39 protein-coding genes and 2 tRNA genes are annotated in these 46094 nt (G+C 68.5%); 12 read left to right on the plus strand and 29 right to left on the minus strand.

What is annotated here, in order from left to right:
* Nucleotides 1–30 precede the first annotated feature (30 nt).
* Nucleotides 31–531 carry a DUF3515 domain-containing protein gene (locus ACXAID_RS09005; RefSeq protein ID WP_475021890.1) on the plus strand — a complete coding sequence of 167 codons (501 nt, stop codon included), beginning with the start codon at nucleotides 31–33 and terminating at the stop codon, nucleotides 529–531.
* Nucleotides 532–616: 85 nt separating this feature from the next.
* On the opposite strand, the gene ACXAID_RS09010 is transcribed toward ACXAID_RS09005, so the two are convergent.
* Genes ACXAID_RS09010 through ACXAID_RS09020 form a run of 3 tightly spaced genes read right to left on the minus strand, consistent with a single transcriptional unit; the run spans nucleotide 617 to nucleotide 3865 of the window.
* Complete coding sequence (locus ACXAID_RS09010; protein WP_475021858.1) at nucleotides 617–1720, minus strand: D-alanine--D-alanine ligase family protein; 1104 nt, start codon at nucleotides 1718–1720, stop codon at nucleotides 617–619.
* A 52-nt stretch (nucleotides 1721–1772) separates the two neighbouring features.
* On the minus strand, nucleotides 1773–2882 hold the full coding sequence (locus ACXAID_RS09015; protein WP_475021891.1) for a cystathionine gamma-lyase: 1110 nt from the start codon (nucleotides 2880–2882) through the stop codon (nucleotides 1773–1775).
* A 5-nt stretch (nucleotides 2883–2887) separates the two neighbouring features.
* Nucleotides 2888–3865, minus strand: coding sequence for an NAD(P)H-dependent glycerol-3-phosphate dehydrogenase (locus ACXAID_RS09020; protein ID WP_475021892.1), 978 nt, complete (start codon nucleotides 3863–3865; stop codon nucleotides 2888–2890).
* A gap of 73 nt (nucleotides 3866–3938) precedes the next feature.
* Here ACXAID_RS09020 and cofC point away from each other — a divergent pair, with 73 nt between their 5' ends.
* The 3 genes from cofC (at nucleotide 3939) to mutT1 (ending at nucleotide 7821) form a co-directional block, all read left to right on the plus strand.
* Nucleotides 3939–4619, plus strand: a complete 681-nt coding sequence (gene cofC, locus ACXAID_RS09025) for a 2-phospho-L-lactate guanylyltransferase (RefSeq protein WP_475021859.1) — start codon at nucleotides 3939–3941, stop codon at nucleotides 4617–4619.
* Between the two features lie 88 nt (nucleotides 4620–4707).
* Nucleotides 4708–6831: an RNA degradosome polyphosphate kinase gene (locus tag ACXAID_RS09030; protein WP_475021893.1), complete on the plus strand. Its 2124-nt coding sequence runs from the start codon at nucleotides 4708–4710 to the stop codon at nucleotides 6829–6831.
* 87 nt (nucleotides 6832–6918) lie between these two features.
* Nucleotides 6919–7821 carry an 8-oxo-(d)GTP phosphatase MutT1 gene (gene mutT1, locus ACXAID_RS09035; RefSeq protein ID WP_475021860.1) on the plus strand — a complete coding sequence of 301 codons (903 nt, stop codon included), beginning with the start codon at nucleotides 6919–6921 and terminating at the stop codon, nucleotides 7819–7821.
* Nucleotides 7822–7918: 97 nt separating this feature from the next.
* Here mutT1 and ACXAID_RS09040 read toward each other — a convergent pair whose 3' ends face one another.
* The 3 genes from ACXAID_RS09040 to leuC form a co-directional block, all read right to left on the minus strand.
* A complete protein-coding gene (locus ACXAID_RS09040) occupies nucleotides 7919–8551 on the minus strand; it encodes an HU family DNA-binding protein (RefSeq protein ID WP_475021861.1) in 633 nt (210 codons plus the stop codon).
* Between the two features lie 202 nt (nucleotides 8552–8753).
* Nucleotides 8754–9347, minus strand: coding sequence for a 3-isopropylmalate dehydratase small subunit (leuD, locus tag ACXAID_RS09045; protein WP_475021862.1), 594 nt, complete (start codon nucleotides 9345–9347; stop codon nucleotides 8754–8756).
* Nucleotides 9348–9385: 38 nt separating this feature from the next.
* Nucleotides 9386–10831 carry a 3-isopropylmalate dehydratase large subunit gene (gene leuC / locus ACXAID_RS09050; RefSeq protein ID WP_475021863.1) on the minus strand — a complete coding sequence of 482 codons (1446 nt, stop codon included), beginning with the start codon at nucleotides 10829–10831 and terminating at the stop codon, nucleotides 9386–9388.
* A 37-nt stretch (nucleotides 10832–10868) separates the two neighbouring features.
* On the opposite strand from leuC, the gene ACXAID_RS09055 reads away from it, so the two are divergent.
* Nucleotides 10869–11570 (plus strand): IclR family transcriptional regulator, encoded by a 702-nt coding sequence (locus tag ACXAID_RS09055; RefSeq protein WP_475021864.1) that lies wholly within the window; start codon nucleotides 10869–10871, stop codon nucleotides 11568–11570.
* 64 nt (nucleotides 11571–11634) lie between these two features.
* On the opposite strand, the gene ACXAID_RS09060 is transcribed toward ACXAID_RS09055, so the two are convergent.
* The 5 genes from ACXAID_RS09060 to ACXAID_RS09080 form a co-directional block, all read right to left on the minus strand.
* A complete protein-coding gene (locus ACXAID_RS09060) occupies nucleotides 11635–13167 on the minus strand; it encodes an alpha/beta hydrolase family protein (protein WP_475021865.1) in 1533 nt (510 codons plus the stop codon).
* A gap of 237 nt (nucleotides 13168–13404) precedes the next feature.
* Nucleotides 13405–13480 (minus strand) — tRNA-Glu (locus ACXAID_RS09065).
* A 75-nt stretch (nucleotides 13481–13555) separates the two neighbouring features.
* Nucleotides 13556–13627: transfer RNA gene (locus tag ACXAID_RS09070), tRNA-Gln, on the minus strand.
* 119 nt (nucleotides 13628–13746) lie between these two features.
* Nucleotides 13747–15231, minus strand: a complete 1485-nt coding sequence (gltX, locus tag ACXAID_RS09075) for a glutamate--tRNA ligase (RefSeq protein ID WP_475021866.1) — start codon at nucleotides 15229–15231, stop codon at nucleotides 13747–13749.
* Nucleotides 15228–16016 (minus strand): fumarylacetoacetate hydrolase family protein, encoded by a 789-nt coding sequence (locus tag ACXAID_RS09080; RefSeq protein ID WP_475021867.1) that lies wholly within the window; start codon nucleotides 16014–16016, stop codon nucleotides 15228–15230. Before ACXAID_RS09080 ends, gltX begins: the two co-directional genes overlap by 4 nt.
* Before the next feature lie 116 nt (nucleotides 16017–16132).
* Here ACXAID_RS09080 and ACXAID_RS09085 point away from each other — a divergent pair, with 116 nt between their 5' ends.
* On the plus strand, nucleotides 16133–17359 hold the full coding sequence (locus tag ACXAID_RS09085; RefSeq protein WP_475021868.1) for an MFS transporter: 1227 nt from the start codon (nucleotides 16133–16135) through the stop codon (nucleotides 17357–17359).
* 90 nt (nucleotides 17360–17449) lie between these two features.
* Nucleotides 17450–18172 carry an SDR family NAD(P)-dependent oxidoreductase gene (locus tag ACXAID_RS09090; RefSeq protein ID WP_475021869.1) on the plus strand — a complete coding sequence of 241 codons (723 nt, stop codon included), beginning with the start codon at nucleotides 17450–17452 and terminating at the stop codon, nucleotides 18170–18172.
* Between the two features lie 15 nt (nucleotides 18173–18187).
* On the opposite strand, the gene ACXAID_RS09095 is transcribed toward ACXAID_RS09090, so the two are convergent.
* The 7 genes from ACXAID_RS09095 to ACXAID_RS09125 all read right to left on the minus strand — a co-directional run bounded on the left by ACXAID_RS09095 (nucleotide 18188) and on the right by ACXAID_RS09125 (nucleotide 24961).
* The gene (locus ACXAID_RS09095; RefSeq protein ID WP_475021870.1) at nucleotides 18188–18907 is read right to left on the minus strand and encodes an ABC transporter ATP-binding protein; all 720 of its coding nucleotides are present in this window, start codon (nucleotides 18905–18907) and stop codon (nucleotides 18188–18190) included.
* Nucleotides 18904–19671 (minus strand): ABC transporter ATP-binding protein, encoded by a 768-nt coding sequence (locus tag ACXAID_RS09100; protein ID WP_475021871.1) that lies wholly within the window; start codon nucleotides 19669–19671, stop codon nucleotides 18904–18906. Before ACXAID_RS09100 ends, ACXAID_RS09095 begins: the two co-directional genes overlap by 4 nt.
* Nucleotides 19668–20678 (minus strand): branched-chain amino acid ABC transporter permease, encoded by a 1011-nt coding sequence (locus ACXAID_RS09105; protein ID WP_475021872.1) that lies wholly within the window; start codon nucleotides 20676–20678, stop codon nucleotides 19668–19670. The genes ACXAID_RS09100 and ACXAID_RS09105 overlap by 4 nt, the downstream gene beginning before the upstream one ends.
* Nucleotides 20678–21541: a branched-chain amino acid ABC transporter permease gene (locus ACXAID_RS09110; RefSeq protein WP_475021873.1), complete on the minus strand. Its 864-nt coding sequence runs from the start codon at nucleotides 21539–21541 to the stop codon at nucleotides 20678–20680. The genes ACXAID_RS09105 and ACXAID_RS09110 overlap by 1 nt, the downstream gene beginning before the upstream one ends.
* 33 nt (nucleotides 21542–21574) lie before the next feature.
* Entirely contained in the window at nucleotides 21575–22840 is a 1266-nt protein-coding gene (locus tag ACXAID_RS09115; protein ID WP_475021874.1) for an ABC transporter substrate-binding protein, read from the minus strand.
* Nucleotides 22841–22902: 62 nt separating this feature from the next.
* Complete coding sequence (locus tag ACXAID_RS09120) at nucleotides 22903–24183, minus strand: RidA family protein (protein ID WP_475021875.1); 1281 nt, start codon at nucleotides 24181–24183, stop codon at nucleotides 22903–22905.
* Nucleotides 24184–24292: 109 nt separating this feature from the next.
* On the minus strand, nucleotides 24293–24961 hold the full coding sequence (locus ACXAID_RS09125) for a GntR family transcriptional regulator (protein WP_475021876.1): 669 nt from the start codon (nucleotides 24959–24961) through the stop codon (nucleotides 24293–24295).
* Nucleotides 24962–25091: 130 nt separating this feature from the next.
* Here ACXAID_RS09125 and ACXAID_RS09130 point away from each other — a divergent pair, with 130 nt between their 5' ends.
* A complete protein-coding gene (locus ACXAID_RS09130) occupies nucleotides 25092–26318 on the plus strand; it encodes an MFS transporter (protein ID WP_475021877.1) in 1227 nt (408 codons plus the stop codon).
* Nucleotides 26319–26348: 30 nt separating this feature from the next.
* On the opposite strand, the gene ACXAID_RS09135 is transcribed toward ACXAID_RS09130, so the two are convergent.
* Complete coding sequence (locus ACXAID_RS09135) at nucleotides 26349–27359, minus strand: 3-isopropylmalate dehydrogenase (RefSeq protein WP_475021894.1); 1011 nt, start codon at nucleotides 27357–27359, stop codon at nucleotides 26349–26351.
* 8 nt (nucleotides 27360–27367) lie between these two features.
* Complete coding sequence (gene serA, locus ACXAID_RS09140; RefSeq protein WP_475021878.1) at nucleotides 27368–28954, minus strand: phosphoglycerate dehydrogenase; 1587 nt, start codon at nucleotides 28952–28954, stop codon at nucleotides 27368–27370.
* Between the two features lie 59 nt (nucleotides 28955–29013).
* Between serA and ACXAID_RS09145 the strand changes: the two genes are divergently transcribed.
* Nucleotides 29014–30471 (plus strand): phytoene desaturase family protein, encoded by a 1458-nt coding sequence (locus ACXAID_RS09145; RefSeq protein ID WP_475021879.1) that lies wholly within the window; start codon nucleotides 29014–29016, stop codon nucleotides 30469–30471.
* 49 nt (nucleotides 30472–30520) lie between these two features.
* Here ACXAID_RS09145 and ACXAID_RS09150 read toward each other — a convergent pair whose 3' ends face one another.
* From ACXAID_RS09150 to ACXAID_RS09165, 4 genes are read right to left on the minus strand one after another with little or no spacing between them, the layout of a single operon-like run.
* Nucleotides 30521–31141, minus strand: a complete 621-nt coding sequence (locus ACXAID_RS09150) for a DUF3159 domain-containing protein (protein ID WP_475021880.1) — start codon at nucleotides 31139–31141, stop codon at nucleotides 30521–30523.
* Nucleotides 31142–31178: 37 nt separating this feature from the next.
* Nucleotides 31179–32180, minus strand: coding sequence for a ketol-acid reductoisomerase (gene ilvC / locus ACXAID_RS09155; protein WP_475021895.1), 1002 nt, complete (start codon nucleotides 32178–32180; stop codon nucleotides 31179–31181).
* A gap of 52 nt (nucleotides 32181–32232) precedes the next feature.
* On the minus strand, nucleotides 32233–32745 hold the full coding sequence (ilvN, locus tag ACXAID_RS09160) for an acetolactate synthase small subunit (protein WP_475021881.1): 513 nt from the start codon (nucleotides 32743–32745) through the stop codon (nucleotides 32233–32235).
* Nucleotides 32742–34568: an acetolactate synthase large subunit gene (locus tag ACXAID_RS09165; RefSeq protein WP_475021896.1), complete on the minus strand. Its 1827-nt coding sequence runs from the start codon at nucleotides 34566–34568 to the stop codon at nucleotides 32742–32744. Before ACXAID_RS09165 ends, ilvN begins: the two co-directional genes overlap by 4 nt.
* Nucleotides 34569–34941: 373 nt before the next feature.
* Between ACXAID_RS09165 and ACXAID_RS09170 the strand changes: the two genes are divergently transcribed.
* Nucleotides 34942–35337 (plus strand): PH domain-containing protein, encoded by a 396-nt coding sequence (locus ACXAID_RS09170; RefSeq protein ID WP_475021882.1) that lies wholly within the window; start codon nucleotides 34942–34944, stop codon nucleotides 35335–35337.
* A gap of 53 nt (nucleotides 35338–35390) precedes the next feature.
* On the opposite strand, the gene ACXAID_RS09175 is transcribed toward ACXAID_RS09170, so the two are convergent.
* Nucleotides 35391–36221, minus strand: coding sequence for a DoxX family protein (locus tag ACXAID_RS09175; protein ID WP_475021883.1), 831 nt, complete (start codon nucleotides 36219–36221; stop codon nucleotides 35391–35393).
* Nucleotides 36222–36347: 126 nt separating this feature from the next.
* On the opposite strand from ACXAID_RS09175, the gene ACXAID_RS09180 reads away from it, so the two are divergent.
* Together ACXAID_RS09180 and ACXAID_RS09185 are read left to right on the plus strand one after the other, a co-directional pair.
* A complete protein-coding gene (locus tag ACXAID_RS09180; RefSeq protein ID WP_475021884.1) occupies nucleotides 36348–37481 on the plus strand; it encodes a PQQ-dependent sugar dehydrogenase in 1134 nt (377 codons plus the stop codon).
* Between the two features lie 209 nt (nucleotides 37482–37690).
* Nucleotides 37691–40819, plus strand: coding sequence for a hypothetical protein (locus ACXAID_RS09185; RefSeq protein WP_475021885.1), 3129 nt, complete (start codon nucleotides 37691–37693; stop codon nucleotides 40817–40819).
* A gap of 3 nt (nucleotides 40820–40822) precedes the next feature.
* On the opposite strand, the gene ACXAID_RS09190 is transcribed toward ACXAID_RS09185, so the two are convergent.
* The 4 genes from ACXAID_RS09190 to gatA all read right to left on the minus strand — a co-directional run.
* Nucleotides 40823–42190, minus strand: a complete 1368-nt coding sequence (locus ACXAID_RS09190; protein ID WP_475021886.1) for a sensor histidine kinase — start codon at nucleotides 42188–42190, stop codon at nucleotides 40823–40825.
* Between the two features lie 7 nt (nucleotides 42191–42197).
* Complete coding sequence (gene gatB, locus ACXAID_RS09195; RefSeq protein ID WP_475021887.1) at nucleotides 42198–43700, minus strand: Asp-tRNA(Asn)/Glu-tRNA(Gln) amidotransferase subunit GatB; 1503 nt, start codon at nucleotides 43698–43700, stop codon at nucleotides 42198–42200.
* Between the two features lie 34 nt (nucleotides 43701–43734).
* The gene (locus tag ACXAID_RS09200) at nucleotides 43735–44766 is read right to left on the minus strand and encodes an ATP-dependent 6-phosphofructokinase (RefSeq protein ID WP_475021888.1); all 1032 of its coding nucleotides are present in this window, start codon (nucleotides 44764–44766) and stop codon (nucleotides 43735–43737) included.
* Nucleotides 44767–44812: 46 nt separating this feature from the next.
* A partial coding sequence (gene gatA, locus ACXAID_RS09205) for an Asp-tRNA(Asn)/Glu-tRNA(Gln) amidotransferase subunit GatA (protein WP_475021889.1) occupies nucleotides 44813–46094 on the minus strand: 1282 nt, incomplete at its 5' end.

The raw sequence follows: 46094 nt of genomic DNA on the forward strand, positions 1-46094 counted from the left end.
CCGCAGGCCGACGGTGCCGACTGCGCCGGGCTGATCGGCGCGCTGCCCGACCAGCTGGGTGACTACCACCGAGCCGAGGTGATCGCGCCCGCCCCGGCCGGCACCGCGGCATGGCAGCCCGAGGACGGCGGTGAGGCGTTGATCCTGCGCTGCGGGCTGGACCGGCCCGCTGAGTTCACGGTCGGAAAGCCGATCCAGATGGTGGATGCGGTGCAGTGGTTCCGGGTGGGCGAAGCAGGGGTGGGAGAAGACCCCGTGGGCGAAGCAGGGGTGGGAGAAGACCCCGTGGGCGAAGCAGGGGTGGGAGAATACCCCGTGGGCGAAGCAGGGGTGGGAGAAATCCCCGTGGGCGAAGCAGGGGTGGGAGAAGACCCCGTGGGCGACCGGAGCACCTGGTACGCGGTGGACCGACCGGTCTACGTCGCGGTCACGTTGCCCGCGGGCTCGGGACCGACACCCATCCAGGTCCTCTCGACGGTGATCACCGAGACACTGCCGGCCCAGCCGATCGACCCGGCCCCGGCCCGCTGACCGCAGGCTGCGCGAGCGTACGCATTCTTCGCAAGAACCGGCGATCTTCGTCACAAACCGGACGCTCACGCGCCGGCGCGGGTCGCTAGCGAAGCCCAGTGCCCCGAGCGACCGCGGTGTCGACCATCGTGGCGAGCAGCGTCGGGTAGTCGACGCCGCTGGCGGCCCACATCCGGGGAAACATCGAGATCGTGGTGAACCCCGGCATCGTGTTGATCTCGTTGATGACCGGTCCGCCGTCGGTGAGGAAGAAGTCGACCCGGGCCAGACCCTGGCAGTCGATCGCGTGGAAGGCGCGGATCGCCAGCGCGCGGATCGCCTCGGCGACCTGGTCGTCGACCTTGGCCGGCACGTCCAGTTCCGCGCCGTCGTCGAGGTACTTGGTCTCGAAGTCGTAGAACCCGTCCTCGCGGCCCCGGATGCCGGCCACCCGGATCTCGCCGACGGTGCTGGCCTCCACGCGGCCGTCGGGAAACTCCAGCACGCCGCATTCCAGCTCCCGGCCGGCCACCGCGGCCTCGACGATCACCTTCGGGTCGTGCCGGCGTGCCATCTCGATGGCCGCGGGCAGCAGATCCCAACTCGCCACCCGGCTGACGCCGATCGAGGAACCGCCGCGGGCGGGTTTGACGAACACCGGCAACCCGAGCCGCTCACACTCCTCCAGCGAGGGCGCGGCCTGCCGCGGCCGCAGCACCACGTGGTCACCGATCGGCAGCCCCTCGGCGGCCCACAGTTTCTTGGTGAACTCCTTGTCCATCCCGGCCGCCGACGCCAGCACCCCGGCCCCGACATAGGGCACCCCGGCCAGCTCGAGCAGACCCTGGATGGTGCCGTCCTCGCCGTACGGGCCGTGCAGGACCGGAAAAACCACGTCGACGGAGGCGAGCAGGTCACCGGGGCTGTCGCTCAGCGAGACCAGCTGACCGCGCCGTTCCGGATCGGCGGCCAGGGCGAGCTCGGTGCCCGAGGACGGGGTCACCCCGGGCAGGGTGCCGTCGGTGATGGCCAAGGTCTCGGGCCGTCCGTCGGTGAGCACCCAGGAGCCCGCCGGCGTGATGCCGACCGCGACCACCTCGAAGCGCTGCGGGTCGAGGTTGCGCAGGATGCTGCCCGCGGAGACGCACGAGATCGCGTGCTCGGAGCTGCGGCCGCCGTAGACGACGGCTACACGGATGCGGGCGGTCACAACCTAGAGAGGCTACCGCCCTGCCCCACAACCGCAGGGCACGGCCGCGACGTCACGCCGGTCCGAGTGCCTGTTCCAGGTCGCTCAGCAGGTCCTCGGTGTCCTCGATGCCGAGCGAGATCCGGGCGAAACCGGCGCTGACGTCGTCACCCCACCGGGCCCTGCGGTCGATGGTGGTGTGGATGCCGCCGAAGCTGGTCGCCGACACGAGCAGCTCACTTCTGGCCACCAGCTCGTGTACCGCCTCGGCGTCGGCCAGTTCGATCGACACGAGGCCACCGAACCGGCGCATCTGCGCGGAGGCGACCGGGTGGGACGGATCGCCGGGCAGCCCGGGATAGCGCACCGAACGCACGGCCGGATGCGAGTTCAGCATCAGCGCGACCGCCGCCGCGTTCTGGCACTGACGCTCGAACCGCAGCCCCGCGCTGCCGATGCTCCGCAGCACCAGCCACGCCTCGAAGGCCCCCAGGATGGACCCGGACAGCAGGCGTTCGCGGCGCATCCGCTCGATCAGATCTGGGTGGCTGCCGGCTACGTATCCGGCGAGCACGTCGTGATGGCCGGACAACGCCTTGGTCGCGCTGCCCACCACCAGATCGGCACCCAGCGACAGCGGCTGCTGCCCGAGCGGGGTGGCGGTGGTGTTGTCCACGAGCAGCGCCGTGCCCTGGGCGCGGCAGGTCAGCGCGAGCCGGTGCAGGTCCACGACGTCGAGCCCTGGGTTCGACGGTGTCTCGGCCAGCACCACGTCGGCTCCGACGGCCGCGTCGCACATCTGGTCACACCGGGCCTGCACCACCGTGGCCCCACAGGCGGCGAGGTACTCCTCGGCGTAGGCCCGTACCTGGTAGTAGCCGTCGGCCGGGACGACCACGGTGCGGCCCGGCCCGGCGAGGACCCGCAATGCGGCCGTGAGAGCGGCCATCCCGGAACCGAACACCACCGCGCCGGTGGCACCCTCCAGCGCGGCCAGCGCCGATTCCAGCTGCCGCCACGACGGATTGGACGCCCGCCCGTAGCTGTCCGATCCGGCGTCCTCGTCGGCCGGGAGGTGATAGACCGCGGCCGGCACCGGCACCGGCCCGACGGGGGATCCCGGAATCGGTTCCGAACCAACCGCTTTGACGGTTCGGGTGGAATCGCCCGGGGTGTTGCCCACCGCGTTCATTCCGGTTTGGTGGTGCGGCCCAGAAGCAGCGCCACCGCCTCGTCGACGGACAGACCCTTGTGGCACACCCGGTGCACCGCCTCGGTCAGTGGCATCTCGACGCCATAGCTCGACGCCAGAGCCAGCACCGACTCACACGATGTGACGCCCTCGGCGACGTGGCCGCCGGTGGCGGCCAGCGCCGCGGCCATGGTGCCGCCGCGGCCGAGCCGTTCGCCGAACGAACGGTTGCGCGAGTGCGGGGACATACAGGTGGCCACCAGATCACCGATGCCGGCCAGTCCGGCCAGGGTGGCGGGCTGGGCACCCAACGCGATTCCCAGCCGCATGATCTCGGCCAGCCCCCGGGTGATGATGGCGGCCGCGGTGTTCTCCCCGAGTCCCGACCCGGCGGCCATGCCGCAGGCGAGCGCGATCACGTTCTTGCAGGCGCCCCCGATCTCGGCGCCGATCACATCCGAATTGGTGTACGGGCGGAAGTAGCCGGTGGCCATCGCGCGCTGCAACGCGACCGCCCGGCCCGAGTCGCTGCAGGCGATGACGGTGGCCGCGGGTTGCTCCTCGGCGATCTCGCTGGCCAGGTTGGGACCGGTGAGTGCGGCGACCCGGCCCTGATCGGCACCGGTCACCTGGGCGATGACCTGACTCATCCGCATCAGGGTGCCCAGTTCGACGCCCTTGGCGAGGCTGACGAGCGTGGCGTCACCGCCGATGTCGGCCGCCCATCCGGTGAGGTTGGCCCGAAGCGACTGGGACGGCACCGCCAGCAACACCGTGCAGGCTCCGGCGAGCGCTTCGGCGGGGTCGCTGGTGGCCCGCACCGCGGCCGGTAGCTCCACATCGAGGTAGTCGGGGTTGCGGTGGCTGCGGTTGATCTCGTCGGCCAACGCGGGTCGGCGGGCCCACAACGTGACGTTGTTGCCGGCGTCGGCGAGCACTTTTGCCAGCGCCGACCCCCACGCTCCTGCGCCCATCACCGCCGCCTCGACCACGGCTTCAGCGTAGCGGTGGCGGCGGGGCTGGCAGGATGGCGCTCGTGAGGACCTCGTGACCGGCAGCGACATCACCGTCGCCGACGTCGGCTTGGTGATCGCGGTGAAGCGACTCACCGCAGCCAAGACACGGCTGGCGCCGGTGTTCTCCGGCGACGACCGCGGGGACGTCGTGCTGGCCATGCTGATCGACACGATCGCCGCGGCGACGGCGGTGCCCGCGGTGGGCACCGTGGTGGTGGTCACCCCCGACGACACCGCCGCGGATGCCGCGCGCCGTCTCGGGGCGCTGGTCCTGCCCGATCCGACCCCGGCGGGACATCGCGATCCGCTGAACAGCGCGTTGCGCGCAGCCGAAGTCCGGGTGCGCCGACACTGCGCGAACGTCGTTGCATTGCAGGGCGATCTGCCCGCCCTGCGCAGCGGTGAACTCGGCGAGGCGATCACGGTGGCGCGGCGCCACCGGCGCAGCTTCGTCGCCGATCGGCACGGCACCGGAACAGCCGCGTTGTTCTCCTTCGACGCGGCACTGGACCCGCGCTTCGGACCGGACTCGGCTCAGCGGCACCGCGGCTCGGGCGCGATCGAACTCACCGGCGCGTGGCCGGGACTGCGCAACGACATCGACACCCCCGAGGACCTGGTGGCGGCGCGCGCGCTGGGCGTGGGGCGCGCCACCGTACGCGCCATCACTGCGCGATCGGAACAGTCGGTGCATATTGACCCGTCTCGGTAGCAGGAGCACCTGTCGATAGGGAATCATCAGTGCCATGACCGAAGCGCAGACGCGACCGGACAGCTCAGAAACCACCAACGGCCTACCGATGCCGACGACCGAAGCGGGGCCGGCGCCCGAGGCGCCGCCGGCCGCGACCGCGCCGCCGGTCGAGAACCTGCTGCCCGAGGACCGGTACCTCAATCGTGAGTTGAGCTGGCTGGACTTCAACGCGCGGGTGCTTGCGCTGGCGGCGGACCCGTCCATGCCGCTGCTCGAACGGCTCAAGTTCCTGGCGATTTTCGCGTCCAACCTCGACGAGTTCTACATGGTGCGGGTGGCCGGCCTGAAGCGCCGCGACGAGATGGGACTGTCGGTGCGCTCTGCCGACGGGTTGACGCCGCGTGAACAGCTGCGGCGAGTCAGCGAGCGCACCCAGCAGATCGCCAGCCGCCACGCGCGGGTGTTCCTGGACAGCGTGCGACCCGCGCTGGCTGACGAGGGCATCGTCATCGTCACCTGGGCCGAGCTCGACGATGCCGAGCGAGGTGAGCTGTCGACCTATTTCCACGAGCAGGTGTTCCCGGTGCTGACCCCGCTCGCGGTCGACCCGGCCCATCCGTTCCCGTTCGTCAGCGGCCTGAGCCTCAACCTCGCGATCACCGTCAAGCAGCCCGACGACGGTGGTCAGCACTTCGCCCGAATCAAGGTGCCCGACAACGTCGACCGGTTCGTCGAGCTGTCGGCCCGCGACGAGAAGCCCGGCGAGGTGCGCTTCCTGCCGATGGAGGAGCTCATCGCGGCCTTCCTTCCGGTGCTGTTCCCGGGCTTGGAGATCGTCGAGCACCACGCGTTCCGTATCACCCGCAACGCCGATTTCGAGGTCGAGGAGGACCGCGACGAGGATCTGCTGCAGGCGCTCGAGCGGGAGTTGGCCCGACGACGCTTCGGTTCTCCGGTGCGCCTCGAGGTCTCCGGTGACATGACCGAGGGCATGCTCGAGTTGTTGTTGCGCGAACTCGACGTCGACCCCGGTGATGTCGTCGAGGTTCCTGGCCTGCTCGATCTGTCCTCGCTGTGGCAGGTCTACGGGGTGGACCGGCCGGCGCTCAAGGACCCGCCTTTCGTTCCGGCCACTCCTCCAGCGTTCGGCGAGCGGGAGACGCCCAAGAGCATCTTCTCGGCGCTGCGCGACGGTGACGTGCTGGTGCACCACCCCTATGACTCGTTCTCGACGACGGTGCAACGGTTCATCGAGCAGGCCGCCGCAGATCCCAACGTGCTGGCCATCAAGCAGACCCTCTATCGCACCTCCGGTGATTCGCCGATCATCAACGCGCTCATCGATGCCGCCGAGGCCGGCAAGCAGGTCGTCGCGCTGGTCGAGATCAAGGCCCGGTTCGACGAACAGGCCAACATCAAATGGGCGCGTGCGCTCGAGCAGGCCGGCGTGCATGTGGTCTACGGGCTGATCGGGTTGAAGACGCACTGCAAGACCTGCCTGGTGGTGCGCCGCGAGGGCTCGATGATCCGCCGGTACTGCCATGTCGGCACCGGTAACTACAACCCGAAGACGGCACGGTTGTACGAGGACATCGGGCTGCTCACCGCCGCACCCGACATCGGCGCGGATCTGACCGACCTGTTCAACTCGCTGACCGGGTATTCGCGCAAGGAGTCCTACCGCAACCTGCTGGTCGCCCCGTACGGGGTGCGTCGGGGCATCATCGAGCGCATCGAGCGCGAGATCGCCGCCACCCGGGATGGCGCCGAGGGCCGGATCCGCCTGAAGGCCAACGCGTTGGTCGACGAGCAGGTGATCGACGCGCTGTACCGGGCTTCGCAGGCCGGGGTGCGGGTGGAGGTCGTGGTCAGGGGGATCTGTGCGTTGCGCCCAGGGGTGCCGGAGTTCTCGGAGAACATCGTGGTGCGTTCCATCCTGGGTCGCTTCCTCGAGCATTCCCGGATCATCCACTTCCGCGCCATCGACGAGTACTGGATCGGCAGCGCCGACATGATGCATCGCAATCTGGACCGCCGCGTGGAAGTGATGGCCCAGGTCAAGGATCCGCGGCTGAGCGCACAGCTCAACGACATCTTCGAATCGGCGACCGACCAGCACACCCGATGCTGGGAACTGGGCCCCGACGGTCGTTGGACGGCTTCGCCGCAGGAAGGGCAGACCGTGCGCGACCATCAGGTCTCGCTCATGGAACGGCACCGCTTCCCGTGAGATTCGGTACCGAACGCCGCAGATCCGCCGGCGCCGCGATCACCCGCAGGAGTTGAGTTGCCGAGATCGAACCCCTCGGATTCGGCCATGAGCAAGAAAACCATCCGCGCCGCAGGGGCGGTCCTGTGGCGCCCCGGTCCCAACGCCGGCGGCGACCCGGAGATCGCGATCGTGCACCGGCCCCGGTATGACGACTGGTCGCTGCCCAAGGGCAAGGTCGATCCGGGCGAGACCGAACCCGTCACCGCCGTGCGGGAAATCGAGGAAGAGACCGGCTACCGCGCGATCCTGGGCCGCCGGCTGGCGACGATCGGCTACCGCGTCGAGGGCAGCCCCAAGCGGGTGTGTTTCTGGTCGGCTCGGTGCGATCGCGGCGAGTTCCACCCCAACGAGGAGGTGGACGAGTTGAAATGGCTGCCGGCTGCAGCGGCGATGGCCGAGTTGCACTACCCGCTGGACCGCGACGTGGTCGGCCAGTTCCGCGCCGTGCCGGCCGCCACCGAGACGGTGCTGATCGTGCGGCACGCCACCGCGGGCAGCAAGTCGCGCTTTAAGGGAGACGATCGAATGCGCCCGCTGGACAAGCGCGGCCGGGCTCAAGCTGAGTCGCTGGTGGGGCAGCTGCTGGCGTTCGGTGCCGACGACCTGTTCGCGGCTGACCGGGTCCGCTGCCATCAGACGCTGGATCCGCTGGCCGAGGAGCTGGGCACGAAGATCACCAACGAACCGGCCCTGACCGAAGAGGCGTACGCGGCCGATCGGGCATCGGCCCACAGCCGCATTCTCGACATCGCCACGACCGCCGGAACGCCGGTGATCTGCAGTCAGGGCAAGGTCATCCCCCATCTCATCACCTGGTGGTGCGACCGCGACGGGGTGGAGCCCGACGATGCCCGCAACCGCAAGGGCAGCACCTGGGTGCTGTCTCTGGTGGACGGCCGGTTGGTCGCTGCGGACCACATCGACAGCCCGTTGGCATCGAAAAAGTGACCGCACAGATGAATTCAACCAGGGGTTGCGAGTCCTCGCGCCCCGGACACGAATTCGCCGCGGGCCAGGTGGGCCCGCGGCGAAATCCGTGATCTGACTACTTGCGGCCGCGCTTGGCCGGCGCCTTCTTGGCCGGCGCCTTCTTGGCCGGCGCCTTCTTCGCCGGCGCCTTCTTGGCCGGCGCCTTCTTGGCCGGCGCCTTCTTGGCTGGCGCCTTCTTCGCCGGCGCCTTCTTGACCGCGGCCTTCTTGGCCGGAGCCTTCTTGGCCGGAGCCTTCTTGGCTGGCGCCTTCTTGACCGCGGCCTTCTTGGCCGGAGCCTTCTTCGCGGGAGCCTTCTTCGCCGGCGCCTTCTTGGCGGCGGCCTTCTTCGCGGGAGCCTTCTTGGCAGCCTTCCGGGCAGTGGTGGCAGTCACACCACGCTTGACGGCAGGACCGTCTGCCGGAAGCTTCTGCGCGCCAGAGACAACCGCCTTGAACTGAGCGCCCGGACGGAACGCGGGCACGGACGTGGGCTTGACCTTCACCGTCTCGCCGGTACGCGGGTTGCGCGCGACACGCGCTGCGCGACGCCGCTGCTCGAAAACACCAAACCCGGTGATGGTCACGCTGTCGCCCTTGTGCACAGCGCGCACGATGGTGTCAACGACGTTCTCCACCGCGGCGGTGGCCTGCCGACGATCCGAGCCCATTTTCTCCGTGAGTACGTCGATGAGCTCTGCTTTATTCATGCAAAACCTCCGAAACCAGTGGCCCTACTTGGGCCGACTAGTGGACACGGTAAACCCAATGGCTGCTGATTTCCAAGAGCCACGCGCAATTTCAAGCCAAGCTAGCGAACTTTTTTCAATCCACTTGCTGCCCTTGGCCTCCAACCGAGGCCTCCAAAAGGGGCTCGTGGCGGAGGTGAATTCGCCGCTGCGGGCGCCGGCCTCAGGCCGGCAGAGTGCGCGGCTTCCAGCTCGGCCGGTCGGCCTCATAAGCCTCGATCTGATCGAGTTTCCGCAGCGTAAGGCCGATATCGTCGAGTCCCTCGAGCAATCTCCAAGCGGTGTAGTCGTCAATGTTGAACGGCACCACAACCGTTCCTGCGGTCACCGTTCGATATTGAAGATTCACACTGATTTCCAGACCCGGCTGCTGCTCGATGAGCTTCCACAACAATTCCACATCATCCTGCGCCACTTCGGCGGCCAGCAGGCCTGCCTTGCCCGCGTTGCCACGGAAGATATCAGCGAATCTCGACGAGATGACGACCCGGAATCCGAAGTCCATCAGCGCCCACACCGCATGCTCCCGGGAGGAGCCGGTCCCGAAATCGGGCCCGGCGACCAACACCGACCCGTTGTCGAAAGGGGTCTGATTCAGGATGAAGGACGGATCGTTGCGCCAGCCGGCGAACAGTCCGTCTTCGAATCCCGTTCGGGTTACGCGCTTCAAATACACCGCAGGAATGATCTGGTCGGTGTCGACGTTCGAGCGGCGCAGCGGAACGCCGATCCCGGTGTGGGTGCGGAAGGCTTCCATCGAAGAATCTCCTGATGTCCTGGTTGGTTCGAGCGGATTCAGCGGGCGGGAACGGGCGGCAGGTCCGCCGGGGAGGCCAGCGTGCCGCGCACCGCGGTGGCCGCGGCGACCGCCGGTGACACCAGATGGGTGCGGCCGCCCTTGCCCTGACGGCCTTCGAAGTTCCGGTTCGAGGTCGAGGCGCAGCGCTGCCCGGGCGAGAGCTGATCTGGGTTCATCCCCAGGCACATCGAGCATCCGGCCTGCCGCCACTCTGCTCCTGCCGCCGTGAAGATCTCGCCCAGTCCCTCGGATTCGGCCTGGGCGCGCACCCGCATCGAGCCGGGCACCACCAGCATCCGCACACCGTCGGCCACCTTGCGGCCCCGCAGCACGTCGGCGGCGACCCGCAGGTCCTCGATGCGCCCGTTGGTGCAGGAGCCGACGAACACCGTGTCCACGGTGATGTCACGCATGGCGACTCCCGGACGAAGGTCCATGTAGGCCAACGCCTTTTCAGCGGCCTGACGCTCACCCTCGTCGAGCATCAATTCCGGATCCGGGACCGACTCCGCCAGCGGCACCCCTTGACCGGGGTTGGTGCCCCAGGTCACAAAGGGACTCAACGTCGCCGCATCGAGGTAGACCTCGGTGTCGAACTCCGCACCCTCGTCGGTACGCAACCGACTCCAGGCCCCCACCGCGGCATCCCAGTCGGCGCCGGTGGGTGCATGCGGTCGGCCACGCAGGAACTCGAAGGTCGTCTCGTCGGGCGCGACCATACCTGCCCGCGCACCGGCTTCGATGCTCATGTTGCAGATCGTCATCCGGCCCTCCATGGACAGCGCTTCGATCGCACTGCCGCGGTATTCGATGACGTGCCCCTGCCCGCCGCCGGTGCCGATCTTGGCGATCACGGCCAGAATGATGTCCTTGGCGCTGACCCCGGGCGGCAACTCACCGTCGACGTTGACGGCCATCGTCTTGAACGGCCGCAGCGGCAGGGTCTGAGTGGCCAGCACATGCTCGACCTCCGAGGTGCCGATTCCCATGGCCAGCGCGCCGAAGGCGCCATGGGTGGAGGTGTGGCTGTCCCCGCACACCACCGTCGTTCCCGGCTGGGTCAAACCCAGCTGCGGCCCGATGATGTGCACGATGCCCTGTTCGGCGTCGCCCATCGGGTGCAGCCGGATGCCGAACTCCTCACAGTTGCGGCGCAACGTCTCGACCTGTGTGCGCGACACCGGATCGACGATCGGCTTGTCGATGTCGACGGTGGGCACGTTGTGGTCCTCGGTGGCGATCGTCAGATCGGGCCTGTGTACCGGCCGACCGGCCAGCCGTAGACCGTCGAACGCCTGGGGGCTGGTCACCTCGTGAACGAGATGCAGGTCGATGTAGATCAGGTCGGGCTCGCGCGCGGCGCCCTCTCCGGAGCCCAGAGCGACGACGTGGTCACTCCAGACCTTCTCGGCCATCGTTCGGGGCTGATTCGATTCGGCCATCTTGACATCTCACAATCTGGGACGACAGTATCTCCTTGTGAGACAGGATAGCGGCATCGGCGTGCTGGACAAAGCGATGGGCGTTCTCCAGGCCGTCGCAGAGTCTCCGTGCGGACTGGCCGAGCTGTGCGAGCGCACCAACCTCCCCCGGGCGACCGCGCATCGACTGGCAGTCGGCTTGGAGGCGCACCGGCTGCTGGCCCGCGACAACGACGGGCAGTGGTGTATCGGACCAGCGGTCACCGAGCTGGCACGCCATGTCAAGGATCCGCTGCTCGCGGCGGGCACCTCGGTGCTGCCCCGGCTCCGGGAGCTGACCGGCGAAAGTGTTCAGCTCTACCGCCGCGAGGGCACCGCGCGGATCTGCGTGGCCGCGCTGGAACCGTCCGCGGGCCTGCGGGACACCGTCCCGGTCGGCGCCCGCCTGCCCATGACCGCCGGTTCCGGGGCCAAAGTGCTGCTCGCCTATGCCGACCCGGCCATCCAGCAGGCAGTGCTGCCGGCGGCGACATTCACCGACCGGGCGTTGGCCGAGGTACGCAGGAAGGGATGGGCGCAGAGCGTCGCCGAGCGGGAACCGGGGGTTGCCAGCGTCTCCGCCCCGGTCCGCGACGCACGCGGGACCGTCATTGCCGCGGTGTCGGTGTCCGGCCCGATCGATCGCATCGGGCGTCGCCCCGGGGCCCGGTGGGCCACCGACCTCGTCGCCGCGGCCGACGCCCTGACCCGTCGGCTCTGACGCCACCGGGACAGCCCTGGATCGATGCCACGAGACCAGCGAATGGTTCTGGGGCAGCGCACGTTCAGGCCGCGGAGGCATCGACACCGGAAGGGGCGCGGCGCTGGCCGCGTTGCGGTGCGGGAGATCCGGCCGGCTGCGCATCCCCGTCGGCGTCCGTGGGCTCGTCGGCGTCCGCGGGCTCGTCGCCCTGCGCGGCGTCGGCCGGCGAATCCGCACCGCCGTTCTCGGCGTCACCGTGGACGATCTCGTCGTCGGCCCCTCCCTCGACACTCTCGTCATCGGCCCCGGCCTCGACACTCCCCTCGTCGACGCCCTCCCCTTCTGCGCCGCCCTCATCGGTGCGCACCTCGTCGTCCGAACCGTCCGTGTCATGGGCACGGGGTTCGGCCGCGACGTCGCGCACCTCGCCAGCGGCGCCGGGGTCACGCGGATCCGGGGCGACCGCCGGCTCATCCCCGGCGAGTGACCACGCCGGCGGCGTCGGGGTCACCGGCGCCGCCGGGGCGGCCCGCTGCGGACTGGGTTGTTGCAGCGGGTAGAACGCGTCGTTGATCGTGTTGAGCCGATCGACCTGGCCGTCGCTGAGCTGAATGCCGACCACCCGCAGAGCCACCTCGGCGACCTGGGTCAGCGGATGATCGGCGTGATAGATGAGGTAGGTGGTCCTACCGTCCCGACTGTAGAGGGTTTCGACATCGTCGATCTCGTCCAGATCGGCGTAGCTCTGCGGGCCCAGGGCCGTGTGGACAGCCAGGAAGCCGGCGGCGTTGACGATCAACGATGCGATCGGCCGGTACCAGACCCACTGGAAGTTGGCCCCCGGGTCGCCGTCGATGATCACCGATGTCACCGCCAGGTCAGCACCGGTGTCCGCGGGGTTGCGCGCCCCGTCCGGTTTCGCGCCGACGAGGCAGAACACCAAGCCCGCCAGTGGATGATCGGCCGCGAACTGCATCAGACCCCATGGGCTGCGCGGATCGGAGATCAGGACGATCTCGTCGGTGGCGGGGTCGAGGAGCGTGTCGGTATGGGCCAGGACCGCCGCATCACCGAGGGCGTCGGCGCCCTGGGAGTAGCCGGTGTAGACGACGTACGGCTTGTCGGAAGCATCACCGAGCCCTGCCATGGTCTCGAGGTTGTGGTCGACGGCAATGGCCACCGACCGGTCGTAGGTGGGGGCGAAGATCGGCAGGAGGTGACCGGACTTTCCCGAGATGATCGGCCAGAGCGATTCCGGGTAGACCACATTGACTGTTCTGAGGTCGCCCCGCATCGGATCGATCCGCTTGTAGAGGGTCGTATCGTCGGTGCCCGGGGAGTTGACCACCAGCGCGTCGGCCGGGACGTCGAAGGGTGGGTCGGTGAGCCAGCCCACCCCGCTGGCGCTGGGCTCGGCACGGCTCAGAACGGGGTCCGCGCCCGTCATCAGCTCCGCGAGAACCTCATCGGTGGTCGGCTGCCGGACCGGCATCGCCGCTTGCGCCGCGGTCGGCATCAGGACCAGAGCCGACGCACAACCGACCGAAAGGGTCTTGATCGTCCTACCGAGGATGCCCATCTGCGCCAACCCTCCCGAGCCGGGCCGGGCATCCATGCCGCTGTAGGTGAGGCGATACGGGGATCAGCCGCCGTCGTCACCGCCACCGGCGCTTCCACCTGAGCGGAGGCTCCGACCGGACTCCTACCCCACCAGTATCGGCACAGTACCCGGAAAATGGTGGCGATTTCGGCGGCTACACCGGCTGCAGGCCGAGTCGCGCGTCAACCGGTTGGACGTGAAAAAACCCGAACCCTGGGAGCAGGGTTCGGGCTGCTGCGGTGTGCCTCGATCTGGTACCCCCGATGGGATTCGAACCCACGCTACCGCCGTGAGAGGGCGGCGTCCTAGGCCGCTAGACGACGGGGGCTAGAACTCGTTTCGGACGGTCAGCATAACTCAGTCGAGAAGTCTGACCTAATCACGACAACACCGTTGACGCTCGCTGGGGTACCAGGACTCGAACCTAGAATGGCTGAACCAGAATCAGCTGTGTTGCCAATTACACCATACCCCATTGGCCGCTTGTCACCGCAGGTCACAAGCTGTTTTTCGACCCTGACACACCGCAGTGGAGCCGCGGGGCGCCGCTTCGCGGGCCGACGTGCACACTACCAAAGATTTCGGCGGTGTTTTTCACGCCTCCGGCGGGGTTGCCGCCGCGGCGAGGTCCCGCCCGGCCCGCAGCCGCGCCAGGGTGCGCTCGCGACCCAACAGCGCCAGCGACTCGAACAGCGGCGGGCTGACCGAGGAGCCGGTAGCGGCCACCCGGACCGGCCCGAACGCCTTGCGCGGTTTGAGTTGCAGTCCGTCGATCAGTGCCGCTTTCAGCGCCGCCTCGATCTCGGGGGTGCCCCATTGTTTCACCGCCTCGAGCGCCTCGAGCGCTGCAGCCAGTACCGGGGCAGCCGCGGACCGCAGCTCCTTGTTGGCCGACTTCTCGTCGAGGCTGAACTCGGCGTCGTTGAGGAACTTCAGCAGATCCCATGCATCGGCGAGTACCACGATGCGCGTCTGCACCAGTTCAGCCGCTTCGGCGAACTGTGCCGGCTCGAGCCCGGTGTCATGGCCGCGGTCGGCGAAGAAGGCGGCCAGCCGGCGCGCGAACTCGGCGGCGGGCAGCAACCGGATGTGCTCGGCGTTCAGCGCGTCGGCCTTCTTCTGATCGAACCGGGCCGGGTTGGAGTTGACATCGGCCACGTCGAACGCGGCCACCATCTCGTCCAGGCTGAACACGTCATGGTCGTCGGCGATCGACCAGCCCAGCAGAGCAAGGTAATTGAGCAGCCCTTCCGGGATGAAGCCGCGGTCGCGGTGCAGGAACAGATTCGACTGCGGATCGCGTTTGGAGAGCTTCTTGTTGCCGTCGCCGAGCACCGAGGGCAGGTGCGCGAACCGGGGAGTCGACTCGGCGACGCCGAGCCTCTCGAGCGCGGCGTAGAGCGCGAGCTGGCGCGGCGTCGACGAGAGCAGGTCCTCACCGCGCAGCACGTGGGTGATCTTCATCAGCGCGTCGTCGACCGGATTGACCAACGTGTACAACGGTTCTCCGTTGCCGCGGGTCAGCGCGAAATCGGGGATCGTGCCCGCCGGGAACGTCGTCTCTCCCCGGACCAGGTCATCCCAGGTCAAGTCGATGTCGGGCATCCGCAGCCGTACCACGGGCTGGCGGCCCTCGGCGCGGAATGCGGCCCGCTGCTCTTCGGTGAGGTCGCGGTCGAAGTTGTCGTAGCCGAGCTTCGGACTGCGACCGGCCGCCAGGTGCCTGGCCTCGACCTCATCGGCCGTCGAGAAGGCTTCGTAGGCCTCACCTGCTTCGAGCAGGCGCCCGATCACATCGGTGTAGAGGTCGCGGCGACCGGACTGACGGTACGGGCCGTAGGGTCCGCCGACCTCCGGCCCCTCGTCCCAGTCCAGGCCGAGCCAGCGCAGTGCGTCTAGCAGCGCGAGATAGCTGTCCTCGCTGTCCCGTTGGGAATCGGTGTCCTCGATGCGGAAGACGAATGTTCCGCCGGTGTGCCGGGCGTAGGCCCAGTTGAACAACGCGGTACGGATCAGCCCGACATGCGGAATGCCGGTCGGAGACGGGCAGAATCGAACGCGGACGCCTGGGCTGGTCACTGTTTCCCCTTCCGCACAACAGGATTGGTGAGAGTTCCGATTCCCTCGACGGTGATGCTCACCGTGTCGCCGTCCTCGATCGGCGCCACTCCTTCCGGAGTCCCGGTCAGGATCAGGTCCCCGGGCAGCAGTGTCATCACCCGCGAGACCCACTCCACGATGTCGCCGATGTCGTGGATCATCAGCGACGTGCGGCTGCGCTGCTTGACCTCGCCGTTGACTTCGGTGCGCAGCTCCAGGTCGGAGGGATCGACGTCGGTGACGATCCACGGCCCGACCGGGCAGAACGTGTCGTGCCCCTTGGCGCGCATCCACTGCCCGTCTTTCTTCTGCTGATCGCGGGCGGACACGTCGTTGGCGATGGTGTAGCCCAGGATGTTCTCCGCGGCGCGGGCGGCCGGAACGTCCTTACAGGGCCGGCCGATGACGATGGCCAGTTCGCCTTCGAAGTGGACCGGATGGGCGTCGGCGGGCAGTTGGATCGCGGTGTTCGGCCCGATGATCGAGGTGTTCGGCTTGAGGAAGATGATCGGGTCCTCGAAAGTGCCGCCGCCCATCTCCTCGATGTGGGCGGCGTAGTTCTTGCCCATGCAGACGACCTTGCTGGCCAGGATCGGCGCCAGCAGCCGCACATCGGCCAGCGGCCACTGCCGGCCGGTGAAGGTCGGTGCGCCGAACGGATGCTCGGCGATCTCCCGGGCGATCGCCTCGTTCGGATCGTCGGGCGGTCCCTCGACGGCGACGAAGGCGACCCCGTCGGGGCTGGCAATACGGCCTAGACGCATGCGCTCAGCCTAGTGCCCACCCGATTCGCGGCCACGACGTGCCGACACCCGGACCGGCTGTCCATATATTGAGATGGAAGTTCAATAATATGAGACGGCTGTGCGAGCATGGCTGAGTGACCGCCCCAGCCGCCAGCCCGCTTCGACGATGGTCGATCCTGGTCATAGCGCTTTCGGCGACTTTGTGCGCCAACGTGTTCATCAACGGCGCGGCATTCCTCATTCCGACACTGCACGACGAGCGCGGCCTCGATCTCGCGTCGGCCGGGCTGCTCGCGGCGCTGCCCAGCCTGGGCATGGTGGCGACCTTGATCGCCTGGGGATACGCCGTGGACCGGTTCGGCGAGCGGCTGGCTCTGGCGTTGGGTTCGGCACTGACCGCTGCCGCCGGTCTCGCCGCCGCGGCCGCCTCCTCCCTGCTCGCCGTCGGGGTGTGCCTGTTTCTCGGCGGGATGGCGGCCGCGAGCAGCAACGTTGCCAGCGGCCGGTTGGTAGTGGGGTGGTTCGACGCGCAGCGGCGCGGCCTGGTGATGGGGATCCGCCAGACCGCCCAGCCGTTGGGCGTCGGCGTCGGCGCCCTGGTGATGCCGCGGCTCGCCGAACACCACGGCATCGCCGCCGCACTGCTGTTCCCCGGCGTGGTCTGCGCCGTGGCCGCAGCCGTGTCCGCGGTGGCCATCGTGGATCCGCCCCGGCCGCAGCGCGCCCAGGCCGCCGTCGCTGAACTGGCCAATCCCTACCGCGGCTCGCCGCTGCTGTGGCGCATCCACCTGGTCTCGGTCCTGCTGGTGGTTCCGCAGGTCCTGGTGTGGACGTTCACCCTGGTGTGGCTGATCGACGACCGCGGCTGGTCACCGGGCTCGGCCGGCCTGCTGGTCATGATCGCCCAGTTCCTCGGCGCCGGCGGGCGGATCGCCGCAGGCCGGTGGGCGGATGCCGTCCTGCGGCGCAGCGGTGACGCACTGGGATCCCGGCTGCGCCCGATCCGCGCCATCGCCATCGCCGCTGCGGCGGCCATGGCGCTGCTGGCGCTGACCGACTGGATGGAATCGCCGGTCAGCGTCGCGCTGATCGTCGCCGCGTCGGTGATCACCGTCTCCGACAACGGCCTGGCCTTCACCGCGATCGCCGAGATCGCCGGACCGTTCTGGAGTGGGCGGGCGCTCGGGGCCCAGAACACCAGCCAGCTGCTGACCGCCGGACTGGCACCGCCGGCCTTCGGCGCACTGATCGGAATCGCCGGCTACCCCCTGACTTTCGCGGTGTGCGCGCTGTTCCCGGTGCTGGCCGTCCCGGTGATCCCGGTGGCACTGGCCGCAGCCTTGGACCGGCGCACCGACTGAGCCGGGAGGACCGCCCACCGTGACGTCGCATTCCCGCCAGCTCCACCACCGAGTTCCCGGCATCGTGAGGTGAGACGACGGAAGGGAATCATGGGCGAAATCGTGCTGGTCACCGGAGGGTCCCGCGGGATCGGGTTCGAGACCGCGGCCGCGCTGGGCCGGTCGGGAGCGTCGGTGATCATCACCGGGCGATCGACCCGGTCCGTCGAACCGGCGGCTGCCGTGCTGGCCGGCGAAGGCGTCGACGTCGACTCCGCGGTTCTGGACGTGACGTCCTACCCCGACGTCGTCCGACTGGCCGAGACGGTGCGAGCGCGCCACGGACTTCTCGACGTCCTGGTCAACAATGCCGGCGTCGCCGGCGAGTGGACCTTTCCCGGCGCCGGGTACGTCGATCCGCGGGCGGCGCGCATCACCCTGGACACCAATGTCCTCGGGGTTCTGCACATGGTCGAGGCTTTCCTGCCGCTGCTTCGCTGCAGCGCCGCCGGACGCATCGTCAACGTGTCGTCCTACATGGGCTCGCTGGCAATACAGGCCGGCGCCGGCGCAGACGACCTCGTCGTACCCGCCTACCAGGCGTCCAAGGCGGCACTCAACAGCATCACACTGACCCTGTCGAAGAGCCTGGCCGGCACGGCGATCAGCGTGGTGTCGGTCGACCCGGGGTTCGTGCAGACCGACTTCTCACCGATCAACCGGGCCCAGGCCCCGCTGACCGCCGCTCAGGGGGCTGAGCCGGTCGTACGCGCGGCAGCAGGCGGAGCGGCATCCGGCTCGTTCGTCAGCCGCGACGGCGTACTGCCCTGGTGAGCACCGAGGGCCGCCTCAACCGAGTTCGACGCCGAAGAACAGCTCCCGCAGTGCGTGATCGTCGAGCTGCGCGCCGGCGGTCAGCTCGCGGTGCACCACCCCGCCGTTCATCAGATACACCCGGTCGCAGTGCTTGAGGATCTCCATCGGGTTCTCCTCGACCACCCAGAGGATCGACGATCCCCCGTCCTTGAACTGCCGGATGCTCGCGCTGAGGCTGTGCACGATGGTGGGCGCCAGACCGGTGGTGGGCTCGTCGAGGATCAGTATTTCCGGCTCGATCGCCATCGCCGCTCCCAGCGCCAGCATCTGGCGCTCGCCGCCGGAGAGTGTCGAGGCGTGCTGGCGTCGGCGCTGCCCCAGCGCCGGGAACCGCTCGTAGGTCATGCCCAGCGCGCCGGCCATGCCGGTTCGGGCGGCGCCGCGGATGGCCACCCGCAGGTTCTCCTCGACGGTCAGATCGGGAAACGTGTTGCCGCCCTGCGGCACATAGCCCACTCCCAGCCGGGACAGAGCCGCCGCCCGGCGCCGGTCCAGCGCCACGTCATCCAGCCGGATCGACCCCTTGACGTCGCGTAGCAGCCGCATGATCCCCTTGACGAGAGTGGATTTCCCCGCCCCGTTGGGACCCACCACCGCAACGATCTCGGCGTCGCCGACGGTGATGCTGACGTCGTGGAGAACCGAGACCTTCTGGTATCCACCGGTGAGGCCCTGCACGGTCAAGCTACTCATTGCGCTGCCCCCAGATACAACTCGATGACGGTCGGATTCGCAGCGACCTCGCTGGGCACCCCCTGGGCGACCACCGCGCCCTGGGCGAGCACATAGATGTAGTCGGCCACGTCGAACACGAACGAGATGTTGTGATCGATCACCCCGACGGTCATCCCGTCGTCACGCAGGGCCCGGATCTGGGCGGCCAATCGCTCGATACTGGCCGGGTGCACCCCGGCGGCTGGTTCGTCGAGAAGCAGCAGCCTCGGCGAGGCCATCATCAACCGGCCGAAGTCGACCAGTTTCACCTCACCGCCGGACAGGTCGCGCAGCAACGAATCCCGTCGCTCGGCCAGCCCCAGGTCGTCGAGAACCCGTTCCACGCGCGCGGCGGTGCGCCGCTCCTCGGACAGCCACGACGAGCGGCCGACCAAGGTCTGCAGCAGCCCCTCGGTGCGCCGCGATCCGGCCACCATCAGGTTCTCCCACACGCTCAGTTCGGGGAAGCCGACCGGGGTCTGAAACGACCTGACCATCCCGCGCCGGGCCAGTTCCCAGGCCGGCACGGTGTCCACCGGGTCGCCGAAGAACTGCAGTGAGCCCGAATCGGGTTCGTCGAACCGGGTCAGCAGGTTGAACAGCGTCGTCTTGCCGGCACCGTTGGGGCCGATCATCGCCGTGATCGATCCGGTCTCGATGTCGAGATCGACATCGTCGACCGCGGTCAATCCGCCGAAGGACTTCGTCACGCCGCGCACCCGCAGCGCCTGGCCGGCCGTCACCGTCCCACCTCCTGCGGCTCGGCCGCCTCGACCGGCGTGGCGTCGCCCGGCGGCGGCCTTCGCCGCATCCCCCAGCGACCGCTGGCTCTGGCGAACGCCCGCTGTTCGGTGAGCAGGCCGCGGGGAAGCAGCCGCATCGCCAGGATCAGCACCAACCCCAGCAGCACCGGGCGCGCGGCCGCGAGCAGCTGGGCATTCTCGGTGGATCCCTGGAGCAGGGTGAACAGCTCGGTGGCCAGAATCAAGACGAAGGCACCAGCGACGGGCCCCAGGCGGCTTCCGATGCCACCCACCACCAGGGCCGTCCACACCGTGAAGGTGAGTTCGGAGGAGAACAGGCTGGGCACGGTGGTGCGGACGTGCCAGAGATAGATGGGCGCGACGAGCCCGAGCACCAGTCCGACGAAGGTGTAGAGCACGATCCGGTTGCGCGACACCTGCTTCCCGAGCGAGACCGCGACGGACTCGTTGTCCCGGGTGGCGCGCAGCATCCGGCCGTACGGCGATACCGAGATCCGCCGGGCCAGCAGGAAGACCGCGACGACGACGACCGCGACCACGGCGAGAAGGAAGTAGCGGTATTCACGCCCGACGAACAGGTCGGAGAACGGTCGCTCGATCTGCGCGAAACCGACCGTGCCGTTGGTCAGCGGAATCGCGTTGAGTGCGATCTGCCGCGTGACCTCGGCGAAGGCCAGCGTGGTGATGAGGAAGTACTCGCCCCGTAGCCGCAGAGTGGGCACTCCGATGACGAATGCCGCCACCGCGGTGACGATCCCGGCCGCGATGACACCGGCCCACCACGGCCACTGCGGCATCAGGACGACATCGTCGACCGTGGTCTGGGTGGTGATCGCGTAGGTGTAGCAGGCTACCCCGACCAGGCCGGCTACCCCGAGGTCGGGCATGCCTCCCCATCCGGCGACGATGTTCAGCAGTTGGGCGAGGATTGCGTAGAAGCCGGCCAGGGTCAGAACGCTGACCAGGAAGAAGAAGTTGATCTGCACTAGGCGGCCTGCTTCCTGCGGGTGACGCTGAAAATGCCCTCCGGACGGACGATCAGGATCGCGATCAGGGCGCCGAACGCCACGAGCACGCGATAGGACGCGGGGATGACCAGCGAACTCAACTCCATCAACAAGCCGAGCGCCAGAGATGCCACGACGACTCCATAGATTCGGCCGAGCCCGCCGAGCACGGTGGCGGCCAGGATCAGCAGGATCTGTGTCCAGCCCAGTTCGGCGTGTACCGCACCGATCAACCCGAGCAGGACCCCGGCCAACCCCGCGAACGCCGAAGCGATCAGCCACACCGTCCACGCGACGTAGTCGGTCCGGATACCGCGGACCGCGGCCAGCTCCAGGTTGCTCGACGATGCGCGTACCGACATCCCCATCGGCGTGAACGTCATGAACAGGTACAGCGCCAGGATGGACACCGCGACCACGCCGAGGATGATGAGTTCGCCAGGGGTCACTCGAACTCCGAGCAGGTCCACGGGTTCGCCGAATTCCACGCCGAATGTCTCGACCCCGGTGCCGAATATCCCGTTCATCACGCCGTAGAGCAGGTAGGCCAGCCCGATCGAGGTGAACAACTTGGTCAGATCGCTGCGCTCGCGCACCGGCTGCATCACCGCCACAGCCGAGGCGACCCCGATACCGCCGACGCACACCATCGCCGCGATCGCCGCCAGCGCGATCGGGAGCCCGATCTCGCTGTAGAAGAAGTATCCGATGAACGCTCCCAGCGCCACGAACTGGCCGTGGGCGATGTTGAGGAACCCTTCGGTCTTGCGGATCAATGCGAATCCGGTTGCGGCCATCGCGAGAATGCTGCCCGTCATCAGGCCGTAGACGAGATGCTGCATGTCACCTGCTTCCTCGGCGTGCGATCTGCGCGGTCACTCTTCGAGGTAGTCGCGCAGCTCCGGGTCGAGCTCGATGGTCTGGACTTCCTCCCACTGGCCGTCGATGATGTTCTGCTCACCGAAGACCGGTGCGGCGAGGTTGCCGTACTCGTTGAGGTCCAGTGACGAGCTCGCTCCGTGGTAGTTGATCTCGTTGCCCGCGCGGATCTCGTCCAGGCCCTCCTGCAGCGAATAGACGTCGGTGCCGTCCGGATTGAGCACCTGCGGAATGGCTTCGGCGATCGCGGCGCCGTCGGTCGAGCCGGCCTTCTCGATGGCCAGTGCCAACGCGATGTACTGGTCGTACTGCAGCGCATCACCCACACCCGAGGAGGGCTGCTCGCCACCGGTCTTGGCCGCGTAGCGCTCCGCATAGCTCTGGTAGGCCGGCGAGCTGGTGTCGTACTGCGCGATGGCGCCCGTGATCACGCCGCCCTCCAGCGCCGGGGTCAGGCTGGCGATCTCAGGGACGACCAGGTCCGGGCTGGTGAGGAATTCGCCACCGTAGTCGCGGCGCTCCCATTCGGTCAGGATGACACTGCCGGCCTCCGACCCGGCCGCGAGGAACACCGCGTCGGCGGGCGTCGAGAAGACTTCGTCGACCTCGCTCTGATACGACGCCGCACCGGGATTGAACGTGACCTCGGTGCCGATGGTGCCACCGATCGCGCCGGTGAAGACCTCTTTGAACACCTCTGCCGGTCCCGCCGCGCCCTCGGTGTTCTGGACCAGCAGGTTGACCGTCTGGTAGCCCTGGTCGCGGGCGAACTGCGCCAGCACGATGCCGCCGTCGGTGTCGGAACCGGTGAGCCGGAACATGTACTCCCCACCGCGGGTGTCCAGTTCGCTGGTTCCGCAGACCGGGCACATCACCGGGATCTGCTGTTCCTCGGAGGCGCTGAAGATCGCCATGGCGCCGTCGGATTCGACTCCGCCGATCGCGATGACACCCTCACCGTCGACCAGACGGGAGAACCCCTGCACCGCTCCTTCGACGGTGGACAGGTTGTCCTGACTGACCAACTCGAACGGCCGGCCCAATACGCCGCCGGCCTCGTCGATCTCCTCGAGGGCGATGTTCACCCCGACCATCGAGCCCTCGTAGTACGGGGCGTAGTCACCGGTGATCCCCATCAGGTGGCCGACCTTGATCGGGCCGGTGCCGTCGTCGCCGCCTCCACCGGACGAGCACGCGGCCAGTCCGGCCACCGCGGCGCCGGCGACGGCGGTGCGGACGACATTCTTCATCTGAGTCTTCATCTTCAGTTCCTTTCATCGTCGAACCGACGGCGGCGGCGGCGGGGTACGGGGACGGCGGTTGCCTATTCGGCAGCGATGAGGTCGATCTCGACGAGGGTGCCCGGGATCAGCAGCCCGGCCCCGGCGAGTTCGACGGTGGTGCGCGGCGGGAACGGGTCGAAGTGGCGCCGCCAGATCTTGTCCAGACCGTTGAAGTCGTGCAGCGAGGTCAGGAACACCTGGGCCTTCACCGTGCGGCTGAGGCCGGATCCGGCCGCCTTGAGCACCTTGGCGCAGTTCTCCAGCGTGTAGTCGGCCTGCTTCTCGATGGCCGACCCGTAGTACGGGAACGCCGGATCGACCTGGGCTTCGGGCGCGACGCCGTTGGTGAAGTCGCTGGCCAGCTGGCCGGCCAGGAACACCAGTCCACCCGCCTTGACCGCCTGGACGTAGTTGGCCAGCGGTCGGGGCGCATCTGGAGTCGAAATACGCTCCGGCACAATGGATCCGTCCTTGGTGACGGCGATCAGGTCGATCTCGACCAGTGAGTCCCCGATCAGCAGCTCGGAGACCTGGATGGTGGTGCGTGGCGGCGGCGTGTCACCGAAGTACCGGCGCCACACCTCGTCGAACCCGTGGAAATCGTTGAGGTCCTTGAGGAAGACCTGCGCCTTGACCACGTGGTCGAGGTCGCTGCCGGCCTCGGCCAGCAGCGCCGCCAGGTTGGACAGCGTGTAGTCGGTCTGCCGCTCGATGTCGGAGCCGTAGTAGGGGAAGGCCGGGTCGGTCCTCGCCTCGTCCGGGATCCCCTGGTCGCTGAAATCGCTGGCCAGCTGACCGGCCAGGAAGATCCAGTCCCCGTACTTGACCGCCGGCGTGTAGTTGGCCCGCGGCGCGGGCACCGATGTGCCGGCGACGTTCTCCGGTTGCACCGGCCCGTCGGCCGGAACGGCGATCACGTCGATCTCGACCAGGGTTCCCGGGCACAGCAGCCCGAGCGGGCCGATCTCGACGGTGGTGCGCGGCGGCGGTGTCGGGAAGAACTCCTTCCAGACACGGTCGAAGTCGGCGAACAACCCGCAGTCCATGATGAAGACCTGGGCCTTGACGACGTGTTCCATGTCGCTGCCGATGTCTTCGAGAAGGGTCTTGATGTTGTTGAGGACGTAGCGGGTCTGCAGCTCCATCGCCGACCCGTAATACGGGTACTCCGAGGGAATTCGACACTCCGCGGGCACCCCGGTGGTGAAGTCGCTGGCGAACTGGCCGGCGAGGAATATCAGATCGCCGACCCGCATCGCCTGGTTGTAGTTGGCGAGGGGGCGCGGAATGCGGTCACTGGCCAGGATCTCGATTGACGTCACAGCTCTCCGTACGTGTCGCGATGGGATTCGCAGAGGTGATCGATGATCACCTAATGCATACGTTAGGCCATGAACTGTATACGGGGATTTCTGATTGTTTACAGCTGAGTTAAGGCGTGGGCTTGATCCACGCCTGCTCGGAGTGTTCCTGCTCGAGCAGGACCTTCAGGACGAACTCATGGCCTTCGACGAGGTGGGCGCGCGTCAACTCGGCGGCCAGCCGGGCGTCGCCGTCGGCCATCGCCTCCACGATCCCGTGGTGCTGGTCGTCCAGCGGTGTCGCGCCGCGGAACTCGACCAGCACGAAGATGTAGCGGTCGGCCAGCATCCGGTACTGCTCGACCAATTGCCGCAACCGCGGACGCCCCGCCCGCCCGTACGGAATCCCGTGGAACTCGTTGTTGAGCAACACCCACTCCGCGGTGCAGGTCGCCTCCGCCATCCGCTCCTGAACTGCACGCATGCGCAGGATTTCGGCTCGGCCGACATTGGGTACCGCGATCTTGGTGAGCAGGGGTTCGATCACCTCGCGGATCTCGTAGATCTCCTGCAGCTCACCGATGGACAGTGGCGTCACCGTGACCGCGCCGCCATCGTCGATCTGGACGAGGCCCTCACCGGCCAGGCTCTGCAGCACCTCACGCAGCGGGATCCGGCTGACCCCGAACCGGGCCGCCAACTCGGTTTGCGACATCCGGACCCCCGGCGGAATCGCCCCGGTACTCAGCTGAGTACGAAACTCGGCGAACACCCTCTTGGTCTGCGATGCGGTAGTCACCAAACCCCCTGTGATATACAAAGTCGACTGTTCGTATACATTACGTGGGGAACTCCCCCGCGTCGAGCGACGCGCCCGCCTCTGCTGACCTGGGATTCGCGGTGGCCACCTGACGACCGGAGATTTCGCCATGTCCGTGACCCCACGCAGCAGAACCCTGATCGGGCGCGCCCGTCCATCGCTGGCCTTCTGGATCGTGGCGGGCACCTTCACCGCCACCACGGTGCTGGGCACCGTCCCGACCCCGCTCTACCGCCTCTACCAGCAGCAGGGAGGTTACGGAAACCTCGTCGCCACCATCATTTTCGCGTTCTACGCATTCGGCATCCTCGCCGCGCTGGTCTTCGCCGGCCACTTGTCGGACCTCTTCGGCCGCCGCGCCGTACTGATCTGCGCAACGGGGGTGTCCGCGCTCAGCGCACTGACGTTCTGCCTGTCGACCAGCCTGCCGGCACTTCTGACCGGTCGGCTGCTGTGCGGCATCGGAACCGGGATGGTGACCACCGCGGCCACCGCCTACCTGACCGACCTCGATGAGCGCGCCCGGCCGGGCCGCGGGGCCCAGCTGGCCAGCGTGACCTCCACGGCGTGCAATCTCGGGGGCTTGGGCATCGGCGCGGCCATGTCCGGGCTGGTGGCCAGCACGCTGCCGCACCCGCTGTTCACCCCGTACCTGGTCGCCCTGGTGTTGCTGCTCGTCGCGCTGCCCATGGCCGTGCTGACGCCGGAGACACTGACCCCGCCACGTCCGCGCCCGCGCTACCGGATCCAGCGCGCGACGATACCGGTGGCACACCGCAGGCTGTTCTGGAGCGCCGCACTGGCATCCGGGGTGGCCTTCGCGATCACCGGGTTGTTCGCGTCACAGGCGCCCAACCTGATCGCGGGCGCCCTGGCCGGAGCCGAACGCGAGGATCTCAGCGGGTCGCTGAGCCTCATAGTCTTCGCCTGCGCGGCGGTGGCCCAGATCTTCCTCGCCCGCGGGCCGGCCAGGCGCCAGGTGATCATCGCGCTGTGCCTGCTGGCCCCCAGCTTCGCGGTCGCCGTACTGGGTGCGGTGCAGCACAGCCTGCCGGTGCTGCTGATCGGGGCGGCGCTGTCCGGGACGACCGCCGGCCTCTGTCTGACCGGAGCCATCGCCACCGCGCTGGCCGCCGCCCCTCCCGAACACCGTGGCGGCACCCTCAAGAGCACCTTCGTGGTGGCCTACTCCGGGCTGGCGCTGCCCGTCATCGGCTTCGGATCACTGTCGGAGTCAATCGGTTTCGAGTCCGCCCTGTGGGTCTACCTGGCCACGGTCGTGGCGGTGACGGCGGGCCTGGTGCTGGGCCTGACCAGAAGCGGCGACCAGCGATAGCGGCCGCCGGCACACAGGCGCCGGCCAGACCTACAGCAGCCCGAGGATGCGCTGCCCGACCTCGGCGGTCGAGCGCACCGCGTCCCCGCGGGTCGCCAGGTGCTCCTCGACGGCCTTGTCCACCCGGGCTGCCGCGTCGAGCTCACCCACGTGAGCCAGCAGCAGACCCACCGACATGATCGCCGCAGTCGGATCGGCGATCCCCTGCCCCGCGATGTCCGGGGCACTGCCGTGCACCGGCTCGAACATCGACGGATTGGTCCGGGTGGCGTCGATGTTGCCGCTGGCCGCCAGCCCGATGCCGCCACACACCGCGGCGGCGAGATCGGTGATGATGTCGCCGAACAGGTTGTCGGTGACGATGACGTCGAAACGGCCCGGGTCGGTCACCATGTGGATCGTCGCGGCATCGACGTGCTGATAGGCCACCTCGACCTCGGGATACTCCGCTGCAACCGCCTGCACGGTCCGCCACCACAGTGACCCGGCGTAGGTCAGCACATTGTTCTTGTGCACCAGCGTCAGATGCTTGCGCCGCTGCTGCGCGCGACCGAACGCGTCCTGCACCACCCGGCGCACCCCGTAGGCGGTGTTGACGCTGACCTCGGTGGCGATCTCATGCGGGGTACCGACCCGGATCGCGCCGCCGTTGCCGGTGTAGGGCCCCTCGGTGCCCTCGCGCACGACCACGAAGTCGATGTCGGGGTCGCCCGCCAGCGGGCTCGTCACACCGGGATAGAGCCGCCCCGGCCGCAGGTTGATGTGGTGGTCGAGTTCGAACCGGATACGCAGCAGCAGACCGCGCTCCAGCAGCCCGCTGGGTACCGACGGATCACCGATCGCACCCAACAGGATGGCGTCGTGGCCCTTGAGCTCCTCGAGCACCGAATCCGGGAGCACCTCACCGGTGTGGTGGTACATCCGGGCACCCAGTTCGTACTCGGTCCTGGCCACCCCGGGAAACACCGCGTCGAGCACCTTGAGCGCCTCACCGATGACCTCGGGGCCGATGCCGTCTCCGGCGATCACCGCCAGCCTCATCGCGGCGGTCACGACAGGTCCACCACTTCCAGCGTCACGGCGGCCACCTCGCGGCCGATCTCGGCAAGCACGTCGGCCGGCACCGGCCGGTCCAGGCGCAGCATGATGGTCGCCCCCTCACCATCGGCGTCCTGGCTCAGCTGCGCGGCCAGGATGTTGACCGCGGCGCCGCCCAGCAGCGTGCCGATCTTGCCCAGCGCGCCGGGCTGATCGTTGTAGTTGATGATCAGGTTGACTCCCTCGGCCCGCAGGTCGAAGTTGCGGCCGTTGATCTGGACGACCTTCTCCACCATCTGCGGCCCCGACAGCGCCCCGGCGACGTTGACCGTCGAACCGTCGGCTCCCACCGCCCGCACGTCGACCACGCTGCGGTGGTTGGGGCTCTCCGAGGCCGTCGAGATGGACGCCTCCACGCCGCGCTCGGCCGCCAGCGACGGCGCGTTGACGAACGTCACCGGGTCCTCGATCACCGCCGAGAACAGCCCGCGCAGGGCCGACAGCCGCAGCACCTCGACCTCTTCGCTGGCCAGTTCGCCGCACACGTTGACCGACAGCGACACCGGCAGCTCGGGCGAGAGGACCCCGACCAGCACGCCCAGCTTGCGGACCAGGTCGAGCCAGGGCGCGACCTCCTCGCCGACCGCACCGCCGCCGACGTTGACCGCGTCGGGGACGAACTCCCCCGCCAGCGCCAGCTGCACACTGGCCGCGACGTCGGTGCCCGCGCGGTCCTGCGCCTCGGCGGTGGACGCACCCAGATGCGGGGTCACCACCACCTGAGGCAGGTCGAACAGCGGGCTGTCGGTGCACGGCTCGCTGGCGAACACGTCGATTCCGGCGCCGCGCACGTGGCCGCCGGCGACGGCCTCGGCGAGCGCCTGCTCGTCGATCAGCCCGCCGCGCGCGGCGTTGACGATGATCACGCCGGGCTTGGTCTTGGCCAGCGCCTCCTTGCCGATCAGGCCGGCGGTCTCCTTCGTCTTGGGCAGGTGCACCGAGATGAAGTCGGCGCGCGAGAGCAGCTCATCGAGGGTCAGCAACTCGATGCCCAGCTGGGCGGCACGGGCATGCGACACGTAGGGGTCGTAGGCCACGATATGGGCGCCGAACGCCGCCACCCGCTGCGCCACCAGCTGGCCGATGCGGCCCAGGCCCACCACGCCGACGGTCTTTCCGAATATCTCGGTACCGGAGAACGACGAGCGCTTCCAGGTGTGCTCGCGCAGCGTGACATCGGCCGCGGGGATCTGCCGGGCCGCGGCCAGCATCAGCGCCAACGCGTGCTCGGCGGCACTGTGGATGTTCGACGTGGGTGCGTTGACCACCAGCACCCCGCGCGCGGTGGCCGCGTCGACATCGACGTTGTCCAGTCCGACGCCGGCGCGGGCGACGATCTTCAATCTGGGGGCGGCGGCCAGCACCTCGGCATCGACGGTGGTGGCCGAGCGCACCAGCAGCGCATCGGCATCTACCACCGCGGCGAGGAGTTTCTCGCGATCCGGGCCATCGACCCAGCGGACCTCCACCTGGTCTCCCAGGGCTTCCACGGTCGAGGCGGCTAGCTTGTCGGCGATCAGTACAACAGGCAGACTCACGAGGCTTCAGCCTAACGGGCTGCTATAACCGGGTCGTGGGCGGGAGAAGCTACCGGGCGTTGACCAGCTCAGAGTCGGGTGTCGACGTGACCGTGGTCGGCAGCGGCCCCAACGGCCTGGCCGCCGCCGTGGTGTGCGCCAGGGCCGGGCTGGCGGTGCGGGTGATCGAGGTGCAGCCGACGGCAGGTGGCGGAGCCCGCACCCTGCCCGATCCGGAGTACAGCGGGGTGTCGCACGACATCTGCTCGGCAGTGCATCCGCTGGCACTGGCCTCACCGTTCTTCGCCGCGTTCGATCTGCCCGCGCGCGGTGTCACGCTGTCGGCTCCCGAGACCGCCTACGCCAATCCGCTGCCGGACCGCCCGGCCGCGGTCGGCTACCGCGATCTGGACCGCACCTGCGCCGAACTCTCCGACGGTGCGTCCTGGCGCCGGCTGCTCGGCCCGCTGGCGGCCGACTGTGACGGTGTGGTGGGGCTGCTGCTGGGCGACAAACGCTCGATTCCGCCGAGCATGTCCGCCGCCCTGCGGATCGCTCCGCGGATGCTCGCCCAGGGCACCGCAGCCTGGCGCAGCCTGGCCGGCGAGGACGCGCGGGCACTGTTCAGCGGTGTCGCCGCGCACACCATCTCGCCGATGCCCTCGCTGGTCTCCGCGGGCGCGGGACTGATGCTCGCGACCCTCGGGCACACCGTGAGCTGGCCGATCCCGGTCGGCGGCTCACAGGCCATCCCCGACGCCCTGCTCGCCGACCTGCGCGCGCACGGTGGTGAGGTACTGCTCGGCGAGGAGGTCACCAGCCCGCCGGCAGGAGTCGTGCTCTACGACACCGCGCCGACCGCGCTGCTGCGCATCTACGGTGATGCGTTGCCACCGAGCTACGCCAGGACGCTGCGGAGATACCGCTACGGACCGGGCGTGGCCAAGGTCGATTTCGTGCTGTCCGGTGAGATCCCCTGGCGGGATCCACGGCTGGCGAACGCCCCGACGCTGCACCTGGGCGGGGATCGGACCACCATGGCGCTGGCCGAACGCGAGATCGCCGCCGGACGCCACCCGGACTGGCCGATGGTGCTGGCCGCGCTGCCCCACCTGGCCGACCCCGGGCGCATCGACTCCCGGGGCAGACGACCGCTGTGGACCTACGCCCACGTCCCCGCCGGTTCGCCGGTGGACATGGCCGAGACCGTCATCGGGCTGTTCGAACGGTTCGCGCCCGGGTTCGGGGATCTGGTGGTCGGCGTGCGCAGCGTCCCGGCCGCGCGGCTTGCCGAGCACAACGCCAACCTGGTCGGCGGCGATATCGGCGTCGGCGGCAACACCATGGTCGGTGCGCTGACCGGGCCGGCACTGCGCTGGGATCCGTGGGCCACCCCGATCCCGCGGGCCTATCTGTGTTCGTCGGCCACGCCCCCGGGCGGCGGGGTGCACGGGATGGCCGGCTACTACGCCGCCCGCTCGGTGCTGCGGCACGAGTTCGGCATCACCGAGGCGCCCTCGCTCGCCCCCACACCCTGAACGATTTCGGCGTGACCAGTCGCGCTTTGCGCGACTGGTCACGCCGAAATCACCGGGTGGGGCGCGGCAGCGCGCGCATCGCCGAGCGGATCACCAGGTAGAGAATCGGCGAGGTGACCAGCAGCACCGGCCAGCCCATCGCGATGCGGGCAACCGCCAGCAGGCCCTCCTGATCGGTCTCGTACAGGTGGTACTGCACGGCGAACCGGGTGGCTGAGATCATCGCCATACCCAGCGTCACCAGATCGAAGGCCAGCCGCACCCGGCGGATCCGCCGCCAGCTGTCGTCGCGGCCGGTCACCCACGCCCACACCACCCCGATGAGCGGCCGGCCCACCAGAACCGAGCCGGCGAACAGCACCGCGGCACCCAGATACATCCAGATGCCCGGCAGGTAGAAATCCTTGGCGCGACCGGTGACCAGCGCGAACGCCGCCCCGACCGCCACACCGGCGAACCCCAGCAACGCCGGCCGCAGCGACTCCCGGCGCCACAGCTGCCAGGCCGTCACCAGCGCCGCGGCACCCAGCGCCGCGATGAGCGCGGCACCCAGGCCGGCGAACGCATTGGTCGCGGCGAAGGTCACCACCGGCAGCGCGGTGTAGACCAGCCCGCGGAATCCGCCTGTGCGAGCGAGCAACCGCTCACCCGGCGTCTGTACGCCCGTCATGTGATCCGAGCGTACAGATCGCCGCGTTGAGCGCCTGTTAGGCGGTTTCGGTGATCGGGCGATCCACCCAGCTCATCAGGTCGCGCAGCTTCTTGCCGGTGACCTCGATGGGATGCTCGGCGTTCTCCTTGCGCAGCTTCTCGAGCTCCTTGTTGCCGCCCTCGACGTTGGCCACCAGGCGCTTGACGAACGTGCCGTCCTGGATGTCCCGGAGGATCTCGCGCATCCGCTCCTTGGTGCCGGCATCAATGACCCGCGGGCCGGACAGGTACCCGCCGAACTCCGCGGTGTCGGACACCGAGTAGTTCATCCGGGCGATGCCGCCCTCGTACATCAGGTCCACGATCAGCTTGAGTTCGTGCAGCACCTCGAAGTAGGCGAGTTCGGGCGCGTAGCCGGCCTCGACCATGGTGTCGAAGCCCGCCTTGACCAGTTCCTCGGTGCCGCCGCACAGCACGGCCTGCTCACCGAACAGGTCGGTCTCGGTCTCGTCCTTGAACGTCGTCTTGATCACCCCGGCCCGCGCCCCGCCGATGGCCTTGGCGTAGGACAGGGCCAGCGCCTGGCCCTCACCCTTGGGGTCCTGCTCGACGGCGATCAGGCACGGCACGCCCTTGCCGTCGACGAACTGCCGGCGCACCAGGTGGCCGGGCCCCTTCGGGGCGACCATCCCGATCGTCACGTTGGCCGGCGGCTTGATCAGACCGAAGTGGATGTTGAGCCCGTGGCCGAAGAACAGCGCGTTGCCGTCGGCGAGGTTGGGCTCGATGTCATTGGTGAAGATGTCGGCCTGCGCGGTGTCGGGCGCCAGCAGCATGATCACGTCGGCCCACTTGGCAACCTCGGCCGGGGTGCCGACCTCCAGACCCTGCTCGGTGACCTTGTCTCGTGACTTCGAGCCCTCCTTGAGGCCGACCCTGACCTCGACGCCGGAGTCGCGCAGGCTCAGCGAGTGGGCGTGACCCTGGCTGCCATAGCCGATGACGCCGACCTTCCGGCCCTGGATGATCGACAGGTCCGCGTCGTCGTCATAGAACATCTCAACTGCCATATTCGTGAATCTTCCTTACTTGTCTTTCCCGGTGCGGGTTCTATTTGGTGGAGATGCCACGTGGTCCGCGGGCCAATGAGACCACGCCGGACTGCACGATCTCGCGGACCCCGTAGGGCTCCAGCACACGCAGCAGCGCCTCGATCTTCTCCTGGGTTCCGGTCGCCTCGACGGTCAGTGACTCGTTGGAGACGTCGACGACCTTGGCGCGAAACAGGTTCACCGCCTCGATGACCTGACCCCGGCTGGCCGCGTCGGCCCGGACCTTGATCAGCGCGAGCTCGCGGGACACCGAGTTGGCCTCCTCCTGCTCGACGATCTTGATCACGTTGACCAGCTTGTTGAGCTGCTTGGTGATCTGCTCGAGCGGCGAGTCCTCGACGTCGACCACGATCGTCATGCGGGACAGGTCTTTCTGTTCGGTCGCTCCGACGGCCAGTGACTGGATGTTGTAGCCGCGCCGGGAGAACAGCGAGGCCACACGGGCCAGAACACCGGGCTTGTCTTCGACAAGCACCGACAGCGTATGCGTGCGCGGCGCAGCGGTGGTCATGCGTGTCCCTCTTCTGGATCATCGAACAGTGGCCGGATGCCACGTGCTGCCTGGATTTCGTCGTTGCCGGTGCCCGCGGCGACCATCGGCCACACCTGGGCGTCGGCGCCGACGATGAAGTCGATCACCACCGGACGGTCGTTGATCGCCCGAGCCTGCTCGATGACCTCGGCGACATCCTCGGCGCGTTCGCACCGCAGGCCCACACAGCCCAGCGCCTCGGCGAGCTTCACGAAATCCGGGATCCGCCGGGAATGGGTGGCCAGATCGGTTTGGCTGTAGCGCTCTTCGTAGAACAGGGTCTGCCACTGCCGCACCATGCCCAGGTTGCCGTTGTTGATCACGGCGACCTTGATCGGCACGCCCTCGATCGCGCAGGTCGCGAGCTCCTGGTTGGTCATCTGGAAGCAACCGTCACCGTCGATGGCCCACACCTCGGCCTCGGGGCGGCCCATTTTCGCGCCCATCGCGGCGGGCACCGCGAAGCCCATGGTTCCCAGACCGCCGGAGTTGATCCACGTCTTGGGGCTCTCGTAGGAGATGAACTGCGCAGCCCACATCTGGTGCTGGCCCACTCCGGCGACGTAGACGGCGTCGGATCCGGCGATCTTGCCCAGCGTCTCGATCACGAACTCCGGCGACAGGCTGCCGTCGCTCTGCGGACCGTAGCTCAGCGGGTAGGTCGACTGGACCCCACGCAGGTACTCCCACCAGTTGTCGGTGTTGATCGCGCCGATGGTGCCGTCCCGGCGCAGGGCCTCGATCAGATCGGTGATCACGGCCTTGACGTCGCCCACGATCGGCACGTCGGCGTCCCGGTTCTTGCCGATCTCGGCGGGGTCGATGTCGGCGTGGATCACCTTGGCCTCGGGGGCGAACGAGTCCAGCTTGCCGGTCACCCGGTCGTCGAAGCGGGTGCCCAGCGCGATCAGCAGGTCGCTGCGCTGCAGCGCCGCCACCGCCGAGACGGTGCCGTGCATGCCGGGCATGCCCATGTGCTGCGGGTGGCTGTCCGGGAAGGCCCCGCGCGCCATCAGCGTGGTGACCACCGGGATGCCGGTCAGTTCGGCCAGGTCGAGCAGCTGATCGGTCGCCTCACCGCGGATCACGCCGCCGCCGACGTAGAGGACCGGTTTGCGCGCGGCCGCGATCAGTTTGGCGGCCTCGCGGATCTGGCGGTTGTGCGGCTTGACGTTGGGCTTGTAGCCGGGCAGCTCGAACTGCGGCGGCCAGGCGAATGTGCACTGCCCCTGCAGGACGTCCTTCGGGATGTCGACGAGAACGGGTCCGGGGCGTCCGCTCGCGGCGATGTGGAACGCCTCGGCGATGACGCGGGCGATGTCGTCGCCGTTGCGGACCAGGAAGTTGTGCTTGGTGATCGGCATCGTGATGCCGGAGATGTCGGCTTCCTGGAATGCGTCGGTGCCGATCAGCCCGCGCCCGACCTGACCGGTGATGGCGACCATCGGGATCGAATCCATGTAGGCGTCGGCCAGCGGTGTGACCAGGTTGGTGGCACCGGGACCCGACGTCGCCATGCACACCCCGACACGTCCGGTCGCGTGGGCGTATCCGCTGGCCGCATGGCCGCCGCCCTGCTCGTGGCGCACCAGCACGTGACGCAGCTTCTGGGAGTCGAACAGCGGGTCGTAGACCGGCAGGACCGCGCCACCGGGGATGCCGAAGACCACCTCGACGTCGAGTTCCTCAAGCGACCGGATCACCGCTTCGGCTCCGGTGAGCTGTTGGGGGGCAATCCGTTTCGGCTGCGCGGGGGCCAGGTTCGCACTGGCCGGCGCGCGGTGACCGCCGTTGGACGGCATGTCCGACTGCTCGGGTGGTCGCGTGGTGGGTGCGCTCACGATGTCCTCGGTCCTCTTGTGTCGGCGAATCTTCGCTGATTCGGTCTGGCGGTCAGGTTGTCGATCGGGCAAGAAAAAACCCCCGTCAGCCCGGCGGCTGAACGAGGGTTGCGCGTCGATGCTGTGGTGCTACGCCCGGCACGGGGCTAGCGCGGCATCAACGCGCAACCCAATTACTACGAGCGAAGTCAGCGCCGCAGCGCCGTCGCCGAGCAATCCCGGGGTGGTCCACATAGCACACGACGGTAGCCGCCGAACTGGCGAAAGGTCAAATTCCTGCCGACTGCGACGACGCAGCAGCCGGGCCCGGAAGCGACGATGGGATGATGGCCGCATGGGCACCCCCTCGGCGTCGGCGTCGACCCCCATCGTCATCAAGATCTCCCCGATGGCGCACATCGCGGTGCTGATCCTCACCGTCGCGCTGCTCTCGGTGGTGATGGCCGGACCCGGTTGGTGGGCGTTGCTGCTGCTGATCCCGGTGTTCGCATCCCTGGTGGTCGTGCGCTACCGCACGATCGCCGACCGCGACGCCGTCACCGCGCGCACGCTGCTGGGCAGCCAGACCATCCGGTGGGACGACATCGCCGGCCTGCGTTTCGGACGCCGGGCGTGGGCGCTGGCCCGCCGCCACGACGGCACCGAGGTGTCCCTGCCGGCGGTGACGTTCTCCACGCTGCCGCTGCTGACCGCGGCCAGCGGCGGCCGGGTACCCAACCCGTACGAGTGAGTCACGCCAAGGGGTTGGCTCAGGCCGTCACGCCAAGGGGTTGGCTCAGGCCGTCACGCCAAGGGGTTGGCGCCGTTGAGCAGGACCCAGATCGCCACGCCCGCGCCCACCCCCAGCACCAGTGCGGCGAATGAGCCGATGAACGGTCGACGGACCCAGCCACGCCCGGCGTCCAGCCCGTAGCGCCCCGGCCCGACGAGGATGATCGCCGCCACAGCGACCAGCAGGAACACCTGATACTCGTGGCCGTCGGTGAGGAACGCCGACAACCGGGCGTCGGCGTGCGCCTCGGCCACCTCGGCGATCGTCGCGGTGACCAGATAGGCCAGCGCCCCGGCGGCCGCGACCGGGGTGAACAGGCCCACGACGAGCAGCACGCCGGCGCCGATCTGCCCGCCGGCCGCCACGTAGGCCAGGATGTCGGGGTACTGGAAGCCCACCCCGGTCAGGTAGTCGCGGAAGCCGTCCAGGCCGGAACCGCCCCACCAGCCGAACAGGTTCTGCAGACCGTGCCCGATGAACAACGCCCCGACCGCGATCCGCAGCAGCATCAAGCCGAGATCCTGGGTGCCCCGACGGTCGCCGTCACCGCCCGGGTGATCGCCACCGACCTCGGTGGGCGCCGCCGTCGAACCGTATGCCCCGGGTGCCAGACCCGAGGACGGCTGCACGTAGGGCAGCGGTTCGGGATCGCTCATCAGCCCGAACGAGTTGTCGTCGGACGACTTGGGGGTGTCGTACCGCGGAATCGCGGTGGTTTCGGGTTCGCCCCCGAAATTCGGTGAATGCAGGTCGTCCTCGGGGTCCACCAGCCGTGCCGACGCGGGCCGGCCACCCGAGTCGTCGGGCCGCTGCCAGGCGCTGGGGTCATGGGGACTCGTCACACCTGTCAGGGTAAGTGCTCGTCAGCGCCTGTTCGGGAATTGGCGCGGCGCGCCCCGCACCTGTTTGCGCAGGACGAGCGGGCAGCGCGTGGCGCGCACTGCGGAACGATACGTAACCTGGCCAGCATGAGTCAGCGCCGGTCGACGAGAGCAGCCAGTGTCGTGGTGCGCGCCTTGATGTGTGCCGCACTGCTGGCGGGCGCCGGCTGCGCCCGGTTCGATTCGGCCCAGTCGCAGCCGTTCACCACCGAACCCGAACTCGCCCCCGGGCCCACGTCGACACCTCCTCCCCCGCCGCCGCTGCCGGCCAAACCCTTCCCCAAGGAATGCCCGGCCCCAGGGGTGATGCAGGGCTGCCTGGAATCCACCAGCGGGCTCATCATGCTGCCCGACAGCCAGTCGGCCCTGGTCGCCGAACGGCTCTCCGGCACGGTCAAGCAGGTTTCCGTACGCGCCGAACCGACGGTTAAGACGGTGCTCCCGGTCGACCCGGCCGGCGACGGCGGCCTGATGGACATCGTGTTGTCACCGACGTACTCGCAGGACCGGTTGATGTACGCCTACGTGAGCACCCCGACCGACAACCAGGTGATCCGCATCGCCGACGGTGACGTCCCCAAACCGATCCTGACCGGCATCCCGAAGGGAGCGACCGGCAACCGGGGATCGCTGATCTTCACCAGCCCGACCACGTTGGTGGTGCAGACCGGCGATGCCGGCAATCCGGCGCAGGCCTCGGACCCGGGCTCGATGGCGGGCAAGCTGCTGCGCATCGAACAACCCACCACCGTCGACCAGGCGCCCACCACCACCGCGCTGTCCGGTCTGGGCGAGGCCGGCGGAATGTGCGTCGACCCCGCCGACGACTCGCTCTACGTCACCGACCGCACCGCCACCGGCGACCGGCTGCAGCGCATCACCAAGGACTCGGTGGTCTCCGAGGTGTGGACCTGGCCCGACGGTCCCGGTGCGGCCGGCTGCGCGGCGCTCGACGGCACCGTGCTGGTCAACCTGGTCGACACCAAACAGACAGTCGCCGTGCGGCTCTCGCCCGACACCGGTGCGGTGACCGGCGAGCCGGAAGTGGTCCGCGACGGTCAGCACGGTCACGCGTGGGCCCTGGAGGTGTCCCCGGACGGCAACATCTGGGGTGCCACGGTCAACAAGACCGCCGGCGACGCCGAGAAACTCGACGACGTGGTGTTCCCACTGTTCCCGCAGGGCGGCGGGTTCCCGCGGGCCAACGACGAGAAGACCTGATCCGTCCCTCGGCGTCAAACAAGCTGAACGGCAAGATGTTCCACGGCGCTCCAGTCGCTGGGTGAGCAGCGGACATCGCCTGATCGAACGGAACCACTTGTTCTGCTGAACAGATGGAACCTGCGCGGCCGCAACTCTTTGCAGGCGATATAAGTAGTTCGCTGCCGCGAGATCGTCCGGCGCACTCACCGCTACCGTCGGAGGGCTCGATGAAACCAGCACTGCTCGGCACCCGTGCGGCGGCCGCAACCGTGGCGGTGGGCCTGGGGGTTGCCCTGGCCAGCTCGGCGACCCCCATCGCCGTGGCCGACCCGTCGAACGACGACGGCTCGTCGTCTGCAACCGCCACGACGTCGTCTCCGACCCGCTCACCCGGCACGTCCAGATCGACGGCGAACGACACCGACACCGACGCTGCGGGGTCCGCCGACGACGACACCGCTGACGGCGACTCCGAGACCGAGACCGAGACCGAGACCGACGAGGACACCACCGACCTCGACACCGAGACCGAGACCGAGACCGACGAGGACACCACCGACCTCGACACCGAGACCGACACCGAGACCGACGAAGACACCACCGACCTCGACACCGAGACCGACGCTCCCGACGAGCCACAGTCGGGTGTCGACACCGCTGCGGTCAGCGGATCCGAGCAGGCCGCCAGCGGCCGCGGTCACGCCCCCGACGCCGACACGGTGACCGAGACCCCGGCCGCCCCGAGCGCAGAGCCGGAACCCGAGACCGAGGAGACCGAGGACGCCGGTGTCTCGAGCGAATCCGAGGCGACCGTGGACGCCAGTGCCTCGAGCACACCCGGGCAGGGGCAACCCGGCAGCCGGCCGACGGCCACCGTCGACGCCGTTCAGATCGCCGAGCAGACCCCGGCACAGACCGCCAGCACGACGACGGCGCCGCCCGGTCCCCTTGCCACCCTGCTCGCGTTGCCCGGCGCCATCATGGACGCGACCAGCGGGGTCGTGGCGTCGGTGCTGACGTCGCTGGCCACACCGCTGACCAACACCTTCGGTTCGCCGATGGAGTGGCTGGCCGCCGCCGCAGCCCGTCGCGAAGTGGGCGACGCCGACACCAGGGCCGAGTTGATCAACGCCGTCCAGTATCCCGTCATCAACGAGGTGGGCGAGCGCATCGAACTGGCCGTAGCGACGCTGCTCGCGCCGGTCACGCAGCTGTTCGTGGATCTCGGCTTGATGGCCTCGCCCCGCGACGACGGCTGGCTCGGCGAGTGCGTGGATGGATACTGCGTGTCCAGCACCGACATTCCGGTTCCGCAGCCCGAGGTGGGCGTCACCTTCCTCAACCTGACCGGCACAGCGCTGACCCTGACGAATCTCGACTCATACGAACCGCTGGCCTACGGCCCACACGACGGCTTCGTCCTCGAGAGCGGGCAGCAGGTCGAGATGGGGATCTACAAGGACAACGACGAAGACACCTCCATCCGGGCCACCATGGATTGGGGGAACGGCACCACCAGGGCCGATGTGACGGTGTTGTTCAATGGTGTCAGCGCCACGACGACCAGCGACAGCATGCAGGTCGACGTCTTCAACACCCCGACGCCGGTCACCGGGGCATCGGTCATTCCGGTTCGGCAGACCCTGGTCTTCCTGCCCCAGGCCGGCACCACCATCACCATCCCGACCTCTGATCCGGTGGCGCAGAGCGTGGTCGCCATGACGATGTGCGGCAACCGGGGCACCTGCGACCAGGAAGCCATCTCGTCGGAGGTCAAATACACCGAGTCGAAGAATGTCGGCAACACCGTTTTCAACTACGGGACCGAGACCTCGGCCAACACCTATGAGGTGAGCCACCAGACGACCAAGACCAGCGGAATCGACGAAAGCCTCAAGGTACTGGCCGGGGGCGGGCTCAATTTCACCCTCGGGCCACTGACATTCCAGGGCGAGATCAACGCGATCCTGCAGGCCAAGTTCGGCCACACCTGGACGGAGGGAATCCTGGTCAAGCAGGGCGCGACCGTGAACGTCGCGCCAGGCAAGTACGGCCAGATCCAGTTGTCCTACGCCGAGTACCACGACACCGTCGACATGACGATCGTCGACAAGGGCGTGACGATCGAGATTCCCGGCGTCGTGTATGTCAGCGCTGTTCCCGAGGGCACCGTCGACGAGAACGGAAATCCAGTGGGCCCGCCGATCTGGACCACCATTGACTACGACATCGGCACCGGACCAGACCCGAACCCCAACTCGACCTCTGACCCGAACCCGCCCACGTACGCGTCACCACCGGCCGACACCCCGACACCGGCCGACATCGACGAACCCACTGAGGCATCCGGTCCGGCTCCGATGCCGCTCGGCGCGGCGCTGGTGAAGTATGTCGTCGCCCAGACTGAGGCGATCCTGCGCCTGCCTTCGGTCGTACTCGGCGGTGGTTCCTCGCGCGCCGGGGGGACAAAGGGATTCCAGATCGTCAACCTCACGCCGTACCCGCAGAAGCTCATCGCGTTGTCCGGCGAGGTCGAGGACGAAGACAATCCGGCGGTCGGCTATATCCTTCAGCCCTACCAGATGGTGCGTGGCGAAGTGGACTACGACCTGTTCGGTGGCGGCCAGTCGACATGGCAGTGGCAACGCAACGACGGCGTGGCCACCACCGTGAGCGAGGCGCAGTTGGTGACCTTCGGCGACGGAGGTTCGGCTGTGCGCTGCCAGAACAGTGCGTGTATGGACGGCGGCCGGAACGAGGCCCAGGAAGCCGACATCTACTACATCATCAACCCCAGCCCCAGCACCGTCGACCTGACCGCGAACACGAACCTGGCCAGCGTGGCCGTCGACGCGGCGTGTTACTACACCGCCTCCGGCGCCACCCCGGGTTCGTGCAGCGCCAATGTCACCGGCCAGAGTTACTTCACCGATCGGGTGGGCGACCCCAGTCAGTACAACTACAACCAGGCCTCCACGACAGCCAATTTCACCTACACCGTGACCACCATCAAGTCGGAGACCACGAGCTGGGCCGTCGGCGGGGGTCTCAAGATCAAGGAGAAGTCGGGCCTGTTCCTCGTCCAGCAACTCGAGGCCGAGTCGATCACCCTCTACACCGGAAAGACGCAGGAGAAAGACACCGAATCCACCACGGTGAAGCAGAACGTGCCCTCGGGTTCCACCGGGACGCTGTCGGTGGGCGACGTCAACCTTCGCACCTACGGTGACTTCATCATCAACCTGCCCAACAGCACGCTGATCGTCAGAGACCAATGGCTGGAGAACTCGTCCGGTCTGGCCACCCTCGGTCCGGTCGTCAGCCTCACCGACTACCCCGGCCCGCCGAACCTCTGATCGCTACTGCGGCCCGTGCCCGGGCAGGCGCAGCATCAGCCGCGCTCCGCCCATCGGGCTGACCTCCAGTGCCGCTGTGCCACCATGGATCTCGGCCTGCTGGGCGACCAGGGCCAGGCCCAGTCCGGATCCGGATCTCGACGCGGTGGTGCCGCGGTGGAAGCGTTCGAAGACTTCGGCCCGTTCCTTCTCGGGCACCCCGGTGCCGTTGTCGTCGACGGCGATCTCGACACCTTCGGAGGAGGACACCACGCTGAGCCGGACCTGCGTCGCGCCACCGTGTTTGACGGCGTTGGCGATGGCGTTGTCGATCACGAGTCGCAGCCCCGCGGGCATCCCGAGCATCAGCACCGAGGTCGACGACGCCAGCGAGACATCCAGGCCCGGGTAGTTGTGCATCGCGTCGTGGGCGGCACGATCGAGCAGTTCGGCGACGTCGACCGGGACGAATTCGTCCACCGTGGTCAGCTCGCCCTGCGCCAGGCGTTCCAGCGCGCCGAGCGTCGCCTCGATCCGGGACTGGGTGCGCATCACGTCGGTGATCACCTCCTTGCGTTGTTCCGGGCCGAGGTCGAGGGTCAGCAGCACTTCGAGGTTGGTGCGCATCGCGGTCAGCGGTGTGCGCAGCTCGTGGGAGGCCACGGCGGCGAAGTCGCGTGCCGATTCCAGCGCTGCGCGGGTGCGCTGCTGTTCGTCGCCGATCCGCGCGAGCATGCCTTCCACCGCTTCGGAGATCTCGACCGCCTCCCAGACCCCGCGCACCTGCACTTCGTCGGGGTTGGACTGGGCGTTGATCGCGCGGGCCTGCTGAGCCAGCAGCCGGAACGGGTTGACCATGATCAGCGAGATCACCCAACCGACCAGCAGGGTTCCCACGATCACCGATGCGCAGATCCAGAACACCCGCCAGTGCAGCGAGTCGATGCGGGACTGCGTCTCGGCCAGCGGCGCACCGAGCGCGATGGACGCGCTGCCGGTGCTGATGGTGCGCACCCGGTATTCGACGCCCTCGATCGTCGCGTCCGCGTACCCCGTGGGCAGTTCGGGCAGCACGATGTCGGGGGGAATCGAGACGGTGGCGCCGGCCAACCGCGCGGTGCGCACCAGCCCGCCCTCACTGGGCTCGGGCCCGACGCCGTCCTCGGCGCTGCGCAGCAACGTGTTGACGTCGCCGAGGCTGGACAGCGAGTCCAGCCGCCGGTCGAGCTGGTCGAGCTGGTCGTTGGTGACACCCACCCACACCCAGGTACCCAGGGTCAGCACCAGGATGATCACCCCGAGCTGGGCGAGGATGACGATCGAGCGCAGCGACAGCAGCCGCAGCGGGTGCGCCAGGATGCGGAACACCAGGTCCTGCGGGCGTTTGTTCACCGATCCGCTAGCTGCATGCCGCCATGACCAGTTCGCGAACCCGCGCGGCGTCGGCCTGGCCCTTGGTCGCCTTCATCACCGCTCCGACGATGGCTCCGGCGGCCTGGACCTTGCCGCCGCGGATCTTCTCCACGATGTCGGGGTTGGCTGCGAGCGCGTCGTCGACGGCGGCCTGGATCAGCGAGTCGTCGCGCACCACGGCCAGTCCGCGGTCGGTCATCACCTGCTCGGGTTCGCCCTCGCCGGCGAGCACCCCCTCGACGACCTGGCGGGCCAGCTTGTTGGACAGTTTGCCGTCGTCGACGAGCTTGACCACCGCGGCGACCTGGGCCGGGGTGATGGGCAAATCGGACAGCTCCACCCCTTCTTCTCTGGCTTTCTGCACCAGGAAGTTGGCCCACCAGGCGCGCGCCGCATCGCTGGAGGCGCCGTGCTCGACGGTCGCGGCGATCAGGTCGATGGCGCCGATGTTGACCAGGTCGCGCATCACCTCGTCGGAGATGCCCCAGTCCTGCTGGATCCGTTTGCGGGACAGCCACGGAAGCTCGGGGATGGTCGCACGCAGCCGGTCGACGAGTCCGGCGCTGGGAGCCACCGGTTCCAGATCGGGTTCGGGGAAGTACCGGTAGTCCTGTGCGGTTTCCTTGCTGCGGCCCGGCGAGGTGTAGCCGTCCTCGTGGAAGTGCCGGGTCTCCTGGACGATGGCGCCGCCGGATTCCAGAACCGCGGCCTGCCTGCGCATCTCGTATCGGACGGCGACTTCCACACTCTTGAGCGAGTTCACGTTCTTGGTTTCGGTCCGGGTGCCGAACTCGGCCTGGCCGATCGGCTTGAGGGAGACGTTGGAGTCGCAGCGCATGGAGCCCTGATCCATCCGCACGTCCGAGACGTCCAAGCCACGCAACAGATCTCGCAGCGCCGTCACATAGGCGCGGGCGATCTCGGGGGCGCGCTCCCCGGCCCCTTCGACGGGCTTGGTGACGATCTCGATCAGCGGCACGCCGGCTCGGTTGTAGTCGATCAGCGACGTGGTCGCGCCCGCGATGCGCCCGGTCTCGCTGCCCAGGTGGGTCAGCTTGCCGGTGTCCTCCTCCATGTGCGCGCGCTCGATCTCGACCCGCCAGGTGCTGCCGTCATCGAGGGGCACCTCGAGGTAGCCGTTGATCGCGATGGGTTCGTCGTACTGCGAGATCTGGTAGTTCTTCGGCATGTCCGGGTAGAAGTAGTTCTTCCGGGCGAACCGGCACCAGGGCACGATCTCGCAGTTCAGCGCGAGACCGATGCGGATCGCGGACTCGACGGCGACCTGGTTGAGCACCGGCAGTGCACCGGGCATGCCCAGGCACACGGGGCAGACCTGGGTGTTGGGCTCGCCGCCGAACCGATTGGCGCAGCTGCAGAACATCTTGGTGTCGGTCGACAGCTCGACATGCACCTCGAGACCGAGCACCGGCTCGTAGCGGGCGATGACCTCGTCGTATTCCAGCAACTCGGCGGTGGCGACAGACATACCCCGATCCTAATGGGTCGTGTTTCGCCGGTTGTCAGCCGAAGAACGCGGCGGCATCCTCGTAGCGGCTCTGCGGAACCAGTTTGAGCTGCCGCACCGCGTCGGCCAGCGGCACCCGGCCGATGTCCTGACCACGCAGGGAGACCATCATCCCGTACTCACCGGCATGGGCGGCGTCGGCGGCGTTCACGCCGAACCGGGTGGCCAGCACCCGGTCGTGCGGGGTCGGCGTGCCGCCGCGCTGGACATGGCCCAGCACCGTGGTGCGGACCTCCTTCTTGATGCGCTTCTCGACCTCGATCGCCAGCTGCTGGGCCACCCCGGTGAAGCGCTCGTGCCCGAACTCGTCGATGCCGCCCTGCAGCAGCTGCATCGAGCCCTCAGCGGGCTTGGCCCCCTCGGCGACCACGCAGATGAAGTGCGAGTCGCCGCGGACGAACCGGGCCTTGACGAGGCGGCAGACCTCCTCGACGTCGAACGGCTGCTCGGGGATCAACGTCATGTGCGCCCCGGCGGCCAGGCCGGCGTTGAGCGCGATCCAGCCGGCGTGGCGGCCCATGACCTCGACCAGCATCACCCGCTGATGGGATTCGGCGGTGCTGTGCAACCGGTCGATCGCCTCGGTGGCGATGTTCAGCGCCGTGTCGTGACCGAAGGTGACATCGGTGCAGTCGATGTCGTTGTCGATCGTCTTGGGCACACCGACAACCGGCACCCCCTCTTCGGAGAGCCAGTTGGCCGCGGTCAGGGTGCCTTCCCCACCGATCGGGATCAGCACGTCGATGCCGTTGTCGTCGAGCGTCTGTTTGATGTCGTCGAGCCCGGCGCGCAGCTTGTCCGGGTTGGTGCGTGCGGTCCCCAGCATGGTGCCGCCCTTGGCCAGCAGGCGGTCGTTGCGGTCGTCGTTCTTGAGCTGGATGCGGCGGTCTTCGAGCAGCCCGCGCCAGCCGTCCTGGAATCCGACGACCGTCGAGCCGTACCGGGCGTCGCAGGTGCGGACCACCGCGCGGATCACCGCGTTGAGCCCTGGACAGTCGCCGCCTCCGGTCAGCACTCCGATCCGCATGGTCTATTCAGCTCCTCGCGTCCGCATGGTGCCCTATCTTGCCCTGTTACACCGCCGTCGGCAGCGGACCGCGGGCAGCTTCGAAGGCGGCGCCCACCCGGTAGAGCCGATCGTCGGCCAGTGCGGGCGCCATGATCTGCAGACCGACCGGCAGTTCGTCGTCCGGCGACAGCCCGGCCGGCACCGACATCCCGCAGTGCCCGGCCAGGTTCAGCGGCAGCGTGCAGAGGTCGAACAGGTACATCGACAGCGGGTCGTCGACCTTTTCCCCGACCGGGAACGCGGTGGTCGGGGTGGCCGGCGAGACCAGCACGTCGACCTTCTGGTAGGCCTCGTCGAGGTCGCGCGCGATCAGCGTGCGCACCTTCTGCGCCTGGTTGTAGTAGGCGTCGTAGTAGCCGGCCGACAACGCGTAGGCACCGATCATGATGCGTCGCTTGACCTCGGGCCCGAATCCGGCCGCACGGGTCAACGCCATCACTTCCTCGGCGCTGTGGGTGCCGTCGTCGCCGACCCGCAGGCCGTAGCGCATGCCGTCGAACTTGGCCAGGTTCGACGACACCTCCGAGGGCAGGATCAGGTAGTAGGCGGGCAGCGAGTAGTCGAAGTGCGGGCAGTCGACCTCGCTGACCGCGGCGCCGAGCGCGGTGAGCTGCTCGACCGCCGCGTTGAAGGCGCTCAACACGCCGGGCTGGTAGCCCTCGCCGCTGTGCAGCTGCTTGACGACCCCGACCCGCAGGCCTTTGAGGTCTCCGGAGGCTCCCGCGCGGGCCGCACCGACGACGTCGGGGACCGCGGCCTTCACCGAAGTGGAATCGTGCGGATCGTGGCCGGCGATGACGGCGTGCAGCAGCGCGGTGTCGAGCACGGTGCGCGCGCACGGCCCGCCCTGGTCCAGCGAGGACGCACAGGCGACCAGCCCGTACCGCGACACCGTGCCGTAGGTGGGTTTGACACCCACCGTCGCGGTCAGGGCCGCCGGCTGCCGGATCGAGCCGCCGGTGTCGGATCCGATGGCCAGCGGGGCCTGGAAGGCGGCCAGTGCCGCCGCGCTGCCGCCGCCGGAGCCGCCGGGCACCCGCTCGACGTCCCAGGGGTTGCGGGTCGGGCCGAACGCGGAGTTCTCAGTCGAGCTGCCCATCGCGAATTCGTCCATGTTGGTCTTGCCGAGGATCGGGACCCCGGCCGCTCGCAGCCGTGCGGTGACCGTCGCGTCGTACGGCGACATCCAGCCTTCGAGGATCTTCGACCCGCACGTGGTGGGCATGTCGGCGGTGGTGAACACGTCCTTGAGGGCCAGCGGGACGCCGGCCAGCGGCGAGGCGGGC

Source organism: Mycobacterium sp. ABE4_509, assembly GCF_056160785.1.

Excerpts from the sequence above, each read along its gene's own strand:
- ACXAID_RS09020 (WP_475021892.1), bottom strand. The coding sequence starts at position 3,865 with ATGGGCGCAGGAGCGTGGGGGTCGGCGCTGGCAAAAGTGCTCGCCGAC.
- ACXAID_RS09030 (WP_475021893.1), top strand. The coding sequence starts at position 4,708 with ATGCCGACGACCGAAGCGGGGCCGGCGCCCGAGGCGCCGCCGGCCGCG.
- mutT1 (WP_475021860.1), top strand. The coding sequence starts at position 6,919 with ATGAGCAAGAAAACCATCCGCGCCGCAGGGGCGGTCCTGTGGCGCCCC.
- ACXAID_RS09040 (WP_475021861.1), bottom strand. The coding sequence starts at position 8,551 with ATGAATAAAGCAGAGCTCATCGACGTACTCACGGAGAAAATGGGCTCG.
- leuD (WP_475021862.1), bottom strand. The coding sequence starts at position 9,347 with ATGGAAGCCTTCCGCACCCACACCGGGATCGGCGTTCCGCTGCGCCGC.
- leuC (WP_475021863.1), bottom strand. The coding sequence starts at position 10,831 with ATGGCCGAATCGAATCAGCCCCGAACGATGGCCGAGAAGGTCTGGAGT.
- ACXAID_RS09060 (WP_475021865.1), bottom strand. The coding sequence starts at position 13,167 with ATGGATGCCCGGCCCGGCTCGGGAGGGTTGGCGCAGATGGGCATCCTC.
- ACXAID_RS09080 (WP_475021867.1), bottom strand. The coding sequence starts at position 16,016 with ATGCGTCTAGGCCGTATTGCCAGCCCCGACGGGGTCGCCTTCGTCGCC.
- ACXAID_RS09090 (WP_475021869.1), top strand. The coding sequence starts at position 17,450 with ATGGGCGAAATCGTGCTGGTCACCGGAGGGTCCCGCGGGATCGGGTTC.
- ACXAID_RS09095 (WP_475021870.1), bottom strand. The coding sequence starts at position 18,907 with ATGAGTAGCTTGACCGTGCAGGGCCTCACCGGTGGATACCAGAAGGTC.
- ACXAID_RS09110 (WP_475021873.1), bottom strand. The coding sequence starts at position 21,541 with ATGCAGCATCTCGTCTACGGCCTGATGACGGGCAGCATTCTCGCGATG.
- ACXAID_RS09115 (WP_475021874.1), bottom strand. The coding sequence starts at position 22,840 with ATGAAGACTCAGATGAAGAATGTCGTCCGCACCGCCGTCGCCGGCGCC.
- ACXAID_RS09130 (WP_475021877.1), top strand. The coding sequence starts at position 25,092 with ATGTCCGTGACCCCACGCAGCAGAACCCTGATCGGGCGCGCCCGTCCA.
- ACXAID_RS09135 (WP_475021894.1), bottom strand. The coding sequence starts at position 27,359 with ATGAGGCTGGCGGTGATCGCCGGAGACGGCATCGGCCCCGAGGTCATC.
- ACXAID_RS09150 (WP_475021880.1), bottom strand. The coding sequence starts at position 31,141 with ATGACGGGCGTACAGACGCCGGGTGAGCGGTTGCTCGCTCGCACAGGC.
- ilvC (WP_475021895.1), bottom strand. The coding sequence starts at position 32,180 with ATGTTCTATGACGACGACGCGGACCTGTCGATCATCCAGGGCCGGAAG.
- ilvN (WP_475021881.1), bottom strand. The coding sequence starts at position 32,745 with ATGACCACCGCTGCGCCGCGCACGCATACGCTGTCGGTGCTTGTCGAA.
- ACXAID_RS09165 (WP_475021896.1), bottom strand. The coding sequence starts at position 34,568 with ATGCCGTCCAACGGCGGTCACCGCGCGCCGGCCAGTGCGAACCTGGCC.
- ACXAID_RS09170 (WP_475021882.1), top strand. The coding sequence starts at position 34,942 with ATGGGCACCCCCTCGGCGTCGGCGTCGACCCCCATCGTCATCAAGATC.
- ACXAID_RS09180 (WP_475021884.1), top strand. The coding sequence starts at position 36,348 with ATGAGTCAGCGCCGGTCGACGAGAGCAGCCAGTGTCGTGGTGCGCGCC.
- ACXAID_RS09185 (WP_475021885.1), top strand. The coding sequence starts at position 37,691 with ATGAAACCAGCACTGCTCGGCACCCGTGCGGCGGCCGCAACCGTGGCG.
- gatB (WP_475021887.1), bottom strand. The coding sequence starts at position 43,700 with ATGTCTGTCGCCACCGCCGAGTTGCTGGAATACGACGAGGTCATCGCC.
- ACXAID_RS09200 (WP_475021888.1), bottom strand. The coding sequence starts at position 44,766 with ATGCGGATCGGAGTGCTGACCGGAGGCGGCGACTGTCCAGGGCTCAAC.